Source organism: Paenibacillus sp. MSJ-34 (assembly GCF_018918005.1).
Lineage (GTDB): Bacteria > Bacillota > Bacilli > Paenibacillales > Paenibacillaceae > MSJ-34.
This window is the reverse complement of record NZ_JAHLPR010000016.1, coordinates 1-57,671: the sequence shown is the minus strand read 5'-3', so window position 1 is coordinate 57,671 and position 57,671 is coordinate 1. Positions and strand designations below refer to the sequence as shown.

General features: G+C 52.3%; 51 protein-coding genes (1 of these 51 running past the window's edge). 13 read left to right on the top strand and 38 right to left on the bottom strand.

The genetic code is table 11. The annotated features are described in order from the left end of the window. From KQI79_RS10105 to KQI79_RS10095, 3 genes are all read right to left on the bottom strand, one after another. Nucleotides 1-149, bottom strand: partial view of a hypothetical protein gene (locus KQI79_RS10105; protein WP_230192758.1) — the beginning only. 208 nt of this gene lie to the left of the window's left edge; 149 of the gene's 357 nt are visible here — the first part of the coding sequence; the start codon lies at nucleotides 147-149; the stop codon falls past the left edge of the window. Between the two features lie 85 nt (nucleotides 150-234). Continuing rightward, nucleotides 235-396 carry a hypothetical protein gene (locus KQI79_RS10100; RefSeq protein WP_216538111.1) on the bottom strand — a complete coding sequence of 54 codons (162 nt, stop codon included), beginning with the start codon at nucleotides 394-396 and terminating at the stop codon, nucleotides 235-237. A gap of 25 nt (nucleotides 397-421) precedes the next feature. After that, on the bottom strand, nucleotides 422-835 hold the full coding sequence (locus tag KQI79_RS10095) for a DUF6220 domain-containing protein (protein ID WP_216538110.1): 414 nt from the start codon (nucleotides 833-835) through the stop codon (nucleotides 422-424). Between the two features lie 165 nt (nucleotides 836-1,000). Between KQI79_RS10095 and KQI79_RS10090 the strand changes: the two genes are divergently transcribed. Both KQI79_RS10090 and KQI79_RS10085 read left to right on the top strand, forming a co-directional pair. Beyond that, nucleotides 1,001-1,687, top strand: a complete 687-nt coding sequence (locus KQI79_RS10090; protein ID WP_216538109.1) for a response regulator — start codon at nucleotides 1,001-1,003, stop codon at nucleotides 1,685-1,687. Then, nucleotides 1,684-3,033 (top strand): sensor histidine kinase, encoded by a 1,350-nt coding sequence (locus KQI79_RS10085; RefSeq protein ID WP_216538108.1) that lies wholly within the window; start codon nucleotides 1,684-1,686, stop codon nucleotides 3,031-3,033. The genes KQI79_RS10090 and KQI79_RS10085 overlap by 4 nt, the downstream gene beginning before the upstream one ends. 87 nt (nucleotides 3,034-3,120) lie before the next feature. Here KQI79_RS10085 and KQI79_RS10080 read toward each other — a convergent pair whose 3' ends face one another. The 3 genes from KQI79_RS10080 to KQI79_RS10070 form a co-directional block, all read right to left on the bottom strand. Beyond that, entirely contained in the window at nucleotides 3,121-3,393 is a 273-nt protein-coding gene (locus KQI79_RS10080) for a DUF2277 domain-containing protein (RefSeq protein WP_216538107.1), read from the bottom strand. A gap of 98 nt (nucleotides 3,394-3,491) precedes the next feature. Beyond that, the gene (locus tag KQI79_RS10075; protein ID WP_216538106.1) at nucleotides 3,492-4,346 is read right to left on the bottom strand and encodes an NAD-dependent epimerase/dehydratase family protein; all 855 of its coding nucleotides are present in this window, start codon (nucleotides 4,344-4,346) and stop codon (nucleotides 3,492-3,494) included. A gap of 168 nt (nucleotides 4,347-4,514) precedes the next feature. Next, a complete protein-coding gene (locus tag KQI79_RS10070; protein WP_216538105.1) occupies nucleotides 4,515-5,663 on the bottom strand; it encodes an MFS transporter in 1,149 nt (382 codons plus the stop codon). 279 nt (nucleotides 5,664-5,942) lie between these two features. Between KQI79_RS10070 and KQI79_RS10065 the strand changes: the two genes are divergently transcribed. Next, a complete protein-coding gene (locus KQI79_RS10065) occupies nucleotides 5,943-6,209 on the top strand; it encodes a hypothetical protein (RefSeq protein WP_216538104.1) in 267 nt (88 codons plus the stop codon). Nucleotides 6,210-7,405: 1,196 nt separating this feature from the next. On the opposite strand, the gene KQI79_RS10060 is transcribed toward KQI79_RS10065, so the two are convergent. From KQI79_RS10060 to KQI79_RS10040, 5 genes are all read right to left on the bottom strand, one after another. Next, entirely contained in the window at nucleotides 7,406-7,585 is a 180-nt protein-coding gene (locus tag KQI79_RS10060; protein WP_216538103.1) for a hypothetical protein, read from the bottom strand. Between the two features lie 142 nt (nucleotides 7,586-7,727). Further along, a complete protein-coding gene (locus KQI79_RS10055; protein ID WP_216538102.1) occupies nucleotides 7,728-9,512 on the bottom strand; it encodes an ABC transporter ATP-binding protein in 1,785 nt (594 codons plus the stop codon). Between the two features lie 2 nt (nucleotides 9,513-9,514). Continuing rightward, entirely contained in the window at nucleotides 9,515-11,269 is a 1,755-nt protein-coding gene (locus tag KQI79_RS10050; RefSeq protein WP_216538101.1) for an ABC transporter transmembrane domain-containing protein, read from the bottom strand. Between the two features lie 37 nt (nucleotides 11,270-11,306). After that, nucleotides 11,307-11,933: a TVP38/TMEM64 family protein gene (locus KQI79_RS10045; RefSeq protein WP_216538100.1), complete on the bottom strand. Its 627-nt coding sequence runs from the start codon at nucleotides 11,931-11,933 to the stop codon at nucleotides 11,307-11,309. 37 nt (nucleotides 11,934-11,970) lie between these two features. Next, nucleotides 11,971-13,809 carry an ABC transporter substrate-binding protein gene (locus tag KQI79_RS10040; RefSeq protein ID WP_216538099.1) on the bottom strand — a complete coding sequence of 613 codons (1,839 nt, stop codon included), beginning with the start codon at nucleotides 13,807-13,809 and terminating at the stop codon, nucleotides 11,971-11,973. A gap of 100 nt (nucleotides 13,810-13,909) precedes the next feature. Here KQI79_RS10040 and KQI79_RS10035 point away from each other — a divergent pair, with 100 nt between their 5' ends. Then, nucleotides 13,910-14,107 carry a hypothetical protein gene (locus tag KQI79_RS10035; RefSeq protein WP_216538098.1) on the top strand — a complete coding sequence of 66 codons (198 nt, stop codon included), beginning with the start codon at nucleotides 13,910-13,912 and terminating at the stop codon, nucleotides 14,105-14,107. A gap of 56 nt (nucleotides 14,108-14,163) precedes the next feature. On the opposite strand, the gene KQI79_RS10030 is transcribed toward KQI79_RS10035, so the two are convergent. Next, entirely contained in the window at nucleotides 14,164-14,838 is a 675-nt protein-coding gene (locus KQI79_RS10030; RefSeq protein ID WP_216538097.1) for an SOS response-associated peptidase, read from the bottom strand. A 145-nt stretch (nucleotides 14,839-14,983) separates the two neighbouring features. On the opposite strand from KQI79_RS10030, the gene KQI79_RS10025 reads away from it, so the two are divergent. Beyond that, on the top strand, nucleotides 14,984-17,140 hold the full coding sequence (locus KQI79_RS10025; protein ID WP_216538096.1) for a HelD family protein: 2,157 nt from the start codon (nucleotides 14,984-14,986) through the stop codon (nucleotides 17,138-17,140). 68 nt (nucleotides 17,141-17,208) lie between these two features. On the opposite strand, the gene KQI79_RS10020 is transcribed toward KQI79_RS10025, so the two are convergent. The 7 genes from KQI79_RS10020 to KQI79_RS09990 all read right to left on the bottom strand — a co-directional run bounded on the left by KQI79_RS10020 (nucleotide 17,209) and on the right by KQI79_RS09990 (nucleotide 22,791). Continuing rightward, nucleotides 17,209-17,541, bottom strand: coding sequence for a spore coat protein (locus KQI79_RS10020; RefSeq protein WP_216538095.1), 333 nt, complete (start codon nucleotides 17,539-17,541; stop codon nucleotides 17,209-17,211). Between the two features lie 21 nt (nucleotides 17,542-17,562). Then, nucleotides 17,563-17,805 carry a hypothetical protein gene (locus tag KQI79_RS10015; RefSeq protein ID WP_230192747.1) on the bottom strand — a complete coding sequence of 81 codons (243 nt, stop codon included), beginning with the start codon at nucleotides 17,803-17,805 and terminating at the stop codon, nucleotides 17,563-17,565. Between the two features lie 21 nt (nucleotides 17,806-17,826). Then, on the bottom strand, nucleotides 17,827-18,831 hold the full coding sequence (locus KQI79_RS10010) for a 2-hydroxyacid dehydrogenase (protein WP_230192746.1): 1,005 nt from the start codon (nucleotides 18,829-18,831) through the stop codon (nucleotides 17,827-17,829). Between the two features lie 104 nt (nucleotides 18,832-18,935). After that, the gene (locus KQI79_RS10005; protein WP_216538094.1) at nucleotides 18,936-20,270 is read right to left on the bottom strand and encodes an ABC transporter substrate-binding protein; all 1,335 of its coding nucleotides are present in this window, start codon (nucleotides 20,268-20,270) and stop codon (nucleotides 18,936-18,938) included. After that, nucleotides 20,267-21,805: an ABC transporter substrate-binding protein gene (locus KQI79_RS10000; RefSeq protein WP_216538093.1), complete on the bottom strand. Its 1,539-nt coding sequence runs from the start codon at nucleotides 21,803-21,805 to the stop codon at nucleotides 20,267-20,269. The genes KQI79_RS10005 and KQI79_RS10000 overlap by 4 nt, the downstream gene beginning before the upstream one ends. After that, nucleotides 21,802-22,329, bottom strand: a complete 528-nt coding sequence (locus KQI79_RS09995; RefSeq protein WP_253298061.1) for a sigma-70 family RNA polymerase sigma factor — start codon at nucleotides 22,327-22,329, stop codon at nucleotides 21,802-21,804. The genes KQI79_RS10000 and KQI79_RS09995 overlap by 4 nt, the downstream gene beginning before the upstream one ends. A gap of 159 nt (nucleotides 22,330-22,488) precedes the next feature. Then, on the bottom strand, nucleotides 22,489-22,791 hold the full coding sequence (locus tag KQI79_RS09990) for a hypothetical protein (RefSeq protein ID WP_216538092.1): 303 nt from the start codon (nucleotides 22,789-22,791) through the stop codon (nucleotides 22,489-22,491). A 230-nt stretch (nucleotides 22,792-23,021) separates the two neighbouring features. Between KQI79_RS09990 and KQI79_RS09985 the strand changes: the two genes are divergently transcribed. The 3 genes from KQI79_RS09985 (at nucleotide 23,022) to KQI79_RS09975 (ending at nucleotide 24,483) form a co-directional block, all read left to right on the top strand. Next, nucleotides 23,022-23,501: a PCYCGC motif-containing (lipo)protein gene (locus KQI79_RS09985; RefSeq protein ID WP_216538091.1), complete on the top strand. Its 480-nt coding sequence runs from the start codon at nucleotides 23,022-23,024 to the stop codon at nucleotides 23,499-23,501. 153 nt (nucleotides 23,502-23,654) lie between these two features. Further along, a complete protein-coding gene (locus KQI79_RS09980) occupies nucleotides 23,655-24,107 on the top strand; it encodes a DUF441 domain-containing protein (RefSeq protein WP_216538090.1) in 453 nt (150 codons plus the stop codon). A gap of 148 nt (nucleotides 24,108-24,255) precedes the next feature. Continuing rightward, the gene (locus tag KQI79_RS09975; RefSeq protein WP_216538089.1) at nucleotides 24,256-24,483 is read left to right on the top strand and encodes a 3-dehydroquinate dehydratase; all 228 of its coding nucleotides are present in this window, start codon (nucleotides 24,256-24,258) and stop codon (nucleotides 24,481-24,483) included. Nucleotides 24,484-24,506: 23 nt separating this feature from the next. On the opposite strand, the gene KQI79_RS09970 is transcribed toward KQI79_RS09975, so the two are convergent. From KQI79_RS09970 to KQI79_RS09955, 4 genes are all read right to left on the bottom strand, one after another. After that, nucleotides 24,507-24,872 (bottom strand): hypothetical protein, encoded by a 366-nt coding sequence (locus KQI79_RS09970; RefSeq protein WP_216538088.1) that lies wholly within the window; start codon nucleotides 24,870-24,872, stop codon nucleotides 24,507-24,509. Between the two features lie 48 nt (nucleotides 24,873-24,920). Then, entirely contained in the window at nucleotides 24,921-26,768 is a 1,848-nt protein-coding gene (gene abc-f / locus KQI79_RS09965) for a ribosomal protection-like ABC-F family protein (protein WP_216538087.1), read from the bottom strand. Between the two features lie 314 nt (nucleotides 26,769-27,082). After that, the gene (locus KQI79_RS09960) at nucleotides 27,083-28,195 is read right to left on the bottom strand and encodes a glycosyltransferase family 4 protein (RefSeq protein WP_216538086.1); all 1,113 of its coding nucleotides are present in this window, start codon (nucleotides 28,193-28,195) and stop codon (nucleotides 27,083-27,085) included. A gap of 62 nt (nucleotides 28,196-28,257) precedes the next feature. Next, entirely contained in the window at nucleotides 28,258-29,220 is a 963-nt protein-coding gene (locus KQI79_RS09955) for a phosphotransferase (protein WP_216538085.1), read from the bottom strand. A 211-nt stretch (nucleotides 29,221-29,431) separates the two neighbouring features. Between KQI79_RS09955 and KQI79_RS09950 the strand changes: the two genes are divergently transcribed. The 3 genes from KQI79_RS09950 (at nucleotide 29,432) to KQI79_RS09940 (ending at nucleotide 32,063) form a co-directional block, all read left to right on the top strand. Then, nucleotides 29,432-30,265 carry a 5'-methylthioadenosine/S-adenosylhomocysteine nucleosidase family protein gene (locus KQI79_RS09950; RefSeq protein ID WP_216538084.1) on the top strand — a complete coding sequence of 278 codons (834 nt, stop codon included), beginning with the start codon at nucleotides 29,432-29,434 and terminating at the stop codon, nucleotides 30,263-30,265. Next, nucleotides 30,258-31,244: an SPL family radical SAM protein gene (locus KQI79_RS09945; protein ID WP_216538083.1), complete on the top strand. Its 987-nt coding sequence runs from the start codon at nucleotides 30,258-30,260 to the stop codon at nucleotides 31,242-31,244. The genes KQI79_RS09950 and KQI79_RS09945 overlap by 8 nt, the downstream gene beginning before the upstream one ends. Before the next feature lie 105 nt (nucleotides 31,245-31,349). After that, nucleotides 31,350-32,063: an SDR family oxidoreductase gene (locus KQI79_RS09940; protein WP_216538082.1), complete on the top strand. Its 714-nt coding sequence runs from the start codon at nucleotides 31,350-31,352 to the stop codon at nucleotides 32,061-32,063. Nucleotides 32,064-32,149: 86 nt separating this feature from the next. Here KQI79_RS09940 and KQI79_RS09935 read toward each other — a convergent pair whose 3' ends face one another. The 6 genes from KQI79_RS09935 to glnA form a co-directional block, all read right to left on the bottom strand. Further along, nucleotides 32,150-32,650, bottom strand: coding sequence for a HEAT repeat domain-containing protein (locus KQI79_RS09935; protein WP_216538081.1), 501 nt, complete (start codon nucleotides 32,648-32,650; stop codon nucleotides 32,150-32,152). 374 nt (nucleotides 32,651-33,024) lie between these two features. Then, nucleotides 33,025-33,858: a diaminopimelate epimerase gene (gene dapF, locus KQI79_RS09930; RefSeq protein WP_216538155.1), complete on the bottom strand. Its 834-nt coding sequence runs from the start codon at nucleotides 33,856-33,858 to the stop codon at nucleotides 33,025-33,027. 55 nt (nucleotides 33,859-33,913) lie between these two features. Next, nucleotides 33,914-35,155, bottom strand: a complete 1,242-nt coding sequence (locus tag KQI79_RS09925; RefSeq protein WP_483311378.1) for an LL-diaminopimelate aminotransferase — start codon at nucleotides 35,153-35,155, stop codon at nucleotides 33,914-33,916. Nucleotides 35,156-35,174: 19 nt separating this feature from the next. Next, nucleotides 35,175-36,644 (bottom strand): glutamate synthase subunit beta, encoded by a 1,470-nt coding sequence (locus KQI79_RS09920; RefSeq protein ID WP_216538080.1) that lies wholly within the window; start codon nucleotides 36,642-36,644, stop codon nucleotides 35,175-35,177. Between the two features lie 13 nt (nucleotides 36,645-36,657). Next, nucleotides 36,658-41,238: a glutamate synthase large subunit gene (gene gltB / locus KQI79_RS09915; RefSeq protein ID WP_216538079.1), complete on the bottom strand. Its 4,581-nt coding sequence runs from the start codon at nucleotides 41,236-41,238 to the stop codon at nucleotides 36,658-36,660. 378 nt (nucleotides 41,239-41,616) lie between these two features. Next, nucleotides 41,617-42,957, bottom strand: coding sequence for a type I glutamate--ammonia ligase (gene glnA, locus KQI79_RS09910; protein WP_216538078.1), 1,341 nt, complete (start codon nucleotides 42,955-42,957; stop codon nucleotides 41,617-41,619). A gap of 247 nt (nucleotides 42,958-43,204) precedes the next feature. Between glnA and KQI79_RS09905 the strand changes: the two genes are divergently transcribed. Continuing rightward, nucleotides 43,205-43,528 (top strand): MerR family transcriptional regulator, encoded by a 324-nt coding sequence (locus KQI79_RS09905; RefSeq protein ID WP_216538077.1) that lies wholly within the window; start codon nucleotides 43,205-43,207, stop codon nucleotides 43,526-43,528. 127 nt (nucleotides 43,529-43,655) lie between these two features. On the opposite strand, the gene KQI79_RS09900 is transcribed toward KQI79_RS09905, so the two are convergent. From KQI79_RS09900 to KQI79_RS09890, 3 genes are all read right to left on the bottom strand, one after another. Then, nucleotides 43,656-44,660: a Gfo/Idh/MocA family protein gene (locus KQI79_RS09900; RefSeq protein ID WP_216538076.1), complete on the bottom strand. Its 1,005-nt coding sequence runs from the start codon at nucleotides 44,658-44,660 to the stop codon at nucleotides 43,656-43,658. 75 nt (nucleotides 44,661-44,735) lie between these two features. Continuing rightward, nucleotides 44,736-46,490 (bottom strand): sensor histidine kinase, encoded by a 1,755-nt coding sequence (locus tag KQI79_RS09895; protein WP_216538075.1) that lies wholly within the window; start codon nucleotides 46,488-46,490, stop codon nucleotides 44,736-44,738. Then, the gene (locus tag KQI79_RS09890) at nucleotides 46,487-47,206 is read right to left on the bottom strand and encodes a response regulator transcription factor (RefSeq protein ID WP_216538074.1); all 720 of its coding nucleotides are present in this window, start codon (nucleotides 47,204-47,206) and stop codon (nucleotides 46,487-46,489) included. Before KQI79_RS09890 ends, KQI79_RS09895 begins: the two co-directional genes overlap by 4 nt. A gap of 188 nt (nucleotides 47,207-47,394) precedes the next feature. On the opposite strand from KQI79_RS09890, the gene KQI79_RS09885 reads away from it, so the two are divergent. Continuing rightward, complete coding sequence (locus tag KQI79_RS09885) at nucleotides 47,395-48,399, top strand: M23 family metallopeptidase (RefSeq protein WP_253298060.1); 1,005 nt, start codon at nucleotides 47,395-47,397, stop codon at nucleotides 48,397-48,399. Between the two features lie 241 nt (nucleotides 48,400-48,640). On the opposite strand, the gene KQI79_RS09880 is transcribed toward KQI79_RS09885, so the two are convergent. From KQI79_RS09880 to KQI79_RS09855, 6 genes are all read right to left on the bottom strand, one after another. Then, a complete protein-coding gene (locus tag KQI79_RS09880) occupies nucleotides 48,641-50,635 on the bottom strand; it encodes an electron transport protein (protein ID WP_216538073.1) in 1,995 nt (664 codons plus the stop codon). Between the two features lie 61 nt (nucleotides 50,636-50,696). Next, the gene (locus KQI79_RS09875) at nucleotides 50,697-51,479 is read right to left on the bottom strand and encodes an MBL fold metallo-hydrolase (RefSeq protein WP_216538072.1); all 783 of its coding nucleotides are present in this window, start codon (nucleotides 51,477-51,479) and stop codon (nucleotides 50,697-50,699) included. A 19-nt stretch (nucleotides 51,480-51,498) separates the two neighbouring features. Beyond that, on the bottom strand, nucleotides 51,499-53,538 hold the full coding sequence (locus KQI79_RS09870) for an ABC transporter ATP-binding protein (RefSeq protein ID WP_216538071.1): 2,040 nt from the start codon (nucleotides 53,536-53,538) through the stop codon (nucleotides 51,499-51,501). 7 nt (nucleotides 53,539-53,545) lie between these two features. Beyond that, a complete protein-coding gene (locus tag KQI79_RS09865; protein ID WP_216538070.1) occupies nucleotides 53,546-55,297 on the bottom strand; it encodes an ABC transporter ATP-binding protein in 1,752 nt (583 codons plus the stop codon). A gap of 8 nt (nucleotides 55,298-55,305) precedes the next feature. After that, nucleotides 55,306-57,210, bottom strand: coding sequence for a ribosomal protection-like ABC-F family protein (gene abc-f, locus KQI79_RS09860; protein ID WP_216538069.1), 1,905 nt, complete (start codon nucleotides 57,208-57,210; stop codon nucleotides 55,306-55,308). A 112-nt stretch (nucleotides 57,211-57,322) separates the two neighbouring features. After that, nucleotides 57,323-57,469 (bottom strand): hypothetical protein, encoded by a 147-nt coding sequence (locus KQI79_RS09855; RefSeq protein ID WP_216538068.1) that lies wholly within the window; start codon nucleotides 57,467-57,469, stop codon nucleotides 57,323-57,325. Between the last annotated feature and the right edge of the window lie 202 nt (nucleotides 57,470-57,671).

The following is a 57,671-nucleotide window of genomic DNA, read 5'->3' as shown; positions in this document are numbered from 1 at the left end:
ATATACTCCATCACGATCCCTACTCCGGCAAGGATCAATCCTACGATAATCGGCTGGTAATAAGCGCTGTATTGAACATTTGTAAACAACCAGGAAGCGATAATTACGCCCAAAGGACACATCACAATTTTTAACGCTAAGCTAGTCATGGAAAACCTCCTGTAGTATAAGCTTCGGTAGCCGTTCGATGGTAGGCTGGGTTAAATGTTCATAGATTTCCCGTAGAAATCGTTTTTATACCGGATTCGACCACCAGAGGAACAAGAAAAGCAGGAAGCTTAACGCCGTATAGAGACCGATAACGATCATGCGAAACCGCTCCGTATTGCACATGCCTATAAGATGAAGCGATATGCCGGAGACGATAACGAACGCAACGGTCAATAAAATATCCACGGACGAGACCAACTTGAACGTTCGGTCAAGCGCGGTTCCGTTCGGAACCGGCAGCGCGGCGGATGAATCGTGTCGACCGTTTCGCCACAGCAATAGAAAGCCAGAACATAATCAAAGCAACGACCGGATGCATCGCTCCTGCCCCAGGCAAATTCGCAGTCATATACTGTGAAAAGATCAGCAGCAATAAACCTCCGCTTTCCCAACGCATCCTTGCCGGCAACTTCCCGATCAATGCAAACAACAGCATAAAAAGCGGCAAATATTCGAAAATATGAACGAAGACGGTATGCCTGAACCAATGAATCGGATTCGTAAATACGGCCAGCCCGGCGATGAACGTTTGTATGGCGACGCACGCGACGAGTCCCCATGCCAGACAGACGAACGCGATGCACGAAAATCGCACCCGTCCCCCCGCTTTGTTTTCGCTTGTCATGATAACCCCATCCTTTCTGAAATCATTGTTGATCTCACATAGTTACTTGGTATACTAACAGCAAAATGTTGTGAACTTATGATGAACCCTTGCTTTTTCGTTGAAATTTCCCAAAGTCAACCAAAAACCGTGTATAATGATCCGCAGGTGAAGGAGGTGACGGCAATGCCCCATACATTGCTGTTGGTGGATGACGAAACGAAAGTCATTGAATTTATGGAACCGTTCTTGCGTCAGGAAGGATTCGATATTATAACCGCCGCAACAGGCAGAGAAGCGTTGAATAAAGCGATTGCGCATCAACCCGCTCTCGTCGTGCTGGACTGGATGCTGCCGGAGATGAGCGGTATTGACGTATGCAGGGAATTGCGCAAAATCAGTCAAATGGGCATTATTATGGTCACGGCCCGAACCGAGGAAACCGATAAAATTATCGGCCTGGAAATCGGCGCCGACGACTATTTGACGAAGCCGTTTTCCTTGCGGGAACTCGTTGCCCGCATCCGCTCCGTATTGCGAAGATTGCATGGGAACCAGAGCGCGGAGCAAACCTTGAAACGCGGAGAGTTGACGATATCGGAATCGCAATGCCGCGTCTGGCGGGGAGATAAGGAAATTTCGCTTACGCCGACGGAATTTAAAATGCTGATTACGCTCGCCTCCAAACCCGGTATCGTGTATAGCCGGTTGCAATTGTTGCAGGCGGCGCTGGAAGACGACATATTGAATGACGAACGAACGGTGGACGCGCATATTAGCCGAATTCGCAGGAAGATCGGTGACGATCCGTCAAACCCGGTTTATATTCAAACCGTTTACGGATTCGGATACCGGTTCGGTAACGCGTTATGAGCGTTAGGCGCAAACTGTTCTGGGCGATGGCGTCCGTTATTATCGCTATGAGTCTTATATTTGTTCTCATCACTCAATTCGTTGTGCGAGCCTCGCTCGATTATATGGGACTGACGGATAGGCATGCGGAAATCGGGGAATTGTCCGCTTTGTTTACCGAATATTATGAAAATAACGGTGGTTCTTGGCATAATGTAGAACGCATCCGGCTGGACAAAGCGGTTTTCTCGGCGCATCGAAACGCCAGCGTAATGCTGTTGTCGCCGGAATGGGATCAACTGTACGCGGCCGGGGACGCTGTGCATGAAATGATCTTCCGATTGGGCATTCGCAGCGCCGTAGAGAGCAAAGGAGAAACGGTCGCTTATTTGTACTATTACGATGAGGAAGTTGCGAATGTAGCGAAGATGCGGGTTGGGATTAGCAGTTCGGTCACGTTTCTGTTATTCGCCAGCGCCATCGTCATTGTCATCGCTTCGCTGGCGGTCGCCTTCTGGTTGTCCAAGCGTCTGACCGCTCCTCTCGCTTCGCTGCTTCCCGCGATCGATCGGTTAGGGCAAGGAAATTTAGGCATACAAGTCCCCGTCTCGGCCAAAGACGAATACGGCAAAGTGGCGCAATCGTTCAACGCCATGTCCTATCAACTGGAACGCGCCGAGGAAGTGAGGAGAAATTTGGTCGCAGACGTCGCTCATGAGCTGCGAACGCCGCTTACGATTCTTCGCGGCCATTTGGATTTGATTCAACATAGCGGCCGCGCGGTCGACCCGGAGCAACTGCTTCCGTTACAGGACGAGCTGATCCGGTTAACCCGGCTTGTCGACGATCTGCATCTATTATCGCTTGCCGAAGCAAGGAGACTTCCCTTTGAGCGGAAGGATACCGACGTGAAGAAACTTCTGGAACGTGTTAACGACCGGATCGCCGTCGACACGGACCGGAAAGAAATTACCGTAACGATGCATTGCGCGACGGACCGAACAACGGTTGTTATCGATCCGAATCGTATGACGCAAGTATTTCTGAATTTGCTGGTAAATGCCGTTCGCCATACCCCTGCGGGCGGCGCGATTGCGATTCGATTGGAGGAGGAAACCGCCTCCGGGAAGGAACGCGACTTCCTGCGCATTTCGATCTCCGATACGGGAGACGGCATAGATCCGGAGCATTTGCGTTATATTTTCGACCGATTTTACCGAACGAATGAAGCGCGCACGCGCAACAACGGCGGCATGGGACTCGGGCTGGCGATTGCCAAGGAGCTCGTATTGGCCCATCAAGGAATGATTGAAGCGACCAGCGAACCGGGGCGCGGCTCAACCTTTATCGTCAAGCTGCCTTTCTAACGGAAGAACTTATCGCGTATCACGAAATAATAGGAGAAGCCGCGTTCCGCGGCTTTCCCTCCCCCATTTATTCGATTTACTGCCGTTTTATTTTACACCGAACCTTTTCACGGATCGAAGGCGGGCTCGTTCGATTTCGATTTCGCGATTGCGCGGCTCGGCATTGGTTACGAGCGAATCCAGCAATTTCCGCGCGGCGGCGTCGACCTCATCAACGGCGCGATGGAACGCTTCCTCATTCGCTTTCGAAGGTTTCTGGAAGCCTGACAGCTTTCTCACGAATTGGAGCGAAGCGGCCCGAATATCCTCGTCGGTCGCCGGAGGATCGAAATTGTACAATCTCTTAATATTTCGGCACATCGTCTTATCTCCTTCCAATCATTTATCCTTCATTGTAACATACATATCCGCTTGCGATTTCTTGTCGATTGCTGCGATCGAGCGAACTCGGCCTGTCGTCAAGCCATCGTCTTGCCAAATCCCGTCCTCCATGTCGGATACGACGGCTCCCAACCGTACTCGTTGCGGGCTTTGAAGTTCGACGCCCCGCGCTCGCCGCGATTGCTCCCCGCTTGGAATCCGGGCTCCGGCGCACCTGCTGCACTCGCATAAACAGGCAGCCATTCGGTTCCGGGCGCCGGTTCGTCGTCCACAATGTTGACCGGGCCGGACGGCCAGTCCAATGCGAGCAGAGCCGCATGGGCCGCATCCTCGACATGAAGGAAGGAGGTTACTCCGTTCGTCGCCGGCACTTCCTTGCGCCGAACTTTATCGGCCATCATCCCCTGGCGGTCGTACCAAGTTCCCGGGCCGTACAGCATGCCGTATCGCAATATGACATGATTCGGTAGTTCAGCCGCTGCCCGTTCCAGAGCCGTTATGCCTTCAATCGTCCTTTTCCTTGGCATCGGCGCTGCAATATCTAAGGGAACATCTTCCGCCGCAGGCGACTCTCCCGGCTCATAGGCCCAGCCAATGCTTTGCGCGACGATTCGCGAAACATTCGCCGCTTTGGCGGCATCGACCAAATTCCGGGTGCCTTCGATCCGGATTCTGGCATTCTCCTCAAGATTCCAATCGCGCAACGCGGTAAGTTGGTGAATAATTGTCTCCGGCCGCTCGGCGGCAACCGCCGACATGATGGCCTCCCGATCGAAAGCGTCGGCCAAGAACGCGCGCGCTCCCATCTTGCGTATGATGTCAATATGCTCTTCGCGATGCGTCATGCCAACGACTTCATGGCCGGCCTCTATCAGTTTAGGAAGCAATAATCGTCCGATTACGCCTGCAGCCCCTGCTACGAATATTTTCATCTTCTTGCCTCCGTTTCCGTTATATCGTTGATGCTTTTGTCCATCCTATCACGAATGCGTAGGCCATCGTAAGGGCCACTTTATTGCAAAATCGTTGTACCAATCCGGAAATGCCGCTAATTAGCGGAAAACCCTAGCCTGAAGAGCCGGCCGGGGGCTCCCTTGCTTTTATTCCGCCGTTCTTCTGCCCTTCAACAATCGCCTTACGAACACGGCGAAGATTAGCATGGAAACGAATACCGAGACGGCGCTTACCATGTACAAGATTTGATAGCTGGTATATTGGGATACCCATCCCAGTACGATCGCTCCGAGACCGATTCCTAAGTCGAAAGCGGTGAAAAAGGAAGCGTTGGCTACCCCTTTCCGGTCCGGCCCGGCTAGACGCAAGGTCGCCGCCTGCAGCGACGGCTGGGCGGAACCGAAGCCGATCCCGTATAGTACGGCCGAGACGATAACGCCTGTTAACCCGGTAGCGAAGCTAAGCACGATCAAAGCCAGAATCACGGCTACAAGCGCCGGAACGATGACGGCCGCCTCGCCGAACCGATCCGACAGCTTACCCGCAATCGGCCGGATGATCGTGAGCGATAATGCGTAGACCAAGAAGAACGTGCCGGCATTGACATGGATCGATTCGGAAAACAGCGGTAAAAAGGTCGTAATTCCGCCATAGGATACCGCCAGAAAGAAAATCGATACCGTAACGGAAAAAACCGATTTTTCGAAAAATTGAATCTTGCCCGCCTCTGCCTTCGGATGATACGGCATCTTCGTAATAAAGGCCAAGACGAGAGCGATGATGGAAAATATGGTGGCGACGAGAAACAGGACGTGGAACGAATGATTCGAAATGATCCACATGCCGATCATCGGACCGGCGGCCATCGCCAACGTTGACGACAAGCCGAACCAGCCCATGCCCTCTGCGCGGCGAGAGTCGGGAATCATATCCGTAATCGCCGTTCCGACAGCGGTTGTAGAAAATGCCCAGCTAACCCCATGCAATACCCTTACCGCCATTAGCAGTACGATTACCCCGATCCAGTCGTACAAATACATCGATAATGTGAAGAGCAGCAATCCCCAAAGAATGAACGGGCGCCTGCCGTAGCGGTCCAGCAATCCTCCGGCGATCGGACGAAAAATGACGGCAGTCAACGTAAACAATCCCGCTACCAATCCAACCTGCGATTCATTGCCCCCGAGCTGTTTAATAAAGAGCGGCATCGTCGGCAAAAGCAAATAAAAACCCGTAAATAGAATAAGCATTCCCAATGTCATCTGAATAAATGGTTTCGTCCATAAACGCTCCATGATCCTTCCTCCCCTTCGGCAAAGCAATGCAGGCGGCATTACCTTATACACTTTTTTTATATAGCAAATTTTAACTTTATCCTTCTAGTTTGTAAACATTTTTATTTAAAATGTATTCTAAATAAATCTCGAAAACAAAAAACGCCACGATCGGCGCCATTGAAAATTTTTATGAGCTTGAAACCGAATTTCCATTGACATTTCTATGTATTATACACTATTATTTTAAAGCTACTAATTCATCCTATAGAAACGAGGTTGATAAGAATGCCCTACAAAATGTCAATCAAAAACTTCGAACTATCCGATTCCAATAAAGAAGAAGGATTATATCAGTTCATTATAACTTTCACGAACGAAACGAAAAGCCGCATTTTCTACACCAATCAACCAACATGGAAACCGCTGAGCATTACCAGATTGTTAAACAAGCCATGCTCGATTTGTTATAAAGATTATTACTGTTCCTGTCTGGATAAATATATCGAAGATATCCATCAGGAAATTTCGGACAAGGGATTGTTTGCGGCGGCGGTAACGGAGTAATCACCTCGTAGATCAATATAAAGAATACAAATCCGTCCCGCACTCATAGAGAGCGTAGGACGGATTTTTTCAACCCCGCGTTTCCCGAACTTTTAAGCGAGCCGGCAGCCATTGCGCCGATTCACTTTCGGATATGCTCCGCTTCGCTCGTCTATCATTACTTCGTTCCATCCCATCTCGTATCCCGCTCTATCGATTTTCCCGACCGCCGCAAGATAGAAGTAACGGAAGAAACCGGATCTAATTCACTCGTTTTGAAGCACGCGAAAGAATTACTCCGATTCCTGCAGCTAATTTGGATCTTACGCCACTAGCGTTGCACCGAATGTTTTACTGCGTTTCAAGCCGATGATTGCGATAGGGATGAATAAGGTTAACGGATTTTGGAGGCCTTATTTGATCCAATAACGCAATTTTGGCGGAGTTAGCGGATTTTGAGGGCTCTATTTTTGTCGAAACTTCACAAAACCAAGGATTCTCAGCCGATCGCGACATGTTAACGGTTCGAAAATCCGTTAATTCCAAATATTCGACTGGAATTTAAAAAATAAGACCTCGGAAATCCGTTATATTTCTATGGTACCGCATCCCAGCTAGAAGATTTAATGCAACGCTAGTGCTCTTACACCGGCAATATCGATTTCTAGGCCAATCTAACTATAGAGAATGCCGCTAAATGAAACGACTGGGCTAAAAATCCAGGCATAAACTCTAACGGATGTCACGGCCGTTATTTCCGAAAATTCGGCCCAATTGAAATTGTAACGGAACTATACGCCGCTATATGCTCATATTTCGCGTTTTTCGCATGAAAAAAGCCAAATAAGGTCGCTCAGATCCGTTACATTTCAAAAATAGGTTCAAGCGGCGAAATAACGTCTGTCACTTCCTTTAGAGCCTCATTCGGACGCCGGTGCCACGGAAACGTTGCGTTTTGCCCGCAGGCTCTTACGTCCCTTCGCTCCTAAAGACATTTGAGGCTCTCAGAGCGCCGAACGAAAGTGATTTTCTTCACGACAACGCAGAACGCCGCCTCCCTATGCGAAAAACCGCTGCCGGAGTCCATGCGCGACCGACTTCTATTGTGCTACAAACGAAAATAAAACCTATTCAATCTCTTGAACAGGTTTTATTTACGTGAATGACAGTTTATGATTCCAGTGCCGCAAGACTCGATACGAGAATGGGAAAAAACGTTACTCCGTCGCCTCTGCGTCACTTTCTTCAGCAACCGCTTCCGCTTCTTCTTCCGCCTCGGCTTCAGCTTCTGCTTCCCCTTCTTCGACTGCATCACTTTCGGCTGCGTCGCCGCTTTCTTCTTCGCTTACTGCTTCAGCAACTTCTTCTTCAGACAACAATACTTCGTTCTCTTCCATTTCCGGTCCCTCCCGTTATTTCACTTAGATTTCCTAAGCGTGTCTCTATTATATGAACGGGAATATAAATTTAATGTCGATAATTGGTAATATTTATTAAAAATAGATTACATTTCGATTACGTTTTGATTTCATGTTCGCCCTAGCAAACCTTTTCTTTATCCGCACCTTGCTGCAGCAAATACATGCGGTAATACAGGCCTTGTTGAGACAGCAGCTGCTGATGCGTTCCCCGCTCCACGATTTCGCCCTGATGCAGGACGAGAATCAAATCCGCGTCTTGAATCGTTGACAGCCGATGCGCGATCGCGATCGTCGTTCGGCCTTTCCGCATTTCATGGAGCGCCTCCTGAATCGCTTCCTCCGTTTCCGTATCGACGCTCGCCGTCGCTTCGTCCAATACGAGAATTTTCGGGTTGCGGGCCATCGTACGCGCAAACGACAGCAGTTGGCGCTGTCCGCTCGAGAACGTCGCTCCCCGCTCCCCTACCGGCTCGTCGTACCCGCCGGGCAATTGCCTGATGAACGAGTCCGCCTGGACGAATCGCGCCGCCCGCTCCACTTCTTCATCGGTTATATCCTCCGAATGCAGTCGGATGTTATGTTTTATGTCGCCGGCAAACAAGAACGGGTCCTGCAGCACCAACCCGATGCCGCGGCGCAGTTCTTCGTCGTCGTAACGCTCGAGCGGCACCCCGTCGATCAGAATTCGCCCGCGATGTACCGGATAGAAGCGCATTTGCAGATTAATGATCGAGCTTTTGCCGCTTCCGGTATGTCCGACCAAGGCGACCGTCTCTCCCGGATTGGCGACAAACGATATATGCTTCAATACATCCGTCTTGCCGTCATAGGAGAAACTGACATCCTGAAACTCGATGCGCCCTTGCACGATTTTGGGCCGCTCATCGCCTTGCCCCGTCGGCGCCAGTTCCTCTTCGTCGATCAATCCAAAGACGCGTTCCGCCGAAACGATCGCCTGCTGGAATTCGGTCAAGCGAAACATCATCATATTGATCGGCTCGAAGAAACGCTCCAAATAATTGATAAAGGCATATAGAACCCCGATCTCTACCGGCCCGGCGAACGATTGGACGCCGAAGAAGCTAAGCACCAAGAGCAAAGCCAGCAAATACAATAAATCGACCGCGGGCCGCACCAGCAATCCGTTCAATTTAATTTGCTTCAGTCCGGCGGCATAATGTTCGCCCGTCGTTTGCTCGAAACTGGCCCGGTACCGCTTCTCTTGCCGCATCGCCTGAATGATATGCATTCCTTGCAGCGATTCGTTCAATTTCGTATTAATGCGGCTTAATTTCTCGCGCGAAATATGGAACACTCTCGAGCTTAGCTTGCGGTACGTATGCATTAATAACAGAATGAGCGGCACCAGTACCAAACAATAGGCCGCAAGCTTTACATCGAGGAAGAACATTCCGATAAAAATACCGATCAGCATCACAATATTTTGAACGAATGTCGACAACACGCTCACAAACATCATTTTGATCGATTCCGTATCGTTCGTAATGCGCGAGACCAAGCTTCCCGCCGGGGTACGATCGTAAAATGAGAGCCCCAAGCTTTGCACTTTGCCGAAAACGTCCATCCGAATTTTTTGAATGATCCACAAAGCGATTTTATTGAAGCTTACGAGCTGAACGTACGTCAGTACGACGGACACGAGGTGCAGACCAAAGTACAGGGCGGCCAGGACGACGATCGCATTCCAATCCCAATGGCGCGGCGCCAAATAATCATCGATAAATATTTGCACGATTTTCGGGCCCGCCACACTCGAAGCCGTTGCGAACGCCAAAATTATAAACGCAATCGTCAGTTCCTTCTTATGCGGCTTCATATAGGCGAATAATCGGCGCAGCGTCCGGTTTTGCGAAATTTTCTCCATCGGTTGCCTTTCTTCCATCGTCACGCCCCCCCTTCCGCTACGCTGGATTCCAATTGCTGTCTCATATACATGTCGTAATATTTGCCTCGCGCTTCCATTAATTGCGCGTGCGTGCCTCTTTCGGCGATTTCGCCCCGCTCCAGCACGACGATCAAATCGGCGTGCTCGATTGCGCTTAACCGGTGAGCCGAGATCAGAGTCGTTTTATTGCGCCGATTTTGCTCCAGCTCTTGCAGAATGCCGCTTTCCGTCTTCGCGTCGACCGCGGAGAGCGCATCGTCAAGCATCAGAATATGCGGATTCGCCAGAAACGCCCTGGCGATTGAAATCCGCTGCTTCTGCCCGCCCGACAACGTTACGCCGCGTTCGCCGACCATCGTGCCGTAGCCGTCCGGAAACTGAACAATATCGTCATGAATGCAAGCCGCGCGCGCGGCAGCCTGAATTTCCTCCAGGCTCGCGTCAGGTTTGCCGAATGCGATATTCTCCGCAATCGTGGCCGAGAACAGAAAATGATCCTGCGGCACATAGCCGATCGCGGCGCGCAGCGCCTCGAGTTTGACATCGTATATCGATGTGCCGCCGATCATGATGTCGCCGTTCTCCGAGCCGAGGTCGAATTCGCGCAAGAGCAACCGAAGCAGCGTCGTCTTCCCGCTTCCCGTTCTTCCAACGATGCCAAGCGTCCGCCCTTCCGGCAAGCTGAAGCGGATATCCCGCAGCGCCGCGATTTGTTGCTCCGGGTACGAATAAGAAGAAATATGGTAGATGACATCGCCGGCGGGAACTTCCGCGCTCGCGCCTTCGCGATCGGCGATATCCGGCTTCTTCGCAAGCAAGGAAGAAATACGGTCATAGGAAGCGCGTCCCCGCTCGACGATGTTGAACAGCAATCCGAAGGCGAGCATCGGCCAAATCAACTGTCCCAAATAAATCGTAAATGTCGTCAATTCCCCTAACGACATTTGTCCGCGCACGACGAACACGGCGCCGAACCCGACAGCGAGCATAAACGAGATGCCGACGATCAGCGAGATGGTCGGGTCGAACAAGGAGTCGATCTTGGCGACGGCAATATTTTTGCGAACGACATCGGCCGACAGGTCGCCAAACGATCGTTTCTCCGCTTCCTCCTGTCCGAACGCTTTAATGACGCGAACCCCGGAGACGTTCTCTTGCACTTTATCGTTCAAATCGGAAAACGCGGCCTGCGCATGATGAAAGTGCCGATGCAGCAGCGTGCCGAAATAGCTTGTCGCCCAGGCCATAAACGGCATCGGCAACAAGACGATGAGCGTCAGGCGCCAATCGATGACCGCCATCATGACGGCGACGAGACCGCCCATCGTGATCGAGTCGACAAGCGTCAAAATGCCTTCCCCCGCCGTCGTTTCCACTGCCTGCACATCGTTTGTGGAATGCGCCATCATGTCGCCGATTCTCCGTTTATGATAAAACCGCGGCGACATTTTCGTAAAATGTTCGTACAACCGGTTTCGCAGCAGCCTGCCGAGCCGCAGCGCGGAGCCGAAGATCAATACCCGCCAAATGTAGCGGAACCAGTAAGCGAGCCAAGCGATCGCAAAGATAAACAACGCCCACTTCAACAATATTTCGGGCGTCAGCGACTTCGTTTGAATGGAGTCGACGATGACGCCCACGATATACGGCGGAAGCAAATTGATGGCGGATACGAGAACGAGGAAAATGACGCCGATCCCGTAGCTTTTTTTCTCCATCCGGAAAAACCACATCAAATCTCGAAAAATTCCCATAGAAAACTCCTTTGCTCAAAATAGAATGATACTCGTTCTATCCTTGCGCTTCCGATCGAGTCTCTAGTTCTTGCCGCGTCAACCGGCTCTCTATCTTTTTGCACAAAAACCAGGAAACGAACAAAAAGAGCAGCACGTAAACGATTTTTTCCGGATAGCGGATAAATTGCGAAATGTCGTGTCCGATCAGCGAGACGGTAAATACCATAATCGCTTTCCCGAACACAATGGCGACGAGAAACGATCGCGCCGACATCTTCGCCACGGCCGCGGCGGCATTGACAAGCACAAACGGACCGACCGGGAAAATGCTAAGCACAAACACGTAGCTGAACGCATTGCGGCGAATCCAGACCATACTTTTTTGCACTTTCGGCTTCCGGGACCAGCGTTCGATGAAGCGATGGCCCGCAATTTTCCGAATGATGAGAAAAGATGCAAGACAGCCGGCGACGATGCCGATCCAAGAATAGAGAAATCCGAGCCAAAGGCCATAAGCGGCGGCATTGGCCCCCACCAGCACGATCGTCGGCAACGGCGGCACGAACGATTTCAGAAACGTCAGCAGAATGCCCGGGAGCGGACCGTAGGACCGGTATTGCTCCAGCCACATGAAAATATTTTGTTCCGTAAAGACAGATTTGAAATCTATATCTATAAGCATAGGCTAAGCCCCCTTATGATAGAGCCGATAACGATGATCATTGCGATTCTTCCGAATAATAGATCCACGGTTCCTTCATGCCCGGTTGAAACCAAACTTTGGTGAAATCGATCCAGCCGTTCGGGTTTAATCTTACGCCGCGCATCATCGGATTGAACATGATTTGCTGCGTGCGATGCAATAGGAACAGCACTTCATGGCTATCCCGGATCAGCGATTCGATTCTTTGAATGTTGCGAACGCGTCCGCTATGTTCCGGTTCTTGCAATATTTTGTCGGCGAGGCGGTCCAACTTCCGCATTAAAGGCTCGGACAAGTGAGCTCTAATCGAAGAAGGAGACTGATACATATCCAAAAACGAAAGGTCGATATCTTCCCAGGCGACGATGCCGAACAACGAAAGATCGGCCTCCCGCAACCGGTCGGAGCGGAACATTTCCGCTACCGGCAGCACGACGATTTCGATTTGAATGCCCGCTTCGGCGCACTGCCGCTGCAGCCAACGTCCCGACGGCTCATGCCAAGCCGTCAAATGCAACTGCAGCGTTTCTCCCTTATAATCGGCGCTGCGCAGCAGCACTTTCGCGAGCTCCCTATCGAATGCGGGATCTTCTCCCCCCTCCTCGGCCTGTGCCAGAAACCCTTGGGCCGGAAAAGCGGGACGTTCGCCGCCGATATAGGCCGCCATTCCATCCCGGTCGATGGCATGATGAACCGCTTGGCGGAAGCAAGGATGCTGATGCGGCCCCGGCTTTTTCATATTGAAAGTCAATAGATTGCAGCCGGTTTCCAGCCGCGATTCGGCCTTCCAATCCGCGGAAGGCGGAATAATGTTGCGGTTGCCATGGCTAACGAGCAGATGCATTTCCTTCTTTGTCTGTTCCGAGATCGAGATTTCCTCCGGGACGGCCCAAATGTCGATCCGATCCAATTGGGAGCGGCCGAGGAAATAATCCGGAAACGCCTCCAGAACGCAGTTGTATTCATCGTAATGCTTCACCCGGTACGGGCCGGTCCCGATCGGTTTCCATGTTCCCGCCTCTTCGCCGCCGCGCTCCGCTTCCGGTACGATTGCCATTTCCGATGAAGCCAGAAATCGCAAAAACAAATAATTGGGCGAGCGTAATTGGATTTGCAGCGCATACGGATCGAAGATTCGCAGCTCGCATATGAGGTTGAACAGCCAACTGCTCGGCAAATCAAATCTATGTTTGCTGCGGGACAAGGAATAAGCCACGTCTCTTGCCTGCAGCTCTTTCCCGGAATGAAACCGAATCCCTTTGCGCAAATATAACGTCCACAAGGTTCGTTCCTCATTGACCTCCCAATGATAAGCAATATGCGGCAGTACCGTGCGTTTCTGCGGATCATAGCGGACGAGCGTATCGAAAATATGATTGACTAACGACTGATCGATCGCATATTGCACCTCTACCGGATTGAGGGTTGTGATTTTGCGGGGAACGGGAAAACGCAAAATATCGAGCTTCTTGCCGTCCTCATGCAGTTCTTCGTATCCGAAATGATCCGTCATCCAACCGGCAAAATACGCTTTGGCCGCTTCGCCGACATCCGGCAGCCGAATCAATTCCATTGCCGCTTTAATATTGCCGCGCGCTAGCAGCGATTTCATTTCCCGAACGATCAACTCGTCTGCCGACACCAGCAGCGTAAGCTGCGAACGGTTTCCTCTGCCTCTTCCCGCCGTCCAGCAAATCCAACCGGCATGCTCCATTTTCTTCAATATGAAACGTACGTTGCGCAAAGAACAATAAAGCACGTTCGCCAATTGTTCCAGCGTAACCGGAATTTCTTCTTTCACGCTGTCGGAAGACAGGTTGACGTATAATTGATGATATTGAATCAATAATTGCATTGGCCTCACCACCTAAAAGGGGAAATATATACACTAACTATACCATTTTTATGCCACTTTTATCATGATACATTGAATGTAACAAAAAGGAAATGAAAAAATGGTGGTGAGAAACGTCATGCTGCAACATCCTTACTTTATAGAAAAAAACGCCGAGTTCGAGCGTCATGAGATCGATCGTCTGGATCGTTCCGGATGGTTTCGCGTAATGGCGAGCCTCCCGAAGATTCGCCGGCAGACGCAAAAAAAGAGATTACCGGCTGCCAAGCCGCAACAATTGCGCTCGCCAAACCGATAATCTCCCTTGCATATAAAGGAGGGATCTGCGCATCCGCATCCCTCCGATCCGTCTCTTCACTCTTTCACCCAAGCCAGGTTAACGTCCATCTTCTCCACGCATTCGGAATTATCCTGCCATTCGTTGCTGACGATGGGCGAGACCGGATAAGCAAGCATTTGAGAAGCGTCGTACGATTTCATCAAAGAATGCAAATGCCGTTTGTCCGTGATTCCGGTGTCGAGCCATTCCTCCATGGCGTCCCGTTCCAAGATGACCGGCATTCTCCGGTCGAATTCCCGAATGAGCGGGTTCGGATCCGTCGTCAAAATCGTGAATGTGCGAAATTCCTCTTTGCGCGTATCTCTCCATACTTCGTAAAATCCTGCAATGCCGAATACGTTGCCGCTGCGCATAACGACCCGTACCGGATAACGTTTCCTGCCCACTTCCTTCCAGTAATACATCCCGCTGCAAGGAATGACGCAGCGCTGCCGGTCCACCATCTTGCGGTAGGCCGGATTTTCCTCGACCGAGCGAAAGTCGGCGTTGATCGCATCCCGGCCCCAAAAAGGGAAAAAGCCCCAACGATACGAATCCAAACAGCGTTCTCCCCGTTCTGACAACACAACGGACACTTCCTGCGTCGGAGCGATATTATACCTGTTTTTATAATGAACCATCACTTTATCGATTTGAAAATATTGTTGTATTTCCTCCAAATCGGCCGTCAACGAAAATCTTCTGCACATAGCTCCACCTTCCTTCCACCATATCGTCCCATTTTTTTGAAAAATTATGCGTCTCTATCGGAATTCATTGCTTTTCATTGGCAGATATGATATATTATTTACTCTTTTCAGACAAAGAGGAAAAATTCTTAGGAGGTAACTGAAAGTGAACGACACGTTTCAAAGTGCCTATCAAGAAGAGTTGCATCGACTTGAAGAAACGAAGCAAGAAATCGACCGCCAATTGCAACGATTGCGGAATATCCCCGTTTATGCCGGACCCGATTTTACGGAACAAATGCTGGAAGAGAACCGGGAAATGCGGCGGAACCGGCTTGCCAAAGCGTACAACGAACCTTATTTCGGCCGCATCGATTTCCAGGCTTCGGACCAGAATCGGACCGCACCGCTCTATATCGGCAAAATCGGCGTCAACCGGAGCGGGAACGAAGAGGAGGACGAGAGCGGCAACCCGCTCGTCATCGATTGGCGCGCGCCGATCGCCAGCCTGTTCTACTCGTTTACGGGAGGCGACGGTCCCGCCGCCTATCAGGCACCGGAAGGCATCATCGAAGGGCTCGTCTCTTTAAAGCGAAACCTGGTCATTCGCGAACGGGTCTTGCAGCGGGTTGTAGACACCTATAACCGGGAAAGCGATCAACCCGCCGTATCGGACGAATTTCTGTTGTACCGGTTGGGCGAAAATAAGGATAACCGGCTGCGGGATATCGTCTCTACCATTCAAGCGGAACAGGATTCGATCATTCGCGCCGCCAAGAATACGGCTTTAATGATTCAAGGGGTGGCGGGAAGCGGCAAGACGACGGTCGCGCTGCATCGGCTCGCCTACTTGTTGTATCAATACCAGGAACAGGTTCGGGCGGAGAAAATGATCATTTTCGCACCGAACGATATGTTCCTCGACTATATTTCCGACGTACTGCCCGAACTGGGCGTCGGCAATATTCAACAGCGGACGTTTGCGGATTGGGCGATGGAATTGCTCGAACCGGACGCGTCGCTCGCGGATCCGGCGGAACGGCATGCCTATTGGTTCGGATCTCCGGACCGCCGTCCCGAATTGAACGATTCGGTATCCGGCCGCTACAAAGGCTCGATTCGTTTCCGTACGTTGATCGATCGATGCTTGGCCTGCGCCGAGGAGCGCGCCGTTCCGGAGGCCGACTATTCCCCTTGGGACGGAGCCGTATTGCCCTATGCGACGATCCGGGAATGGTTCCATACGGAGTATAAGCATTACGCGCTCGCCAAACGCAAAGAACGCGTCATGGCGAGAATCGCGCGTTGGACGGAAATGGAGCTCAAAAACGAACAATCGAAAGCGGAGCTGAAGGAAAAGAAGAAAAAGTCGGCGCAGCGCATCAAGGCATATGCGAAAAAATGGCCCGAGCTCGACGCTTTTTCTTTTTATAAGGCCATTTTTACGGATCATAAACGGAGCGGCGATTGGCCGGAGGAAAGGTCGGGGCTCATTCCCGCGGCCGTTTGGGAAGAGACCGGCAAAGCGCTGCGGAATAAACGGATTCAGACGGAAGATTTGGCGGCGCTGTTATATATTCATGTCGAGTTACACGGCATTTCCGGCGATGCGCAATTCGATCATATCGTCATCGACGAGGCTCAAGACTTCTCTCCTTTTCAAATCGCCGTATTGGATCGTTTCGTGCGCAATCACTCCTTTACGATATTAGGAGATTTGTCGCAAGGCATTCATGCCTATCAGGGCATCCATCATTGGAGCGAGATGCAGTCCCTGTTTCAAGAAAGCGAGACCGCCTACTTCTCCTTGACCCGAAGCTATCGCTCGACGATGGAGATTATCGAATTTGCCAATACGATATTATCGCGCGGAGTCGGAACCGACCTGCTCGCCGTTCCGGTATTCCGGAGCGGGCGGCAAGTGCAGCTCATTCGCGCCGGCGCCGAACGGAGGCCGGAACTGATCAGGGATGCGCTCGAACAATTTCGCCGGGAACAATACAATACGGCAGCGCTGCTGACGAGGACGCTGCAGGAAGCGAAGGAGCTTTACGCCCTCCTGCAGACGATGGGGCAAGACGCACATCTAATCGACGGGAGCGAGAGCGAATACCGCGGGGGCGTATCCGTCCTGCCCGTCTATTTGTCCAAAGGTCTGGAGTTCGATGCCGTCATCGTGATGGACGCCGACGCGCATCGTTACCGGGACGGGGCCATCGACGCCAAATTGCTGTACGTCGGCTGCACCCGCGCGCTTCACGAATTGCGGATCGTATACGACGGACAGTTGACGCCTTTTATCGATCCCGGCTTTGCCGGTTAAACGAATCCGGCAATATAAAACCGCGCAAGCTTGCCGCATCGATCGCGGCTGCCTGCGCGGTTTGTCCGTTATGGCGTAAACGTCGGAAATTGGGTTTTATAATCGGTGAACTGCTTATGCGCCTGGGCAATTTCCTGTTGATCGGCGGCTTTCATTTTGTACCAGCCTTTTTGAAACATCATGTCGAACAACTGGAATTGACATGTATGCGTATCGTTCAATATTCCTTGCACCGCTTCATGCAGCTTCGGATTCTGCATTTCATTCAACCCTACGCTATAGCCCGAACATAAATATTTTTCCTGTGCCAACAAATCGTTGATCAAATCGCGGTCATTCATTTCCGGGCCTTTTACTTGCGGAAGTTGGCCGGATTGGGGCATTGCAATTTGCGTCGCCATTTGAGTCTCTCCTTTGTCTTCTTATTGTAAATGCGCGAGCAGCGTGTCGTAATGCTGCTGATGCTTCTGGCCGGCTTGCATCATGAGCGTCTTCATTTGCGGATCGGTGCAGCGATTTGCATTGTCATTGCATTTTTTCATCGCGAGCAGCTCCCAAGATAAGAAGTCTTTCAAATAAAGCAATTCCTTCTCCGACAATTGGTTTCGATTGGGCGTCATTTGGGGCTGATTTTGCCCGGACTGCTGAGTTTGCAACGTTGTCATTCCTCCCGTAATCGTAATCAATTATAAATTGCCCATTTGCGCGCGTTTTAGCCAAACATCTTCATTGATTAAACTCGGCGGCTTCGTCCCTTGAATGCCGCAGAGCAAGTTTTGGGCAGCCAATTTTTGCATTTCCAATCGTGTGTCGTAGGTAGCCGAACCGATATGGGGCAGTGTAACGGCATGATCCATCTCGAGCAGCGGATGCGGAGGCCCGAGCGGCTCTTTTTCGTAGACGTCCAGGCCGGCCGCAGCGATGCGCCCGCTTTCCAATGCGCGAACGAGCGCATGCTCGTCCACGTTTTTCCCTCGGGAACCGTTGACGAATACCGCCGTTTTTTTCATCAGATCAAATTCCTTCTCGCCGATCAAGACTCCCGCTTCCGGCGAGTAAGGCGCCATAAGGCAAACAAAGTCCGATTGACCGAGCAATTCGGGCATCGAAGTATAAACTGCGCCGATTTCCGCCTCGACCGCTTCGTTGCGCGAACGGTTATAATAGAGCACCGGCATGCGAAATCCGAGTTTCGCCCTTCTGGCGACGGCCGCGCCGATCCGCCCCATTCCGATGATTCCGAGCGTTTTCCCGTAAACGTCCAGTCCGAACCGTTCCTTGCCGATCGATTTGTTCCAGTTGCCTTCCTTCACATACCGGTCCAGCTCCGGTATTCTGCGCGCGGCGGCAAGCATGAGACCGAATATTAGATCCGCCGTAGTCTCCGTGAGCACATCGGGAGTATTGGTAGCCATAACGCCATGCGCGGTCATATCTACAATATTCAAATTTTCATATCCTACGCTAATATTGCTGACAACGCGAAGATTGGGCGCTTCGCGCAGCAAGGCGGCGTCAACCGGAAAGCCCGAGCCGATGATGCCTTCGATTTGCGGCAGGCATGCCGCCAATTGTTGCCCAAAATCGGGAGCGGCCCGCCGCAACGACACGATGTCGCAAACTTCGGCTATCGATTGATAGACAGGCGGCTCCAATTTGCTGATGACGAGCACTTGCGGTTTTCGTTTCACGATAGAACACTCCTAACCGTATCTCATGGATATAATAAAACCCACATACATGGTATGTGGGAAAATTATAACATATTATCGGACTAACCGGCGCCGAGAGCAGTTCATTTTGCGGCTTCTTTCTCGATCCACGCTTCGTCCAGACGCTTTTGCCCTTCCGACTGCAAATATTTCAACGCCTCCTCGACGGTCTTCTTGCCTTGGACGACTTCCGCAATTTGTTCGTTCAATAGATCGTCGAACAGGAACACGATGCCTTGGTAAGTTGGCAATTCGAAATCGCCCGTCTGCAATTTGTAGAACGGATCCAAATTCAGATCGTCCTGCACTCTGCCGTCGATCCGTGTGGTAAGCGTATGGCCGATTTTCGAATGCACGCGCGCATATTCCTCGCTCATGAAATAACGGATCACTTCCCATGCCGTTTCCTTGTTCTCGCTTTGTTCGGCGATGGCAAGCACCGGATATACGTCGTAATCGGTCGCCCGCGTCGGATTGGCCGGATCGATCGGCTCCGTCACGATTCCCCATTCGAATGTTTTCCCGTTCAATCTCCCGATCAGCGAAGTGCCGTCTACCGTCATGGCGGCTTTGCCCTCGGCAAACAAATCCATCTGCGCAATATGCTCGGGACCGTAAACCGTAACATCCCCTTTCTTATCGCCCTGGACCATTTGCGGCTGGAAATCGCCGCGTTTCAATGCGTCGATCACCAATTGAAAGATTTGCCGCCACGATTCCGTGTCGATCGTTACTTGCTTCTGATCGGCGCTAAGATACGACAGACGATGAGTATATGCGATGCGGCGAACCAAATCGTAAGGCGTCTGCAGGAACATTTCATGATAACCGAAGAACACATCGTCATTCGTTTTGCGTGCGGAGAACCGCTCCGCCGTACGAATGACTTCTTCCCAAGTCATACCGTCATGCGGGTATTCAACGCCGTATTCGTCGAACAAACTTTTATTGTAAAATAATGCTTTCGTGTTGAATTCCGGATTGAGTCCGTACAGCTTGCCTTGATCGTTCGTTCTGAGCCACTCGATCGCCAGCGGATGAAGCACGGCATCCTTCAAGTCCCTCTCCGCAAGCGGCGTCATATCGTAGAGCATCTCCTGCTGCACGAGATACGGGTATTGGAAGGCCGACAGAAACAACAGGTCGGGCTTCTGCTCGCGCACAATGCTTGCCAGCGCTTCGTTCGAGTTCACGACGCCCGCGCCGTATATGCCTTCCGTCGGCACGATCTCGATCTTTACGTTTGGAAATTTCGCTTCGAAATAATCGCCATAGCTATTGTAGAAATATTCTTCTTTCTGGAAAGCGATTTTCAGCGTCTTTTTCTCCTGCGGCGCCGGCTGTTTCGAACCGCAACCGGCCACTAAAATCGAAATGGCCAATAAAAAGATCCAACCGATCAACCCATATCTTCTCATGGCTCAGTCACCTCCGTTTTACCGGTTCTCGGGTCGGCGATCAGCAGCTTCTTTCCTTGCTCTATCGCCGCCGCGATCGCTTCTTCCACCGTTTTTTCCCCTTTTGAGGCTCTTTGAGCTTCCTTGGCGGCCGTTTCGTATAACGTACGGTACCAAGTTTTCGCGGATTCCGCATCGGTAAATCGGGCGACATCGGGTTCCAACGAGAAGAAAGCGTCCAAATAATCCGACATTTCTTCTCGCATCACATCTTTGCGTGCAAATAGCGGTTCACGGGCGGAATCTTTGGCGGATCTGCCCGTCATGTTCTCCTCGCTGTTAATATACTTCACCAATTCCCAAGCGGCGCGGGTCTGATCGGACTTGGCATTCACCGCGTAGATCGTGTCGAACGAGAAAGACGTCGCGCGGTTGCGATTTTGCGGATCGACCGGTTCCGTAACGACTCCCCAACGGAATGACGGCAGACCGGCTTCCCGGGCGCCAAATTTCATGTCGCTGATCAGGCTGAATGAACTATTCGACATGGCCGCATGGCCCATTAGAAACGGATTGGATTTGATGTAATCTTTCATCATAATCGTTCCGTTCGGCCGCGGCGGAGCGTCGTATATATACCCGTCCTGCATCCCTTTCACTACGGCGCGCCAAATGCCCGTCCATGATTCGCTATCCATAACGACGGCCGTTCCTTCGCGATTCGTCATGGACAGCCCTTGCGTATTTCCGATCTCGCTGATCAGATCGAAAGGCGACGGGTACGAGCCGTAGCTGTAGCCGTACACTCTGTCTTCCCCTTCACCCTCGGCGGGAAACCGCGCGGCAAGCTGCAGCACTTCATCCCAACTCATGCGATCCGTCGGATAATCGATTTCGTACCGGTCGAATAAATCTTTGTTGTAAAACAGCCCCTTTGCGTAAACTTGCGGCGCCAATCCGTACAAGCTCCCGTCCCCCAATTGCCGCAGCAGACGGATGGCGTTCTCATGGAACGATTCGAGCGGAAACTGTTCCTGCTTGATGACGTCGTCTAGCTTATATAGATTTCCATCCAGCGCCAACTCGCGATACAAGTTCGGACTTAGCGCGAGCACATCCGGCTGTTCGCGATCCAGCCATTCGATGAAATCCGGGCCGGACAAGCCTACGGGGGCAGAGACAACGCGGATGTTCGTATTCGGAAACTTGATCATAAACGCCCGGCCGAAATTGCTCATAAACGTATTTTCATGAAAATACATCACTTTAAGCGAAATTTCCTTCTCAAGATCCATTTCCTGCAGCGCTTTCTTGTCGGAAGACGAGAACATCGCCGTCACAAAATCGGTTACCTTCTCTTTCTGGAATATACCGATTGCGATGCAAAGCATGAGTACCGATATGCCGGCAACCATGAACGGCTTATGCCATGTTTTTTTCTTTCGTTCCATTCCTGCACGCTCCTCGATTTGTTTCATTAATTTTTGAGAAAACCCGCCATGATTCAGAGGCAAAGTGGAAAGCTTCTTTTCCCAATCCGGACCTATCCGATTCATAACAACATCCCTCCCATCGTTCCCGGCTCCGCTTGCTCCATCATTTTTGAAACTTTGGCCCTTGCCCGGAACAGCCTCGATTTGACCGTTCCCTCCGACAATTGCAAGAGCGCCGCGATTTCCCCGATCGACAGCTGATGATGCGCATACAGAACCAGCACTTCGCGCAACTTGAGCGGAAGCTTCAATACGATTTCCCATAACGCTTTCGTTTCCGTATCCGCCAGAACTTCGGCTTCGGCGGACGGATGATTTCCGAAACCGAGCAGTTTCTCCGTTAAAGTCACTTTCTTCTTCCAGGCCGAGCGCCAATAATCGCGTACCGTGTTCCGAACGATGCTCAAAATCCACGTCTTTATACTTGATCCCCCGCGGTACGTATGTATCTTTTCGTATACTTTCAGAAACGTATCCTGGGAAATGTCGTCGGACAAGTCGGCCTGTTTCGTCAGAAAAAACGCATAGTTCCACACATCATTGCCGTAATCGACCATTAAATCGTGCAATACCGCATTTTTATCCATTCCATATGTCATCGTTTTTAAGAAGTCAAAATCCACTTTTATTCACCTCATCACTCATTGGACGAATCAAACCGCGAAAGGTTCCCTTTAACACACAAAAAAACCGAAAATACCCTATACGGATATTTCGGTTTTCTCGATGTCGATATTTACGAGCGATTACAGTTGCGGATCTTTCGGCATGAAGTTGGATATGATGGATCTGAGATGCGGGTCTTGAGGGGCGTCGGTTTCTTGCCCCATATCGAATTTCGTGACTCGAATCGAATACCGCTCGGAAGGCGAAACAGGCTTAAATGTATATTTATCCTCATTATCAATACTCACATTCAAATCCATCGCTCTGAACATCTCCACCAGTTGCGCGATGCTCGGTTTGCTTCCTTTATCGACATCCACCAGCCCTCTTAGCGAGCTTGGCTTCCCATTGCGCACGAGTTCAAAATGAACGATGCATTCCATGGTTGAACAACTCCTAACTATAGTTTGTCGTAATATTATAATCGTTTCTGCGGTGCGACGCTATGATATTTGTCACATCGCCGGGCAAGTTCCTTGCCGTTTCATATTTGAACATCCGATGAACTTTCAGGGACAAACTACCAATTTCCGCCGGAACATGCTTAAATATTAATGGGATCTTATCTTTTGCATCATTCTAGAAAAGGCTTCAATATTCATTGGAGGAGGTTATGATGAAACGGATCTTTCTCACAATAGCAAGCTTGGCAAGCGCGGTGCTTCTGCTCGCCGCATGTTCGGCCAAACAAGAAAGCAATGTGCATCATTTGCCGAACGGCGATTTGCAGGAGACGACGGCATCCGTCGCCGTGGCGCCCGAGTTTCTGAACGGGCAGCCCGAAGTCGTTCAACAAGCATACCGGTATGCCGCCGAGAACGAAGAGTTGCTGCAATGGATTCCTTGTTATTGCGGCTGCGGACAAAGCGCCGGGCATCGGAATAATTTGAATTGCTTCGTTAAAGAAATACAAGAAGACGGCGCTGTCGTATGGGACGATCATGGAACGCGCTGCAACGTTTGCATCGAAATCGCCGCCACCTCGGCCCAAATGCAATATGAAGGCAAGACGGCGCAAGAAATTCGCGATTATGTCGATGAAACGTACAAGTCGGGTTATGCGGAGCCGACTCCGACACCTATGCCTTCTTAATCTTCGATTGCCGGCGGAAACGGCGGCGCATCCACAACGCCTGTCGATCTTGAATCGATGCGCGTTGTTTTTTATGATTGAATCTCATAATTCCTTATTTTCGCGCAATATTAATGAACATATACGTTGAACGTGTTAAAGGAGAATACCGACATGCAAAACATCGACATGCCATCCCTGCTTTTATTGATTTTGGCCGCTTTAGGCTTAATGAGCAGCAACGCCACGTTTTCCATTGCGATGGTCGTATTGCTGCTGCTTCGCTTAACTCATTTGCATCAAATGTTTCCCTGGATCGAAAAATACGGACTGACTGTCGGAATCGTTATATTGACAATCGGCGTCATGTCCCCCATCGCCAGCGAAAAAATTTCGCTGCAAACGATGCTCCAATCGTTTATGCATTGGAAATCGCTGCTGGCGATCGCCGTCGGGGTACTTGTCGCTTATTTGGGAGGGCGAGGGGTTACGCTGATGGGAAATCAGCCTACCGTCGTTGCCGGATTAATGATCGGCACCGTCATCGGCGTCGCTTTCTTGCGCGGCGTTCCCGTCGGCCCCCTCATTGCCGCCGGAATATTATCGCTCTTGATCGGCAAAATGTAATGAATGAAGCATCGCTGAAAAATTTGAACATTTTGCAACAATTCTATCGATTCTATTAAATTTTTAGATTTTTTTTCGTATTTTTTAAGATCCTTTTAATCTTTGGGCCGTATTATATGCTTAAAGGGAATATTGGAGGTGCTCTAAGGTGAAAACTTACATCACATTTCAAAACAAATTGATCCCGGTATTTTACACAACAATCGATAAAAAAACGTTGATCTCTCTTAAAGAAACGTTAGAGAGAAAATTCGTCAAAGGCAAAAAATTGGTGAAAAAATGTCTCGATTCGTTAATAAGCATTGAAATCGTCGGCTGTGAGGCGATTTTGCACACCAAGCACGAAGGAGATACGCTAGCGTTGTCATTGAGATAAGAAGCCGCTGCCGGCTTCTTTTCTCATGATTGGGGATATTCTTTATGCTTCCGACCGCCGTCCGGCATCAGATCGCTTCCGAGCGAATTGTCGTAACGGCGAGACGGCCTGCTTCGTTTTTTTTCTTCCTTCTTCGGTTTCTCCTGCTGATTCATAAATTGAACGTATGCGAGACTTTCCATTAACGTGTTGCCGCGAAGCGCCTTTCCGCTCGCCGCGTTTGCATCCGCGGAACCTGCAGCCCCCTGTTGTGCGGGAGTATGCATGCCCGTTCTTTTCATGTCGCGCAAACGCTCCTCCAACTGTTTCATCTCGTCCGTCCAATCCGTTTTTTTCGGACCCGAGAGCGTCAATTGTTCCGGATGTACCGGTTTAATAGGGCCATTCATCGTATCACCGCCCGTTCGATATGCATTCCATTAGTACATTCAATATTGCTAAGCATTATACGCCGTATTTTTCAACATTTCAATCCGTTCCTTCAACGATCTTGCCTCTTGTATCCACTTGAAACGATCTTCAGCCTCTTCTCCCGGATCGAAGCTCATGATTTGCGCAAGCCGGAGCTCCAACATTCTCAGTTCATTGTCCCGCTCCATCGCCCCCGGCGTTCTGTCCGCCACACCCCGCGCCGCATATTCCTTGTACGTACCCGGATAGTGCTCCACTTCACCCTCTTCCAACGCTACAATCCGATTCGCGAGCCTGTCCAGCAAATAGCGGTCATGCGAAACGACGACGATCACGCCGGGATATTCGCTGAACGCTTGTTCCATCTTCTCGCGCGTCTCAATATCCAAATAATTGGTCGGCTCGTCGAGTACCAGCAAATTAGCGTCGCTGAAATAAAGTTTTAAGAACGCGACTCTGCATTGCTCGCCCATGCTGAGATCTTCGATCCGCTTGAATACGTCGTCTCGCGAAAACAGAAAGCAGCCCAATATCGTGCGCGCGAACGTTTGCGTCATATTCGGCAGCCGCAGCAAACTGTCCAGTATACTGTCCCCGCGATCCAAGTTTTCAATTTCTTGCGAGAAGTAGCCGATTTTCAGCTGCGGATGATGAGCGATGACTCCGCTGCCGCCTCGCAATTGGCCGGTCATTAGCTTGAGCAGCGTCGATTTGCCAGCCCCGTTCGGACCGATGACGGCGATCCGGTCGCCGCGGTTGACGGAAAGGTTCAATTCCTCGAAGATCGGATGGCCGTCGTAACCGAATGTCACCTGTTCCATGCGCAGCAGCGTCTGCGCCTCGAATTCCCCTCCGCCCAGCTGCACTTTCAGTTGATCCGCCTTGCGCGGCATTTGAACGCTCTGCTCCTCCAATTTGGCGAGCGCCGTTTCTTTCGCTTTAAAGCGGGATACGTTTTTTTTCGCCTTGGAACGGTAGAAATCGTTCTGGCCCGCAGCTTTATGCGCTTTATCGAACCATTGCTGGTACCGGCGTATGCATTCAAGCAGCTCTTGTCTCATCTGCTCCTGCTTCTTGTACAACGCTTCTTGCGTTCGCAGCTCCACATCTTTTTGCCGCTTATAATCCGAGTACCCTCCCGTATATCTTTTGCTGCCTTGAGGCGTCAATTCGTAGATCGCGTGCGCCGTTCGATCCAGAAAGTAACGGTCGTGGGACACGAATAAGATCGCGCCGGGATAGGAACGAACCCATTCCTCCAACCAGGCGAGCGTCTCGCGATCCAGATGGTTCGTCGGCTCGTCCAGCACCAGAAATTTCGGCTCGGCGACGGCGATGCGGACGATTTGCGCCTTCGTCTTCTGACCGCCGCTTAACTGTGCAAAAGGCGTATTCCACACTTCGGGATCGAGCTTCAACGTGTGCAGATACCGTTCCACCTTTGTTTCCCAGTCGTATCCGTTCAATCTTTGATACGTTTCGAACGCGGCATCGTATCGTTCGAGCAATTGCGACATTTCCTCTTGATCTTGCGCCACGTTTCCGTTCAACCGGTTTTGAATCTTCTCCAATTCGTTCTTGGCCTTTACGTATTCCGGCGATCCGGCTTGGACGAACTCGATTGCCGTCATGCGCTCGTCGACGGCAGCATGCTGATCCAGGCATCCCCATTCGGAACTCGGCAGAAAGCGTTGAATCGCTCCCCTATCCGGTTGCAGCGCACCTGCGATCATTTGCAGCAGCGTCGTTTTGCCGACCCCGTTTTTGCCGAACAATGCGATATGCTCCCCCGCTTTGATCTCTATATTTACATGCTCAAAGACGGTCTTCCCGTCCCATTCTTTGGCAACATCCATTACTTTGCATATCATCATGCAAATCACCCCGCATTTTTGTTGTCATGCAAAAAAGCCGCAGGACCATGCCTGCGGCTGAGTATACGAACAAAATATGCGCTTATATCAAAGACAACCGTTCGTTCCGGCAACAGAAAACGGTTCAGGTCGATCAGTCTTTGAAAAAGTACATACGGATTCCGTTCGCTCCACCGCAGGCAGAGCCCCAATTGACTGAAACATCAAATTGGCAGACGAAATTCGCATGATTACACCATCGGACCGATAAAAACCTCCGTTTCTCATTGTTATAGCCATTATAAGACGACTTTAGCGGCCAAATCAAGTCTCTTCTATCGGCCGGTCACCCGATAGAACAATTCGGCGTACCTGTCGCTTATATTGGTCCAACTGTATTGCTTCGCCGTTTTTTTGGCATTTTCGGCCTTGACCGCCGTTTCATCGGGATATTTCCACATTTTGCGGATGCCCGCGGCGATAGAACGGGGCGTCGCGCTTGCAATGATCGTCGCGTTGCCGCGGTTGACGAAGCTGCTCAGCCCGCCGTTGCGGGTCGCTACGAGCGGAACGCCGCTTGCCATCGCCTCCAATGCCACCAGTCCGAACGACTCTTTACGGCTCGGCACGATGACCGCCTGATAGGAAGAATACAAGCGCTGAACTTTTTCATGCTTCAGCTTCCCGATCCAACGTACGTTTTGGTTGATTTTCGAGCGAAGTGCCGTTTGTTTCAATTTCTTCGTAAAGGTTGCCGAACCTCTGCCGACAATATCGAGCTTCACCTTCGGCTTCGATTTTTTCAATAAGCCGACCGCTTGCAGCAATTCGTTAATCCCTTTGGTTGCCGTCAATCTCCCCACAAACAGCAGCCGGCCTTTCTTTTTGCTCCCCGAGCCTGTCGTCGATTCCCTGAACGGAACGCCGTTCCTAATCACTTGAATATGCTTCACATATGGACAATGCGCATGTATTTGCCGCTTTTGCCATGCGCTCGGCACCGTGACGACATCGGCAAAGCGAAACAAGTCGACTTGCCGTGGAGATACTCTATTTTTACCGAATATATTGCGCCGCAAAGCCAACGAATGACAAGTATACACGAACGGAATGCCGTATTTGCGCTTGAAATACAGCGCCATATCGACACATTGCAAACTGTGGGTATGGATGAGATCGGGCAGGTTATACCCGTTCGTCCTCAGCCATTTGGCGATAGGCGCAGGCTTGAAATTGCCCGCCGCATCGAAATATTGGAGTGTAAGCGGAAACCGGACGACGCGCGGCGCGCCTTTTCTCGCAACGACTTTCTTTTTTGTTTTGCTGGCCAATACGGTCACATGAATTCCCTCTTTTTGCGCCAATGCTTTGGATAAATGGGTGGCAACGGTTCCTAGCCCGCCGATCGTTTTATTTTCATATTCGTTCGTGAGCACCCATATATTCATCCGGAACTTTCCTTTCCGAGATAATCGTCCAGCTTCGGCAACAGGTTCAGAATGGTTCGCTCCTATGAAAGAACAAGCCGTAATTCCCGCAGCTTTTTCAACTTCTTGGCATACGGCAATTTATCGTATTTTCCCAATATTCTGCTAACCCGATGCGGATGGGCGAGCCATACTTTCAACAAATCGATATCGTCCCGATTCAGTTTCGACACCGATTGATAACCGTCCAATATCGCCTTCACAATGGGATAGCGAAAACCGTGATCTTTTGCGGAATTGTAAACGACGCGGAACAGGTCGTAGGCGCGCAAATCGTGGCGCAGCGTCTCGAAATCGATCAGGTACGATTCGCCTCCCGTAAGAATAATGTTGGTGGGACCGCCGTCGCCATGGCAGAGAGAGCCTTGCTCCCGCGCGTTCCGGCACGCTCTCCGATAACCGCTGTTCTTCATCAACCTTATCGCATCCCGCGACCGCTTAATCAAAGCCGCCCCATGTTTCCGCAGCAGCGGATCCAGGGCGGTGCCGTGTCCGTTCGTTTTGGCGATCCGCACTTTTCTTAACAGAACATTGTGGCGCTGGCGGAACAAGGCCGGCCATTTCCCGATCATATTCCGCGAGCCGCTGCCTGTAATGGCGATTTCTTTGCCGGCGAGATGAAATTCGGCCAATATTTTGCCCGATTCCTTCATGTCCCCGATCGATTTCGGGGAAGGCCATACTCCCTTGATCCAGGGCATCAGCAGAAACGGCACGCCGTTGGGAGACCGTCTTATATATAGCGGTTTGCCTCCGGACCGGTTCCGGTCGCGCCATGCGATGCGGGAAAAGCCGTGTTGTCTCAGTTTCGCAAGCGTCCGGTCGATCCATTTGAGCTGCGACGGAGCGTACCGCATCCGTTTCAAACAATACGTTTTGCCGTCTGGCGTGACGATCCGGTATACGCTGTAATACACTTTTTTTATTTCTTTCGCTTCTATGCCGAATTTGCGCGCAAGCTGCTTCACTTTCAGATTCGATTTCATGTGCATCGATCACTCCCCAGTACAACCTCTTGGCGGGCATGAACCCGTACTTATTCCAACATATGTACGAAAGACGCGATTGGTAACAAGGATCGGAAGTTGCGTCCGATTCGAGGCTGCAACCCAGCTGTCGGCATGTGAAGCGCGGGGCTGCAATATGGTACAATAGAAGGGCAAGGAGGTAATTTATGGGTACAGGCAGGTGACCGCAATGATTTACATCGCAGTCGCGCTCTATTGCGAAGCGAAGCCGATCATCGAATATTATCAATTGAAAAAATTGTACGCCGAGCATCCTTGGCAGCAGTTCGCGGCAGGCGATATCCGTCTCATCGTAACCGGCACGGGACCGATGCAGGCGGCGATCGGCGTCGCATCCTTGTTAAGCCGGGTGAACCGAAACAAGCGGGATTTGCTGATCAACGTCGGCATCGCCGGAACCGCCGCCATGCGCTTGCAGGTCGGCCGGGCCGTGCTATGTCATAAAATCGTATCCCGCGATACGTCGCATGTCTATTATCCGGACGTTCTTATCCGTCACCGGTTTGACGAAGGGGTACTGGAAACATTCTCGCGCCCGGTAACGGCTGCGGACAGGCAATTCGTCCAAGGAGAGCTTGTCGATATGGAGGCCGCCGGTTGTCTTGAAGCCGCCAAAATGTTTCTTGCGCCGCATCAGACGGCGGTTGTGAAAATCGTGTCCGATGCGCTCGAGAGCTCTGTTCTTTCCCCGGAAAGAGTAAGCGGTCTCATTGCGGAACGGATACCGGACATCGATCATTTTATTTCATCTTACCGGCAGGCGTTCTCGATCCGCCAGGACGTATTGGACGAGACGGACGAGAAATGGATCGAGGCGGTCCGCAGCGAGCTTCGATTGTCCGAAACGATGGCCGGCCAATTGAAACAGATGGCGGTGCAATACAAGATCCGTACGGGACAACCGCTTGACGCCCTTCGTTACGATGCGGGACAAGCCGCCGAATCCAAGCAGGAAGGAAAGATGCGTTTTGCACAATTGCGACAACAGCTTCTTTATGAGTAATTACACCCATATTTACATCGAAAAAGCCGCAAAACCGTATGCATTGACGGATGTCGTTACGAGCAAGTTCCCGCATGCGACAATCGTGGAAATCGACGATTATATGGAAGTGTTCGCGCGTGGCAGACAAAACTTTTCCGTGCAGAAACATGCGCCCAAACTGATTGTGGCCGTCAAAAAAAGACCGTTTCTGTACCCCGGCTCCGAAGTGACGCATCATTTCGGCCATCTTCATTTTTATTACGCTTCCTCGGCCCTAAACTGCTTGTACAATTGCGAATATTGTTTTTTGCAGGGAATGTTTCCTTCCGGCAACGCCGTATTGTTCGTCAATCAAGACGATTATTTCGCCGAAGTGCGGAGAACGCTGGACGGGCATCCGCTCTATCTCAGCATTTCGTACGAGAGCGATTTGCTGGCGTTCGAGCCGATTGTACCGCTCGCTTCGCGCTGGATCGCTTTCGCGGCCGAAACGGACGGATTGACGCTGGAACTTCGCACGAAGAGCGCCAATTTCGCGCCGCTTCGCGGCTTGACCCCGTCAAACCGAACCGTGCTCGCATGGACCTTATCGCCCGATGAAGTCGTCAAGCGCCACGAACCGGGTACGCCGTCGCTCCAAGCGCGCTTGGCATGCGCCCGCAAAGCGGCTGAGGCCGGATGGCCCGTCCGCATTTGCTTCGATCCCGTGCTGCATATCGATAACTGGCGGCAGCATTACCGGGATTGTATCCGGCGTACGTTCAGCGAAATTCCGCTCGCTCGCATCCGCGATGTCAGCATCGGCGTGTTCCGCATCCCGAAAGATTATTTGAAAAGAATGCGCAAGCATCGTAGCGAATCCGTCATCGCACATTATCCTTATGAAAATCGCAACGGGATCCTTACTTATCCCGACGAGACGACCCGCAAGCTGACGGAATTCGTATATGAAAGCGTTGCCGAATATATGCCCGAGGAGAAAATTTTCACTACATAAAGCGCGAACGCGCTTCACAGAACTTGGCGAATGCTTACGAAGCTAGTTTTGTTGCGAAGGATTTCGGAGAAGCAGCGCTTCACAAAACTTTTAGGAGGAACTGACATGAACTTAGCGGTCGTTACCGGGGCGTCTTCCGGGATCGGACTTGCGATAGCCCGCATGTTGATCGATATGGATTATTTCGTGTACGGACTGTCGCGGAATCCGGACAAAGCCGGATTGCCGCATGAGCGGTACATTCCGTATCGCTGCGATTTGCGCGATATTGACGAAATCATGCGCGCGGCCGAGCATATTCAAGCTTTCGCCCGCGAGGGCGGACATCGGCTCGGCGTCCTTGTGAACAATGCGGGACTCGCTTATTTCGCGCCGCACGAGCAAATCGGCCCGCGGCAAATCGCCGAAATGATCGCCGTCAACTTGCAGGCGCCGCTTATTTTGACGCAGCAGCTTCTGCGCCGCATCAAACAGGACAAAGGCACAATTATTCAGATATCATCCGTCACGGCGAAAAAATCGAGTACGCACGGCTGCGCTTACGCCGCGACAAAAGCCGGATTGTCGCATTTCAGCCTCAGCCTGTTCGATGAAATCCGCAAAACGGGAGCGCGCGTCGTCTCGCTTCATCCGGATATGACGCAAACTCCTTTCTACGATCGTCTCGATTTTCGGGAAGGAGAGGAGCCGGACAGTTACATTACGCCGGAATGCGTAGCCGATGCCGTCAGGACGGTGCTTACGCTGCGGGAAGGTTCCGTCATTACCGACTTGACGATTCGCCCGCAGCGCCATCAAATCAGGCGCAAACCGCGATAAGCCAAAGAAAGCGGCGGCAACCTCGATCGGTCCGCCGCCGGCTTTGTCTTTCCTCATCATCTCATCCTTTCCGCTCGTTATCGTATTTACGCCATCTCCAATGTCAGCAATTCTCTTTGAGCGCTTTTACGAAAAACAGGATCCGTCAAAAGTTGCGATAGCACTTCCACGCCGAATTCGCTGTTTTTCACAGTGGAAATCACTTTAAAAGCATTCCATCGGATATCAGCATCTTCCCCCCTGTTCAATAGAAGTTGAGCGGCCGCTTCAAGCGCCGGACGGAATGTCGTGAACTTCGCCATCGCTTGAACGGCTTCGTTGCGAAGGTCGCTGTTCTCATCCGATTTGATGCATTGGATCAGTGCGCCGCATGTTTCCTTCACATGACGGTCGGGCAGCGACGCGCCGGATATGATCGCAAGCGCCTTTCTTCTTACCCGCCCGTCGTATGCGCGATTCGTAAAGACATTGCATAGAAAAGGCCATTTCTTCTCATCGCACACTTGCTCGATCTTGATAAGAATTTGAATTTTCTCCTCATCATTACTGCCTTGAAATTGCTGGATTAACTCGAAAATCGAATTCAAATGTAATCCTCCCTCACCACGATGTGCGATTTGCCAGCTATCACATTCATTCTTCATTACATCCGCCGCGCCCGAAGACCGCTTCCCACGTTCGGACCCGGCGCTTTCGCGAAAAACAACGCGCTTCCTTTCAAAAAACGGGACTAATTTACCTGTTATTCCGAACCATGATTCGACATGGGCGCGTTGTTGCTTTTCCGCGGTACAACAAAAAAAACAGCTATCAAAATTGTAGTTCACGAAAGCTCTCATGTAAATTCTTTTATGAGAAAACAGGAAAAAAGGCCCACTCCGAATTCCCCTTGGCGATGCAGCCAAATAGGCGGCCGAAAAAAAACGATCGGACGCCGAAGATCCAATCGTTTCGCATGACGTTATAGATATAATTCCCCATCGGTTACGATTTCGGCGGGCCCTTTCATGAACACGCGACCGTCGTTTTCCCATATAATTTCTAGGTCTCCGCCAAGCAGATGCACCGTTACCGGCTTGCCTCGATCCAGTTCGCCGTTCAGCACGCCGGCGACGACGGCGGCGCACGCCCCCGTTCCGCATGCTTGCGTAATGCCCGATCCCCGCTCCCATACGCGAAAAATGATTTCCCGCCGGTTTACCACCTGAATGAATTCGACATTGGTTCGTTCGGGAAATAGAGGCGCATGCTCGATTTGCGGACCGATCTCCGCTACCGGCGCCGCGTCCGCATCGGGAACGAACAGTACCGCATGGGGATTACCCATCGATACCGCGGTAATACGGTATTGCCGTCCGTTCACCGCGATCGCCTCGTCGATAGCCGGTTGTTCCGGATCGCCCAGCATCGGCAAGTCGCCTTTCAACAAACGCGGAGCTCCCATGTCGACCGTAACTTGACGAACGCGGCACGCATCGTCGGCGTCGATATTGACTTCAACGTTCCCGCCGAGCGTCTCGATCGTAAAACGAGTCCGCTCCGTCATCTTCCGTTCGAATACATATTTCGCGACACACCGCAGCCCGTTGCCGCAATTTTTCCCTTCCGAACCGTCGATATTGAAAATCCGCATGCGGAAATCGGCGACTTCGGACGGACCGATGACGATCATACCGTCCGAACCGATGCCGGTATTGACGTTGGAAACGCGCATCGCCAGCGGCGACAGGGAAGCCTCGTCAAGAGCTTCCTCAAATCCGTTAATATAAATATAACTGTTGCCCAAACCATGCATTTTCGTATATTTCACCGGAACGCCTCCTTCCTCGTCTGCTTTGCGCCGCTCCTCCTTACGCGAAAATGAGCTTCGTTCCGGACAAGCGGTTTTTCATCTCGTTAATGACGCGTAATTCTTCGGCTTCCCCTTGCGCCCCGAACGTTACGGAAAATCGGATGTAACGGCCGGTATCGTCCCACGGTACGGTGGAAATCATCTTTTCCTTGATCAGATACTGGCTGAACTCTTCCGCCGTCGCAAACTTCGGACCGCCTTCGATCCCGATCGGCGCTTCCGTATATAAGAAGAACGATCCTTGAGGCTTCTCGGCGCGGAATCCGAGCTCCGTTAGCGCATCGGCGAGCATGCGATGCCTGCGCGAATATTTTCTGCAGATCCCTTCGGTAATGTCAGGATGCTCAAGCGCATAAATAGCGGCCTTCTGGATCGCCATAAACTGGCCTGAATCGCAATTGTCCTTGATCGTCGCAAACGCTTTGATGATTAGCGGATTGCCCGCAATAAAGCCGATCCTCCATCCTGTCATATTGAACGATTTCGATAACGAATGAAGTTCGACGCCAACCTCTTTGGCGCCGGGCACGGACAAGAAGCTTAACGGCTGGGCGCCGTCGAACACCAATGCGGCATATGCGGCGTCATGCACGACGATCAATTGATGCCTGCGGGCGAAGGCGACGACCTGTTCGAAAAACGGCCGCGTCGCCGAAGCGCCGGTAGGGTTGTTCGGATAATTCAAATAAAGCAATTTCGCGCGGTCCAGAACCTGCTGCGGTATCGCGTCCAAGTCGGGCAAAAAGCCGTTATCCCGCGAAATCGGCATAGAGAAGACTTCGCCGCCCAAATAGGCCGTATGCGTCCCTAGAACCGGATAACAAGGTGAAGGCATGAGCGTAATGTCGCCCTTATCGATGAACGCGGACGGCAGCATGGCCAGAGCCGACTTCGAGCCGATCATATGATTGATGTCCGTTGCGGGGTCCAGCCCTTCCACCCCGAATACCCGTTCCATGTAGCGGGATGCCGCGCGATTGAACGCTTCGATCCCGTTGTCCGAATAGAAACGGTTCTCCTGTTTGGCCGCTTCTTCCGCAAGGGCGCGGACGACGCCTTCGTCCGCCATTTCATCCGGTTCGCCTACGCCTAAATCGAGCAGTTCCATATCGGGAAACTTGCGTTTCGCTTCCGCCTTCGCGCGCTTAATTTTCTCGAACTTATAAATTTCCGTATCTTTGCCGAACTGTTCCCCGCCGATCCGTTCGGCGAACTTCCGTTGAATATAGGTTTCCATCATCACAACACTGTCCTCCTCGTTAACGTCGCAAATACGCGTCGCACGCTTTGGCCGCTTCGCGTCCTTCGCGAATCGCCCAGACGATCAAGCTTTGGCCGCGCCGCGCATCGCCGGCGGCGAACACGCCCGGCACATTCGTCTCGTATTGCCCTCGCTCCGTACGAATATTCGTACGCCCGTCCGTTTCGACGCCCATTCGGCCGATCATCGTCTGCTCCGGCCCGGTAAATCCGATCGCCAGCAGTACAAGCTGCGCCGGCCACACGCGCTCCGTGCCGGGAATTTCTTCGCGAATCCATCGGCCCGATTTATCCTTGGCCACACGCAAGTCTACGCTGCGCACGCCCGCAACATTGCCTCGCCCGTCGTCGATGAACGATTTGGCGGAGACGGCATATTGCCGCGGATCGCGCCCGAATCGCGCCGCCGATTCCGCCTGGCCCGAATCGACCTTATGGATTACCGGCCATTGCGGCCACGGGTTATCCGCGTCGCGCCCGGCCGGACGTTGCGGGTATATGTCGAACTGCGTCAAGCTCGCGCATCCGTGGCGCAAAGACGTCGATACGCAGTCGGTTGCGGTATCCCCTCCGCCGATGACGAGCACGTCTTTGCCTTCCGCAGTGATATATCGTCCGTCCTTCAGATTCGAGTCCAGCAAGCTTTTCGTATTTGCATGCAAATAATCCATCGCATAGTGAATGCCTTTCAATTCGCGTCCCTCTACCGGCAAATCGCGCGGTTTCGTCGCGCCGATGCACAGCACGATCGCATCGAACCTTCCGCGCAGTTCTTCGATCGGAACGTTTCCGCCGACATCCGCTCCCGTCACGAATTCGATGCCTTCCCGGCGCAGCAAATCGACGCGGCGGTCTACTACTTCCTGCTCGATTTTCATTTTCGGTATCCCGTAAGTTAACAATCCGCCGATACGGTCCGACCGTTCGAATACCGTCACGAGATGCCCCGCTTTATTCAACTGATCGGCGCAAGCCAGCCCGGCCGGTCCCGATCCGATCACGGCAACGGTGCGCCCGGTCCGCGACGCCGGCGGTTGCGGAACGACCCAGCCTTCCGCGAAGCCTTTGTCGATGATGGCGCGCTCGATCGATTTGATCGTTACGGGCGAATCGTACAATGCCGCCACGCAAGAACCTTCGCATGGAGCCGGGCAAGCTCTTCCCGTGAACTCCGGAAAATTGTTCGTCAAATGCAGCCGCTCAAGCGCTTCCTTCCATTGTCCGCGATACACAAGATCGTTCCATTCCGGAATGTAATTGTGAACCGGACAACCTGTTGTGGCGCCGTTCAGCATGTCCCCCGTCTGGCAAAACGGGACGGCGCAATCCATGCAGCGCGCCCCCTGCTCCCGCAATGCGGCATCCGTTAACGGGATATATAAATCGCGCCAATCGCCAATTCGTGCCAACGGATCGCGTTCGGGAGCGTATTGGCGCTTGTATTCCATAAATCCTGTCGGTTTCCCCATGCCTGATCTCCTCCTAATCCTGTGTAGCGGCGAGAAGCGCCATATCGGTCTTTCCCGTCTCTTTAAACCGTTCGATCTCTTCCATGACCCGTTTGTACTCCTTCGGCACGATCCGTACGAAGCGCCGCGCCGCCGCATCCCAATCCCGCAAAATGCTTTCGGCGAAGCTGCTGCGCGTATATTTCGCATGTCTCTCGATCATCGATCGTACTTTCGCGATTTCCTTCTCGTCCGCCAGCGGTTCAAGCAGCACTTTCTGAACATTGCAGCGGCTTTCAACGCTGCGCAGCGGCTCCTCGCCTTGGCCGAGAACGTAGGCAATCCCGCCGGACATGCCTGCGGCGAAGTTCTGGCCGATGGCTCCCAATACGACAACATGGCCGCCCGTCATATATTCGCAACCGTGATTGCCGACGCCTTCGACCACGACGTTCGCGCCGCTGTTCCGGACGCAGAAGCGTTCTCCGGCTATACCGCGAATGTAAGCTTCGCCCGCCGTGGCCCCGTATAAAGCGGTATTCCCGATAATGACATTATCCTCAGCCTTGAAGCTTGCTCGTTCCGGCGGATATACGGCGATAGTCCCGCCGGATAACCCTTTGCCGACATAATCGTTGGCGTCTCCTTCCAACAGCAGCGTAACGCCCTTCGGAACGAACGCCCCGAAACTTTGCCCCGCCGAGCCTGCGAAGCGTATCCGAATCGTATCCTCCGGCAAGCCCTCCGCGCCGTATCTGCGCGTCACTTCGCTGCCCAACATCGTTCCTGCGGACCGGTCCGCATTGCCGATCGGCAATGAGACTTGAACCTGTTCTTTCCGTTCCAACGCATTCCGGCATAGCGGAATGAGCTTTTGCGCGTCGAGCGTTTCGCCCAAGCCCCGGTCTAACGTTACTTTATCCGATCTCGTTCCGCCTTCCGGACGGTGCAAGAGCGCAGATAAATCCAAACCGTGCGCTTTCCAATGCTCGGCCGCGTTTTTCGCTTGCAGCATGTCCGTTCGCCCAATCATTTCGTCCATCGTGCGAAATCCGAGCTCGGCCATCCATTCCCGAGCTTCGGCGGCGATAAATTGCATGAAATGAACGATATGATCCGGATCGCCTTTAAACTTTCGGCGCAAGTCCGGATTTTGCGTCGCGATGCCTACCGGGCAAGTATCCAAATGGCATACGCGCATCATAATACAGCCGAGCACAACGAGCGGCACGGTCGAAAAACCGAATTCCTCCGCCCCGAGCAGCGCCGCGATCACGACGTCGCGCCCGCTCATCAGCTTGCCGTCCGTTTCAAGCGTGACGCGCCCGCGCAAACCGTTGAGCGCAAGCGTCTGCTGCGCTTCGGCAAGACCGATCTCCCACGGCATGCCCGCATGCTTGATGCTCGTGCGGGAAGCCGCGCCGGTCCCGCCGTCATAGCCGCTGATCAGAATGACGTCGGCCTGCGCTTTGGCGACTCCCGCCGCAATCGTCCCTACCCCCGCCTCCGACACGAGTTTTACATTGATTCTCGCTTTCGGATTCGCGTTTCTTACATCGAATATCAGCTCCGCCAAATCTTCGATCGAATAAATATCGTGGTGCGGCGGCGGCGATATCAGTTCGACGCCCGGGGTCGATCCTCTCGCCTTGGCAATCCACGGGTACACCTTATGCGCCGGAAGCTGGCCGCCCTCGCCCGGCTTGGCTCCTTGCGCCATTTTGATTTGAATTTCATCGGCCGACATCAAATAATGGCTGGATACGCCGAATCTTCCGGAAGCGACTTGCTTGATCGCGCTGTTGCGCAGTTCTCCGTTCCCGTCGGCCGTAAACCGGTCCGGATCTTCCCCGCCTTCGCCGGAATTGCTTCTCCCGCCGATCCGGTTCATCGCGATCGCCAGCGCTTCATGCGCTTCGCGGCTGATCGAGCCGAACGACATCGCCCCGGTTTTGAAGCGGCGCATGATCGACTCGATCGGCTCGACTTCCTCAAGCGGCACGGAAGAGCGATTCGAGGCGAACTCGAGCAATCCCCGCAAAGTCGCTCTCGATTTCGCCTGTTCGTCAACCGAACGGCTGTATCGTTTGAACAGCTCGTAATCGTTTTGCCAACATGCCTGCTGCAGCGTATGAATCGTCTGCGGGCTGAACAGATGCTCCTCCCCGTCTTTGCGCCACTGCATATCGTCGCCGGCTTCAAGCGCCGTTGAACCGCCGCCGACTGCGTAAGCTTTCCGATGACGTTCCAGCGTTTCCTGTGCGATCACCGCCATATCGATGCCGCCGACTCTCGACGGCGTCCAAGTAAAATAACGGTCGATGACGGACGAATCGATGCCGATCGCTTCGAATATTTGCGCGCCGATATAACTTTGCACCGTCGAAATGCCCATTTTGGAAATGACTTTCAAAATGCCTTTGGTCACGCCGTATACGTAATTATTCGCGGCTTGCTCGAACGTAACGCCCTCCAGCGCGCCCCGATCGATCATGCCCGCGATCGACTCGAACGCCAAGTACGGATGGACGGCGTTCGCCCCGTAGCTGAGCAGCGCCGCCATATGATGCACTTCGCGCGGTTCGCCCGATTGCACCAAAATGCTCGCTTGCGTACGCGTTCCTTGACGGATCAGATGATGATGCAAACCGGCCGATGCCAGCAATGCCGGAATGGGCGCCATTTGCCCGTTGACGCCGCGGTCGCTCAAGACGAGCAGCGAAGCTCCTTCGGCAATCGCTTGATCCGCCGCTTCGAACAGCGCTTGCAGCGCCTGCTCCAATCCTTCGCTTCCTTCGGAAGCCGTGAATAGCGTCCGCAACGTGACCGCCCGAAAGCCTTCGATTCGGTTATCCCGGATGACGGCCATTTCACGATCGCTCAGAACCGGCGATTTTAACCGGATTTTGCGGCAGTTTCTCGGATCGGTTTCCAGCAAGTTGTACTCCGGTCCGATCGTCGTTTCGACCGATGTGATCATCTCTTCCAAAAAAGCGTCGATGGGCGGATTCGTTACTTGCGCGAACATTTGCTTGAAATAGTTGTACAGCAATTGCGGTTTCTTCGACAGCACCGCAAGCGGGGCGTCGTATCCCATCGATCCGACCGGATCTTCTCCCCATTCCGCCAGCGGCTTTAACATTTTATTCAATTCCTCGAACGAAAACCCGAACACGCGTTGCAGCTGTAATAAATTTTGTTTATCGGATGGGCGTGAAAAAATGCCGGCTCGATCCGGTCCGTTCGATCGCTGCCGCAAATCGACCAAATGTTCGTTCAGCCAGCTGCGGTACGGATAAGCTTCCGCCATTTCCCGCTTAATTTCATCGTCGGGTACGATTCTTCCCTGCACGGTATCGACCAACAGCATTTGTCCCGGGCGCAGTCGGTCTTTACGCACGATGTTCTCCGCCGGAATATCGATCACGCCGACTTCGGACGACAATACGATCGTATCGTCGGACGTTACGTAGTAACGCGCGGGACGCAATCCGTTGCGGTCCAGGCATGCGCCGATTCGTTTCCCGTCCGTAAACGCAATGGCCGCCGGGCCGTCCCAAGGTTCCATCAAGCAGCTGTGGTACTCGTAAAAGGCGCGTTTCTCGTCGCTCATTTGCTTATCTTTCAACCAAGGTTCGGGGATCATCATCATCGCGGCATGCGCGATCGATCGTCCGGACATCAGCAGAAATTCAAACGCGTTATCCATCATGGAAGAATCGCTGCCGCTATCGTCGATGATCGGACGAATGGCCGATAATTGTTCGAAATAAGGCGATTGGCAGCTTTTCTCGCGGGCGCGCATCCAGTTGACATTGCCTTTGATCGTATTGATCTCGCCGTTATGAATCATATAGCGGTTCGGATGGGCCCGCTCCCAGCTTGGGAACGTATTGGTGCTGAACCGGGAATGCACGAGCGCCAGCGCCGACTCGTAAGCCGGATCCCGCAAATCGGTATAAAACGAAGACAACTGCTCAGGCAGCAGCAACCCTTTATAGACGATCGTTTTGCTGGAAAAACTGGCGATATAGAACTTCTCCGCCCCGAGTATGCCGGCGGCGGAAATTCCGTTTTCAATACGTCTCCGGATCAAGTACAGCTTGCGTTCAAAAGCCAATTCGTCTTCCACGCAATTATCCATCGGCGGTGCAACGATCACTTGACGAATGAACGGCTTAGTCGCTCTGGCGCTCTGCCCAAGCACGCCGTCGTCCGTCGGAACCGTTCTCCACCCCAACAAGACCTGCCCTTCCTCGCCGATAATCCGTTCCATCATTTGCTCGCACTGAAGGCGGACCGCTTCGCGCTGCGGCAGGAACACCATGCCAACTCCGTATCGGCCGGCTTCCGGCAATTGCAACCCTTGCTTCTTGAACTCCCCGTCCAGCAAACGGTGCGGCAATTGCGTCAATATGCCCGCCCCGTCGCCGCTTTCCGGATCCGCGCCTTGTCCTCCCCGATGTTTCAGGCGATACAGGATGTCAAGCGCCTGGCTTACAATGCTATGTGTTTGCTCTCCCTTCATATTCGCTAAAAATCCGATCCCGCACGCATCGCGCTCGAATATCGGATCGTACAGCCCCTGTCGCTCCGGCACTCTGTGTAAAGCCATGTTAGTTCCTCCTAAAAATATGATGAAACTGAGCTTTTTCGAGCATCCCATCGCCTTGAAAGCCCTCTATGTCTTATATTTCATTAAACTAAAGCATGATCTTTCGTTCCATAAATATGTCAGATTATCTCACACCTTTTTTCGTATCGTTTTAAATATGCTCGTGCCGGCACCTCCTTTTTTCGCCTTTTGTCGAAATCCCGTTTGCTCAGGACAGCGCACCCGGCCAAAGTACCGACGTTAGGCCTACAACCAACTTCTGAACGAAAGGGATATCGGCAAAAGGGAGGCGAAGAGCAGTCGTCATGCAGCAATTTACCCTTGCCGGAGTATCCCGGACGAGCGATCAAAAAGCCCCTGACAGGGGCTATAATGAACTTAATAAGCGCTCAAGTATTGATCGCGTTCCCACGGATGCACTTGAATGCGAAACATATCCCACTCGATTTCTTTCGCTTCGATAAAATGCGAGACGATATGCTCGCCGAGCGCATGCGTAATCACTTCGTCGTTTTTCAATTCCTCGATCGCTTCTTTTAGCGTGGACGGCAAGCTGGATATGCCGTTCTCCGCACGCTCCTCTTCGTTCATAATATAGATGTTCTGGTTTACCGGCGGCTGGAGCGCCATTTTGTTTTTTATGCCGTCCAGACCGGCAGCGAGCATGGCGGCCAGAGCCAAATACGGGTTCGCGGCCGGGTCCGGATTCCGCGCTTCGATCCGGGTGCTGAGCCCTCTGCTTGCGGGAATGCGGATGAGCGGGCTTCTGTTCTTCGCCGACCAAGCGACATAACAAGGAGCCTCGTATCCCGGCACAAGCCGTTTGTAGGAGTTGACCGTCGGATTCGTGATAGCGGCAAACCCGCGGGCATGCTTCAAGATGCCGGCAACGTACTGTTTCGCCGTTTCGCTCAGGCCGAGTACGTCGGACTCGTCGTAGAACGCATTTTCTTTGCCGCGGAACAACGATTGATGGCAATGCATCCCCGATCCGTTGACGCCGAACAGCGGTTTCGGCATAAAGGTGGCGTGCAATCCGTGCTGTCTCGCAATATTTTTCACCACTAGCTTAAATGTTTGAATATTGTCGGCCGCTTCGACGGCGTTCGCATATTTGAAGTCGATCTCATGCTGCCCCGGAGCCACTTCATGATGGGATGCCTCGATTTCGAATCCCATACTCTCCAGCGTCAAGACGATATCGCGGCGGCAGTTTTCCCCAAGGTCGCTCGGCGCCAAATCGAAATAACCGCCCTGATCGTTCACCTCCAGCGTCGGGTTTCCTTTCTCGTCCGTCTTGAACAGAAAGAACTCCGGCTCCGGACCGACGTTCATCGCCGTAAATCCAAGCTCTGCCGCTTGTTTCAGCACCCTTTTCAGTACGCCGCGCGGATCGCCGGCAAACGGCGTGCCGTCGGGATTGTAAACGTCGCAGATCAAGCGCGCCACTTTGCCGTCCCCCGTCGTCCAAGGGAAGATCATCCAAGTGTCCAACTCCGGATACAAATACATGTCGGATTCTTCGATCCGTACGAACCCTTCAATCGAGGAACCGTCGAACATCATTTTGTTGTCCAACGCTTTGGGCAATTGGCTGATCGGAATTTCCACGTTTTTAATAATTCCCATCAAGTCCGTAAACTGCAACCGAATGTATCGAACGTTTTCTTCTTGCGCCAATCTGAGTATATCTTCTTTTGTATAATGCTTTGTCGTCATTGCCTCTACCTCCGAATTTGCTAGTTGGATTCTTAAGTTCATTATCTACAAAACGGAGTCGAAATCTATGAATCTGTCAGATTATATGACATATTATTTTACCGACCGTAGCGATTAATTCTGTTTTATGGTGTAAAAAAATCTTTAATGTCAGGTATGTTGACATAACTATTTATTCATTGCTGTCCAGTGTGATATATTATGTACTAACTAAAAAAAATTTATCGAAAATCGGAGAGTGATAAAAATGACATATAAAGAGCGGAAAGTCATTACGATTGGCGTCGTCAGCGAATTGACGGGTTTGTCCGAGCGGCAAATCCGTTATTATGAAGAACGCAGACTCATATTTCCGGAACGTTCCCGCGGCGGCACGCGGAAATATTCGTTTGACGATGTGGAAACGTTAATGGAGATTGCCGATAAGCTTGAGGACGGTTTGCAAACGTATGAAATTCGCAAGATCAATGAAAAGGAAAAGAGACAAAACAAAACGGCGATGCGGGAAGAGATGATACGCGGCCAATTGAACGCGCGGTTCCATTTCAACGCGCCAACCGTTAAAAACTAAGCGGAGCGCTTCATTAAGATTGAAACGAGGTATCGATAGGTGGCGGTTGTAGCGCGTAAGCCAAATAAAGGAACCCCTTAACCAAAGCCAAGTTCCTCTTGCTTTGCGTTAAGGGGTTTTGTGCCGATTACAGCAAAACGCGCGTACGCGTACGGGCGGATTGCAAGCAGGCGTCTACGACGCGCATATTTAAGACGGCGTCCGACGGCTCGTACCGCATGGGCGCGCCATGCAATACGCTATTGGCAAAATCGTCGGCTTGCAGCAAATATTGCCCGACGAAAGGAACCTGAATTTCCTCCCGCTCCTCGCCGATTTCAACAAAGAAATTGGCCGACTCCGGCTCATCCGCATACCGGAATGCGGACGGAACGACAATTCTTCCCTCGGATCCGACAACTTCAAGCGTGTTGCGGAATGCCGACCACATGCCGCAATCGAACGTCAAGGCGACGCCTCCCGGAAACTCCAGCAGTCCGGAAGCCATCATATCGACCCCGTCATGCTGTTCCGAGAATTGCGCATGCACCGTTGCCGCTTCCGGCTCCTGGCCAAGAATCATGCGTGCGGCGCTTATCGGATAGACGCCGATATCGTACAATGCGCCCCCGCCCATTTCCTTGTTGAAACGGATATTGCCGCTGTTTCCCGCGCCGTTGTATGTAAACGTGGCATGGATTCCCCGTACCGTTCCGATCTTGCCGGAACGGACGATGTCAAGCAACCGGTCGTAACGAGGATGATGCCGGTACATGAACGCTTCGGCAAGCATCACGTTCGCCTTGGCGCATGCGTCCGCCATCTCCTTCGCCTCTGCGGCGGTCAGACCGATCGGCTTCTCGCACAAAACATGCTTGCCCGCTTCCGCAGCGCGAATCGTCCATTCCTTATGCAAATGATTCGGCAACGGAATGTATACCGCATCGATATCTTCGTCGGCCAGCAATTGTTCATACGATCCGTACGTTTTCGCAATCCCTAACGTTACGGCGGCTTGTTCCGCCTTTTGCCGATCGCGGCTGGCGATAGCCGACACCTCGCATCGCTCGGAACGCTGCATTTCCGGTATGACGTGTTCGACCGCAATTTTCGCGCAGCCGAGAACTCCCCATCTAAACTTGGCTCCGTCCATTGCATCCTCTTCTCCCTTCATTTAACAAATGCATCTCTTTACCATCTTACTATATTAGTGCGTACATGTACAAAATCATCGATGATCGAACGATATGACAATCGTCGTCCCTTGTTGCGGGGCGCTGCGAACTTGAATCGATCCGCCATGCAGCAAAACGAGCTGTCTGGAAATCGCCATGCCGAGCCCGCTTCCCTTGCCGCCCCGTTCGGTGTTCGTTCCCCGGAAATAGCGATCGAACAGCCGGGCGGCCGTCGCTTCGTCCATGCCGACCCCGTCGTCTTGGAAGCGGATAGAGAAGCCGGAGCTTTCCCCGGTCTCGAGCGAGACGCGAACGTTCGTGCCGTCCGGATTATGCAGGAGCGCATTGGCCAACAGGTTGTCGATGATGCGGCGGAACCAGACCGGATCGATCGGAAAATACAGAGAATCGCTCGTCCCGCGAAAATCAATATGCGCCCCCGCGAATTGCGGATCGTCCGCGAATTGTTTAACGGCCCTGTCGATATACCCGTTCATTTCCGTCGCCTCCCGCGACAACATATGCGCATCGTTCTTCAACCGGTACGTCGCGTTCAAATCTTCGATCAATTCATGCATATACTGCGATTTTTCCTTCATAACGCCGGCGAATTCCCGTACTTCCGCTTGCGTCCACTCATAGGATTCCGATTCGAGCATATGTGCGTATCCCATAATGGAGGATAAAGGCGTTTTTAAATCGTGGGAGACGCCGGCGATCCATTCCTCCCTCGCCCGCTCCAATTGATTGCGCATTTCTTCGTTTGACCGCAGCGTTTCCGTTAAATGGGCGAAGGAAGCGATCATATCGGTATACAGACGGAATCTGCGGCGCAGCTTTCCTGCGCGGGTTTTGCTGCGCGGATGTCCATGGCGGTCCTTCGGCTCCGCATATTCTCCTTGAGCCAAATGATGCAGCCAATCGTACATATGCAGGATCGGCGAGCCGAAGCGATGTCCGTACCAAAAAGCGAACAGGAACAACAAAACAAGCACGATGAGCGCAAAACCGAGAAAGCTGAGCAGAAGCACTTGAATGATTTCGCGTATCGTCATCGTGTCCCCGATTTGCCTGATATCCGTCCCGTGCGGAAAATGAACGATCCAGGTGAGATTCGTTCTCTCATCGTACAAAGAAGCGATTCTGCCGGTATAACGCTCGGGATACTGCGTCCGCAGAATCAATTCCTGCGCGGAATATTGCGCGGGTTCCCCGTTCGGTTTATTCCACGATGCGATCTCTTCCCCGCGTTCGTCCAAAGCTTGCGCCCATATTCCCTTTCGTTTCAATTCGGCGGCGACGTTCTCCGGCATGTCGATGCCATCGTTCGTCACGGCGGCGGCTTCCCGGATCCGGTCCGTCATCTCGCGAGCGTTATCTTTGAACCCGTACAGCAGCGTAATCTGTTGGCCGTCTTTCACCTCGATAAAGACATACAGCAAATACGGAAACGGGCGCGCGCCCGTCCAGAATGCCGTCAGTTCCCCGGGATTGTACCGGTCCGGCACATCCGGAGGCGTTCGAAACGAATAGATCGCCTCACCCCGCTCGTTGATCGCTTGCAGCCACCCTCCGTATTCCTTTACTTTGCCCAGCAGCTTATCGTCCAAGATCAGCTCTCCGTTTTCCACTTGAACCGAATTGGACATATACGGCAATACCGCCTCGGCAAAATCGCGGTCCCGTTCGATCTCGCCCGTCTTCATTAAAGCGACAAAAACCGTCGAGCCGATCAGCAGCAGCAGCAACACGACGATGATAAACAACAACACTAGCGTTTGGATAATAAACCGTTTCTTGAAGCTCAAACGGAATCGCCCCTTCGAACGAGCTTATAACCTAGCCCGCGTACGGTGAGCAAATATTCGGGCTCGCTCGGATTGCGCTCGATCCGTTCCCGGATCCGGTGAATATGTACCATGACCGTATTATCGTCGCAGTAGCTTTCTTCCCCCCACACTTGTTCGTATAACTGCTTTTTATGAAACACACGGTTCGGGTGGCGGCATAAAAACAACAGAAGCTGGAACACCTGGGCGGGACAAGCCACAAGTTCGCCCTCCACGCGCAGTTCTCCCGCCATGGCGTCGACCTGGAAACGGCCGAAATCGTAATAGTCCGACGGAATCCGCTCTTGCCCGGCCTTTGCGCCATTCGTCCGGCGCCGAAGCTGCGCTTTGATGCGCGCCACCACTTCGAGCGGGTTGAACGGCTTCGTAATATAATCGTCGCCGCCAAGCGCGAATCCGGTCAGTTTATCGAAATCGGTCGTGCGGGCTGTTAAGAATAAGATCGGCGCATCCGTCGCTTGCCTCAGCAACGGGCAAATATCAAAGCCGCTCTGTCCCGGAAGCATGACATCCAATAAGATGATATCGTACGTTTTCGTACGGCTTGCTTCAAGCGCCTCCTCCGCGGTAAAGGCGGCGTCCACGTTCGCATATCCTTCCTTTGCAAGAACGGTTTTCAACATATGTACAATGGCTTTCTCATCGTCAACCAGCAATATATTCGCCCGGTTCATCGTTTTCCTCCTTCAACCCTCAATGAACCTACTATATCACGACTATTTTTCTTGCGGCAAAATGGAATCTTAACGGAACCTTAATTTACGTTGAGAAAGATTAAGGGTAAAGTAAGTTTGCGTTTCACGGGCCGTAATTCGGGCCGTATATAATCGATAGTGAGAAAACGTTTAGGAGTGATACGGAATTGAAACGTCATGTGTACCTAACTATGTTATTCCTGCTAGGAATCGGTTTATTGTCGGCATGCGGCGGCGATCGCGCGGAATGGAGCGGCGAGGAAGCCAGGCCGGCCGAGACAGTAATGCAAAGCGGCAAATTATTGCCCGAACAGCTTCCGCAAGCGTTGCTGCAAGGCCAATTCGAACGGATCCATAAGCAAATGAGCGAAGAGTTCAGCAAATCGGTAACGTTGCAAGATTTAAAAGAATTGGGCCAATCGTTTCATAACGATATCGATTCTTATTTGGAGCCTGTCAGGGAGCTTACGAACGGTTACGAGCAATGGATTTGGATCGACGACAAAAACAAAAAAGGATTGCTGGCCGTTTTTGACGATCAATCGACCATTCACGGATTGCTTTTGCAGCCTTTGGCCCCCCATCCGGAAACGGACGGCGTCTTCACGCAAACCGCCTTTGCGTATCCGTTCGCAGGAGAATGGTACACGTACTGGGGAGGAACAAACGTGTTGTACAATTATCATTACGAACATCCAGGCCAGCGCTACGCTTACGATTTCGTGATCGTGAAGGACGGCGCTTCGTTCGCAGGCGATCCTGGCGGCAATGAAAGCTATTATGCCTTCGGCCAAGACGTGCTTGCGCCCGCAGACGGCATCGTCGCAAGCGTCGTAAACGACATTCCCGACAATGCGCCCGGCGTCGAGACCAATACGGATCAACCTGCGGGCAATCATATCGTCATCGACCACGGAAACGGCGAATATAGCATTTTGGCCCATTTTCAACGCAACTCGATCCGCGTCCAAGTCGGCGATAAGGTGGTACAAGGGGATGTGCTCGGCTTATGCGGCAATTCCGGCAATTCCAGCGAGCCTCATATTCATTTTCAAGTATCGGATCGACCCGATCTTGCGGCCGGTCAATCGATCCGCATCCAATGGGCCGGCAATTCCGATTTGAAAAAAGGGGATACGGCTGCCGGACATGCCGGCAACAATGCGTCATAAAGAGAAAGACTGCTGCGCGCGGGTAGTGTGCGCCAGCAGTCTGCTCTTTGTCAATGCCCCTCTTTTATCGGACTTCTATCGCAAACACGGAAGAGGTGTCTCCGTTCGAAAATTTTCCGTCGCTTGATCGCCAATAAGCGGAGTTATTGAACGTCTCACCATTTTCTCACCTCTTACGACTAGACGGAAGAAGACGGACGCAGGTTGCAAGTTTGCTAAGCTTGCGCGAAAAAATCCCTCCCTACCGTTTCGGCACGAGCGACAACAAATAGCGAATCAACGCATCCTGTTGCTTTTTGGTGAATCCCGCTTTTTCGTCCACCCAAAATTCATGGCCCGCCCCGCGAACGTGTACGTCGCGCAATTTGGCGTCCGCGCGATTGGCTGCGACAACCTTTTTGCGCAAACCGCGATCCACGAGCGCCTTCAAGCTGTTGAACGGATCGGGCGCAATGCCTTGCTGCAAGGTGCCGGGAATGCCAAGTTCGATCTGTTCGTTGCGGCCGACGGCGACGCCTCCGTCATGCAAGTACGGGGCTGTCCAATATAAGCCGATTAGCCCTTTCACTTTATAGCCGCCTTGCGATTCGCCGTGCGCAAAGCTCATTTTGACTTGTTTCGGGTCCAAATGAGCGGCAGGCACCTTCAACACTTTCGCGTTTTTCTTCACCGGAACCAGGGTGTCCGGCGCGTAAATCGAAGCCCGGCCGAAGATAGACTCCGTCGCCTTCATCGCCCTGGCTCGCGACGGCTCGGTCTTTATCGTGCGGACGTCGATAATTTTATGGTTCGTATATGCGCTGCCCGAATGGCAAGTAATGCACTTCTCCTTGACGAATACGGCTCTCCCTTCGTCCAGAACGCCCGGCTTGCCGCTAATGAGCGCCGGCGGCGGGACGATCGTATTTTGCCAAGCCGACATCGCATTCACTTGTTCGCCGACGTGATAGCCCGGAGAACTGGCAAATAAGCCGTCGGGCGCGATGAGGCTCAATTTCGGATACGAAGGCAGCTTGATCAGCTCGTTCGTTCCAGGTACGCCTGGCGTCGGATCGACTTTGGCGAAAAACTCCGACGGCTTCTGCCCGCTTTGCGGACGATAGCGGAACTTGGGATTGGCCGCGTTTTGCAAAATCGTACCCATATATAATTCCTTGTCGATACCGAATAAAGCGGAACTCACCTCGGATTGCGCCAAGGAATCCGAATTTTGCGCATGAACGTTATTGCTGAACGTTCCCAAACCTTTGAACGGTCCGGCGATCGCAAAGCCGCTCCATCCGTACGGATGCGCGTCTTTCGTAAACGAATCGGGAATTTGCGCCGGATTGCTCTTCAAATCGATCGTCGAATCGAAGTTGCCTCGCGGCCATTTGGCGAGCGTCTCATCCACATCCGCCTCCAGCTTTTTCGGATCGGGCAGCGTCGTTGTCTTCCCGTCGGATGTTGGAACGGTTCCTTTGCTCATATCCTGCAAATAACGGGACAAGTTGCCCACGTCGGTATGCGTGAAGTAGGCGGCGGAATTCGTCGCCATCGCCAGCAGCAATCCCGCGTTCAAGTCGGCGTTCGGCGCCCCTTCGACGACCTGCTTCGTCTTCGCGTCCACCGTGGCATGGCAGACGGCGCAGCTGATGCCGACTTTCAGTTTGCCGCCCGAGAACTTGACGGGCATGCCGAGCGGCGCGTAGGCTCCTTTCGGCACATCGATTCCGGTGTCGATGAGATCTCCTTTTTTATACGTCTTATTGCCGATCTTTACGCTTTTATCCAATTCGACCTGCAAGTTGGACGTTCCTTTGCCTTGCAGCTTCACGATCGCTTTCGCGATTTTCGGCAACGTTAACGGCCCGTCAACGATCCCCATAATATCCGTCAGGAACACTTCGTTGCCGAACGTCTCTTTGTAGAAACTTTTACGGCCCAGCCGGAGCAAAGCTTCGTTAATCTCGACCGCACCTTGCCCGGGGGACAATTCGTTCTTCCCGTCCGCACTCGCTTGCGCCTGGACCGTCCCGTTCGTCTTCACCGTTTTCCCCCAAACGTCGTAGACGCGCACGTCTTGATCCGTCCGGCTCTTTGCCGTAATGGCCGCAGGATTCAATACGTTATCGGCTTTCGGCATATAGGCGTATTCCGGTTGGAAGGCGAATACTGCGGCAATTCCTCCGCCGATCAGCGCGATTCCAAGCGACAAAATGATAAAGCGAAGGCGTCTTCGCTTGCGGTTTTTCATGATATGTAACCCCTTTACAGAAAGACGATTCTGTAAAGTAGCATTCCCAATTTTTACGATTTCACGTAAATGAAGGCAGTTCGATTTCCAACCCCGTTCTTGCGAGTTGTATTAGGGGGGCCAAAGCGTATCGCTCCCGCAAATCGACGCCGTGCGACATATGAGTAAACACGACCCGCTCCGGCTTAATGTCCGAAACGAGCTCCATCGCTTCCACCATGTCGTATACCGAGCGGGTGCGGCGTTCCGCTTCTTCCTTGTAAAAATTCGTTCCTAAAATCAACAATTGCAAATCTTTAAAATACGCCTTATCCCGCTCGTTCCAATCGATCGTATCCGGGCAGTACGCCCAGCGGTACGAATGTTTCGTCAGCCGGTATGCGTAAGAGCTGCCGTTTTTGCCGTGACACATAAGGCGCGGCTCGATATGCCAGCCGCCGAAAGCGAATCCGTCCGCAATGTCGTAATAGCGGAAATGGCTTTCCAACCAAGGAAATTGACCGCGAATGGTAGTCAGTACGTCTTGCGGCGCATAAACGTTTCCATGGGTCGAAAGCCAGCGGCATGCGTCCGCCCATTCGGGCAGACCGGCAATATGGTCGAAATGGGCATGCGTAATGAGGACATGCTGTACGGTCCGCAAGTTGTGTCTCTCCATCTGCGCCGTCCAATCCGGGCCGCAATCGATCAACATGATGCCTTCGCCCGTCTGCAGCATAATAGAAGAACGCAAACGGCGGTTGATCCCGCCCTTTCTCGCTTCCGTACAGACGCTGCAATCGCAATATACGCGCGGGACTCCCATGGAGTCCCCCGTTCCTAGAAATGTAATTTTATCGGTCATCTGTAGCCATCTCCTCTCATCAAACGAACGACGGATTGGCGGCGGAAGGAACCGTCTCGGCTTTGCCGCCTTGCTGCAGCTGATACATCTGGTAATATCTTCCCTGGAGCTTCATCAGCGATTCATGCGACCCTTGTTCGACGATTTCCCCGCGATGGAGCACGAGAATCAGATCGGCGCTGCGAATCGTGGATAATCGGTGCGCGATAATAAACGTCGTGCGCCCTTTCTTAACGACGTCAAGCGCCGATTGAATGATCGCTTCCGTTTCCGTATCGATATTGGCGGTCGCTTCGTCCAGAATAAGAATGGCCGGATTGAACGCAAGCGCGCGGGCGAACGATATAATTTGCCGCTGTCCGGCGGACAACGTGCTTCCTTTCTCAATGACCGGCTCGTCGTATCCTTTCCTGAGGCTCGAGAATACCCGCTCGGCACCGACATCGCGCAGCGCCTTCTCCACTTGCTCGCGGCTGATCGACGGATCGTCCAGGCTGACATTGCTCGCGATCGTTCCTGTGAACAGAAACGGATCTTGAAGCACGATACCCATATGTTGACGCAGCAATTGTTTCGGAATTTGCCTTATATCTGTCCCGTCAATCGTAATTTTCCCTTGCTGCGCATCGTAGAAACGGAACAGCAAATTCATGATGGAGCTTTTGCCCGATCCGGTATGACCGACTAGCGCCACCGTCTGCCCTTGCTTCGCTTCAAACGAAATATGCTTCAGCACGTATTCTTCTTCCTTATAGGCAAACGATACGTCGTCAAACGCAACATCGCCTTTGTAGCGGGGCAGCTTCCCTTCGGCCACGTCGGTGCCCGGCATATCCATCAGTTCAAACACCCGCTCCGCGGAGACTAACGCCTGCTCCAACTGCGCCAGTTGATTGACCATTCCGACGATCGGCTGGAACAAACGGCCCAAATAGTCGATGAAAGCATAGATCACGCCGAACGATATCGCGCCGGCGGCGCTGAACGACGCCCCGCCGAAGTACCAAACGACGGCGGCAAGCGACAAGTTCCGAATGACGTTCACCAAGTTATGCGAGGTGAGCGAATTCAGGTTCAACATTTTGTTCTGATATTTAAAATGATCTTCGTTCAAATCCTCGAACTCGCGCTTCGTTTCCTGTTGCCGGCGGAACGCGCGAATGATCGGCATCCCTTGAATCGACTCGTTCAGCATCCCGTTAATATCGCTCAGGCGCGCGCGGATCACATGATTGTATTTCGTCGCAAACTTGCGGTAAACGACGATCCATAGCGCCAAAATCGGAACGACCGCCAAACATACGACCGCGAGCCTGACATCGAGCAGAAACAACGCGATGAATATGCCAATCATGTATACGGCGCCGGAGAAGAAGTTGGCCAGCACCGTGACAAACAAATCTTTCACGGCCTCCGTATCGTTCGTTACCCTGGAAACGACTTTGCCAGCCGGCAACGTATCGAAATATCCGATCGGCAGCCGATGGATTTGGCCGTACACATCCTGCCTCATCTTCTGAATAACGCGATTGGCCGAAGATTGCAACAAATAAATTCTTCCGTATTCGAATGCCGCGGCCACCAAAATAAGCCCGATGTAGATGCCCGCCAATTTGAGCAGACCGCCGATTTCCGGTTCGTAGAATTGGAACAGTTCCGCCGTCGCTAGCGGCGCCGCTTCGTACGTTGCGGTCAAGTCGCCTTGCGTAATCGTCAATCGAGTCCCGTCCAGCTTGCGGTCGCCGTCAAAGCTTATCGGCCCGTCGACGAAGACGAACGTTCTGCCGACTTGCAGCACGCGCACCTCTTGCCCCGCCGCCCCTTGCACGCGATCGCTTCGTTCAAACAGCCGATCGTCGTATCGCACCGTCCCTTTGCCCGCCGCCGGTACTTCTACCCACGGTTTTTCGATCCCGACGACATGGTTGTCGATCATCGTTTTCGCGATAAAAGGTCCCATCAACTCGGCCGCCACCGCAACGGCAAGCATTAGCAATGCGATAATAAACGTTTTTTTATAAATAAGTGCGTATTGAAACAGTTTTTTGCCTACGTTCATGTTAGGCTCACCCGCCTTCCGTTAAGTTTGCCTCGAGTTGCTGGCGTTCGTATTGTTCTTTGTACCACCCGTCCTGCCGCACCAGCTGCTCATGCGTGCCTTGTTCGGCAATGCGGCCGTCATCCATGACAATAATCCAGTCCGCATGCTGTACGGCGGAGAGACGATGCGTCGTAATGAACGTCGTTTTCCCCGCGCGTTCGCGCCGAATGTTGGCGATAATTTTCGCTTCCGTCTTCGCATCGACCGCGGACATTGCATCGTCGAGCAGCAAGATTTCCGGATCAGCCATTAAGGCGCGCGCGATCGACACCCGCTGCTTTTGTCCGCCTGACAGCGAAACGCCCTTTTCCCCGACGATCGTGTCCAGTCCGTGCGACAGAGTGGAAATGTCCTGCAGGAACGATGCCGCTTCGAGCGCATGCCGGACTTCTTCTTCCGAGCCGCCCGGCTTGCCGTATTGAATGTTCTCGCGCACCGTGCGGGAGAACAAGATTTGCTCTTGCGGCACATAACCGATCCAGCGATGGACGTCTTCAACCGCGATTTGTTCAAGCGGGATGCCGGCGACGGCAATTTCTCCGGAACCGAGCGGATATTCGCGCAGAAGCTGTTTGATCAGCGTCGTTTTGCCGCTTCCGGTTTTGCCGACAATGCCAAGCGTCTGCCCGCGCCGGATCGTGATCGAAACATTGCGCAAATTGTCGGTTTGCGAAGAAGGATAACGGAACGTCACATCGCGGAAGCGGATCGATTCCGGCGATGCCGCCGCTTGCGGCCGCGGATGGTCCTTGACGTCGGGTTCGTAGGACAACGTCTCATTGACCCGATCGAGCGACGCGTTGCCGCGCTGCATAATATTGATCAATTCGCCGATGGCGAACATCGGCCAAATGAGCATTCCCAGGTAAACGTTGAAAGTAATCAGCTCTCCGAGCGTGATATTGGTCTGAAACACAAGATATGCGCCATATCCGAGTCCGATCATGTAGCTGATGCCGACCAAAATTTTGATCGTCGGTTCGAACAGCGCATCGATCTTGGCTACATCGATATTTTTGCGAAATACGTCGTTCGTCAGCCGCCGAAACCGCGACTGATCCGCTTCCTCCTGAACGTAAGCGCGGATGACGCGCACGCCCGAGATCGCCTCAAGCACATGATCGTTCAAATCGCCGAAGGCGTCTTGAGCGACCGTGAACCGTTCGTGTATGACCCTGCCGTAATATTTCATGGCGACCGCGATCAGGGGCAGTGGCAGCAATGCCGCCAGCGTCAGCTTCCAACTGATCATAAATCCCATCGTAAGCAAGATGGTAAGCATATAGATGCTGGAATCGACCAACGTCAATATCCCGAAACCCGCCGTCAACGATACGGCCCGTAAATCGTTCGTCGCCCGGGCCATCAAGTCGCCGGTACGATTTTTTTCGTAGAACGTCGGCGTCATCTTCAGCAAATGGCTCATAAAATGGGAACGCAGTATGCGTTCAACCAAATTCGCTCCGCCGAACAGCAAATAATGCCAAATATATCCGAAAACGTAAATCAAAACGATAACGCCGAGGAACAGTATTAAAAATTGCGTCAACCCGAATTGGGTAAACGTCCCTTGCTGGATTTGGTCGACCGCCGTCCCCAACATTTTGGGAGGAATCATTTCCAGCGCCCCGACGGCAATCAATAAAACGACGGCCACCGTATACCTTAAACGGTTTTCTTTGAAAAACCATTTCAATTTAAATAAGATGGAAAACATGTTTATCTCTACTCCTTTTCCGTTGCTTGCAGTTGAAACCATTGCTCGTAAAGCGTTTCAAGCTCTCTCTGCACCTGTTCCCGTTCCGCCAGCAGTTCCGTTAATCGTTCCGAATCCGTCCCGATTTTTTCGTCCATCAGCAGCGCGTCCAGTTCGCGCGACCGGGATTCCAATCGTTCTATCCGCTCTTCCGCACGTTCTTGCAGGCGCGCTTGATGGCGCTGCGCATCGATCGGTTTAGATCGGGAAGCCGTTTTTTTCGCCGCCGCTCCTTTCGTCTCCGCCTCTTTCCTTTGCCGTTTCGCTGTCTCTTCTTTATAGGCTTCAAAATTGCCTTCGTAGTGAAACAATTGGCGATCGCGCAATTCCCATGTTTTCCCAGCCAACCGATTGATAAAATAACGGTCATGCGAGATGGCGAGCAACGTGCCGGAAAATTCCTCGAGCATGTCTTCCAGCGCTTCGCGCGAAGGAATATCGAGATGATTCGTCGGCTCGTCGAGCAGCAGCAAATTCGGCGCGTGATGCATGACGACGGCTAGCCGCAGCCGGGTCCACTCGCCTCCCGACAATCCGGCGACGGATTTGAATACGTCCGCGCCGTAAAATAAATATTTGGCCAACAAATGCCGCGCTTCTCCTTCCTCAACCCCGATTTGATCGCGGAAATATTGCAGCACCGTCGTTCCGCTCGCGGGTGCGGCATCCTGAGCCAGATAGCCCGGCTTCACCCTCGTACCCAGCTTGATCTCCCCTGCATCCGGACGGTCGTCGCCGAGCAATAGGCGGAATAGCGTACTCTTCCCCGTACCGTTGCCGCCGATCAGCGCGACTTTGTCTCCGTATTCGATCAACCCGGACACGCCTTGGAACAATACCGTTTCGCCAAACGATTTGCCGATATGGTCAAGGACGATGACGTCGTTCCCCGATCGTTGCGTGGCGCCTGCCGCAAAATCGGCGGCTTTCCGCTCCAGGACGGGCCGCTTCACTTTATCCATCCGGTCCAGCGCTTTCTGAATAGCCGCGGCGCGCCGGAAAAACTTCTCATTGCCGCCGATGTTGCCCCATTCCGTGTATCGGCGAATCGCTTCCTTCATCTGCTTGATTTGCTTCTGCTGATCCTTATACTCTTGGAATTGCCGAAGCAGCATCTCCTGTTTTTCCCGCTGATAACCGGAATAATCGGTATAATATGTCATCGCCTCGCCGTCCTCGACTTCTACGATCTTATCGACAATCCGATCGAGAAAATAACGGTCGTGAGACACGATAACCGAAGTCCCTTTATAACTGCGGAGATGATCTTCCAGCCATTCCGTCGCCGCCAGGTCGAGATGATTCGTCGGTTCGTCGAGCAGCAGCAAGTCGGGCCGTTCCAGCAGCAGCGACGCCAAGTCGATTTTCGTTTTCTCTCCTCCCGACAATGTCGCGTAGCATCTGGCGAAATGCTCGTCGGGTATGCCTACGCCGTTGGCGATTTGATGAATACGGGCATCCATTTCATAGCCGCCCTGCCGGTCGAACTTCTCTTGCAGTTCCGAATACTCCTCCAAGTATTTCTCCATCATCGCCGCAGATTGCTGAGTGGCCATCATCGCTTCCAGCGTTGTCATTCTCGCCTGCCATTCCATGAGCTCACTATATCCTTGCAACAACACGTCATAAACGGTTGCTCCTGGGAAAGCCTCTTTCGTTTGCGAAAGATAGCCGATTTTCGTTCCTTTTCGTATGGATATTTCTCCTTGATCCGGTGCTATATTGCCCGCAATGAGTTTCAAGACGGTCGATTTTCCCGATCCGTTTCGTCCGATGATACCGATTCTTTCCCCTTCGCCGATTTGAAACGTTATATCCGAAAGCACCATTTCGGCGCCAAAATACTTTTGCACATGCTGAATATTTACAATCATCGTCTCGGTCCTCCAATTTCTATGCATGAGTGCTTCCCGCCCTGCATCCTTTTCAGACCAAAAAAAAGAGCCGCGGGAAAATCCCGCGGCCCTTTACCTAACAATCGATCCGTTAAGGCTGAGGCAGGAGTCTTTTCGCGTGTAAAAACGTATAGTCAAAAATAGGCACACCTGTAGCGTCCATAGGGAAACCATATGCGATTCCACGCATGATTACGCGAGCTTGATTGTAAAAATCAGTAACATTCACGTTCAACATCCTGCCTGCACCTCCTTTGATTAAAGTAAGCTTCTCGGAATTCACATTCCGTTGCAGACTCTAGCTTCCTAGCTAGGGTCTTCTATTGTTTCACCCCCAAACATGGGGTGCGAACAAACATTCCTCTTGACTTTTCAAAATCACCCCAATAATCGCCGAGAAGGCTTTTTTTATTTCTAATGAATTGGGTGATTTTCATGAA

Coding starts and splice junctions, on each gene's coding strand:
- KQI79_RS09925 (WP_483311378.1), bottom strand. CDS start 35,155: ATGATGGAAACCTATATTCAACGGAAGTTCGCCGAACGGATCGGCGGG.
- KQI79_RS10020 (WP_216538095.1), bottom strand. CDS start 17,541: ATGGCGACGCAAATTGCAATGCCCCAATCCGGCCAACTTCCGCAAGTA.
- KQI79_RS10015 (WP_230192747.1), bottom strand. CDS start 17,805: ATGACAACGTTGCAAACTCAGCAGTCCGGGCAAAATCAGCCCCAAATG.
- KQI79_RS09880 (WP_216538073.1), bottom strand. CDS start 50,635: ATGAAAAACCGCAAGCGAAGACGCCTTCGCTTTATCATTTTGTCGCTT.
- KQI79_RS09920 (WP_216538080.1), bottom strand. CDS start 36,644: ATGGGGAAACCGACAGGATTTATGGAATACAAGCGCCAATACGCTCCC.
- KQI79_RS10075 (WP_216538106.1), bottom strand. CDS start 4,346: ATGAAAATATTCGTAGCAGGGGCTGCAGGCGTAATCGGACGATTATTG.
- KQI79_RS09945 (WP_216538083.1), top strand. CDS start 30,258: ATGAGTAATTACACCCATATTTACATCGAAAAAGCCGCAAAACCGTAT.
- KQI79_RS09865 (WP_216538070.1), bottom strand. CDS start 55,297: ATGTTTTCCATCTTATTTAAATTGAAATGGTTTTTCAAAGAAAACCGT.
- KQI79_RS10040 (WP_216538099.1), bottom strand. CDS start 13,809: ATGCAATTATTGATTCAATATCATCAATTATACGTCAACCTGTCTTCC.
- KQI79_RS10030 (WP_216538097.1), bottom strand. CDS start 14,838: ATGTGCAGAAGATTTTCGTTGACGGCCGATTTGGAGGAAATACAACAA.
- KQI79_RS09970 (WP_216538088.1), bottom strand. CDS start 24,872: ATGAATGGCCCTATTAAACCGGTACATCCGGAACAATTGACGCTCTCG.
- KQI79_RS09900 (WP_216538076.1), bottom strand. CDS start 44,660: ATGGACGGAGCCAAGTTTAGATGGGGAGTTCTCGGCTGCGCGAAAATT.
- KQI79_RS09980 (WP_216538090.1), top strand. CDS start 23,655: ATGCAAAACATCGACATGCCATCCCTGCTTTTATTGATTTTGGCCGCT.
- KQI79_RS10090 (WP_216538109.1), top strand. CDS start 1,001: ATGCCCCATACATTGCTGTTGGTGGATGACGAAACGAAAGTCATTGAA.
- KQI79_RS10055 (WP_216538102.1), bottom strand. CDS start 9,512: ATGGAAGAAAGGCAACCGATGGAGAAAATTTCGCAAAACCGGACGCTG.
- KQI79_RS10070 (WP_216538105.1), bottom strand. CDS start 5,663: ATGGAGCGTTTATGGACGAAACCATTTATTCAGATGACATTGGGAATG.
- KQI79_RS09875 (WP_216538072.1), bottom strand. CDS start 51,479: ATGACCGATAAAATTACATTTCTAGGAACGGGGGACTCCATGGGAGTC.
- KQI79_RS10050 (WP_216538101.1), bottom strand. CDS start 11,269: ATGGGAATTTTTCGAGATTTGATGTGGTTTTTCCGGATGGAGAAAAAA.
- KQI79_RS10000 (WP_216538093.1), bottom strand. CDS start 21,805: ATGAATCGGATAGGTCCGGATTGGGAAAAGAAGCTTTCCACTTTGCCT.
- KQI79_RS10045 (WP_216538100.1), bottom strand. CDS start 11,933: ATGCTTATAGATATAGATTTCAAATCTGTCTTTACGGAACAAAATATT.
- KQI79_RS09905 (WP_216538077.1), top strand. CDS start 43,205: ATGACATATAAAGAGCGGAAAGTCATTACGATTGGCGTCGTCAGCGAA.
- KQI79_RS10060 (WP_216538103.1), bottom strand. CDS start 7,585: ATGGAAGAGAACGAAGTATTGTTGTCTGAAGAAGAAGTTGCTGAAGCA.
- KQI79_RS09855 (WP_216538068.1), bottom strand. CDS start 57,469: ATGTTGAACGTGAATGTTACTGATTTTTACAATCAAGCTCGCGTAATC.
- KQI79_RS10095 (WP_216538110.1), bottom strand. CDS start 835: ATGACAAGCGAAAACAAAGCGGGGGGACGGGTGCGATTTTCGTGCATC.
- KQI79_RS09955 (WP_216538085.1), bottom strand. CDS start 29,220: ATGAAATCGAATCTGAAAGTGAAGCAGCTTGCGCGCAAATTCGGCATA.
- dapF (WP_216538155.1), bottom strand. CDS start 33,858: ATGCATGGTTTGGGCAACAGTTATATTTATATTAACGGATTTGAGGAA.
- KQI79_RS10005 (WP_216538094.1), bottom strand. CDS start 20,270: ATGAGAAGATATGGGTTGATCGGTTGGATCTTTTTATTGGCCATTTCG.
- KQI79_RS09990 (WP_216538092.1), bottom strand. CDS start 22,791: ATGGAATGCATCGTTCATTTTGAACTCGTGCGCAATGGGAAGCCAAGC.
- KQI79_RS09985 (WP_216538091.1), top strand. CDS start 23,022: ATGATGAAACGGATCTTTCTCACAATAGCAAGCTTGGCAAGCGCGGTG.
- KQI79_RS09890 (WP_216538074.1), bottom strand. CDS start 47,206: ATGAACCGGGCGAATATATTGCTGGTTGACGATGAGAAAGCCATTGTA.
- KQI79_RS10085 (WP_216538108.1), top strand. CDS start 1,684: ATGAGCGTTAGGCGCAAACTGTTCTGGGCGATGGCGTCCGTTATTATC.
- KQI79_RS09940 (WP_216538082.1), top strand. CDS start 31,350: ATGAACTTAGCGGTCGTTACCGGGGCGTCTTCCGGGATCGGACTTGCG.
- KQI79_RS09950 (WP_216538084.1), top strand. CDS start 29,432: ATGATTTACATCGCAGTCGCGCTCTATTGCGAAGCGAAGCCGATCATC.
- KQI79_RS10035 (WP_216538098.1), top strand. CDS start 13,910: ATGGTGGTGAGAAACGTCATGCTGCAACATCCTTACTTTATAGAAAAA.
- abc-f (WP_216538069.1), bottom strand. CDS start 57,210: ATGATTGTAAATATTCAGCATGTGCAAAAGTATTTTGGCGCCGAAATG.
- KQI79_RS10080 (WP_216538107.1), bottom strand. CDS start 3,393: ATGTGCCGAAATATTAAGAGATTGTACAATTTCGATCCTCCGGCGACC.
- gltB (WP_216538079.1), bottom strand. CDS start 41,238: ATGGCTTTACACAGAGTGCCGGAGCGACAGGGGCTGTACGATCCGATA.
- KQI79_RS09870 (WP_216538071.1), bottom strand. CDS start 53,538: ATGAACGTAGGCAAAAAACTGTTTCAATACGCACTTATTTATAAAAAA.
- glnA (WP_216538078.1), bottom strand. CDS start 42,957: ATGACGACAAAGCATTATACAAAAGAAGATATACTCAGATTGGCGCAA.
- KQI79_RS09960 (WP_216538086.1), bottom strand. CDS start 28,195: ATGAATATATGGGTGCTCACGAACGAATATGAAAATAAAACGATCGGC.
- KQI79_RS10065 (WP_216538104.1), top strand. CDS start 5,943: ATGTCAATCAAAAACTTCGAACTATCCGATTCCAATAAAGAAGAAGGA.
- KQI79_RS09995 (WP_253298061.1), bottom strand. CDS start 22,329: ATGGATAAAAATGCGGTATTGCACGATTTAATGGTCGATTACGGCAAT.
- abc-f (WP_216538087.1), bottom strand. CDS start 26,768: ATGATGATATGCAAAGTAATGGATGTTGCCAAAGAATGGGACGGGAAG.